This window comes from Azospirillum sp. 11R-A (assembly GCF_049472615.1).
GTDB classification, from domain to species: domain Bacteria; phylum Pseudomonadota; class Alphaproteobacteria; order Azospirillales; family Azospirillaceae; genus Azospirillum; species Azospirillum palustre.
Map to the genome: position 1 here is coordinate 1 of NZ_JBCEBL010000011.1, position 57,671 is coordinate 57,671.

40 protein-coding genes (1 of these 40 running past the window's edge) are annotated in these 57,671 nt (G+C 67.8%); 18 read left to right on the forward strand and 22 right to left on the reverse strand.

All coding sequences use genetic code 11. The features are described from left to right. The coding region (locus VH569_RS16380; protein ID WP_423316286.1) for a beta strand repeat-containing protein at positions 1-2,397 on the reverse strand (2,397 nt) is incomplete at its 3' end. A gap of 321 nt (positions 2,398-2,718) precedes the next feature. Here VH569_RS16380 and VH569_RS16385 point away from each other — a divergent pair. After that, entirely contained in the window at positions 2,719-6,822 is a 4,104-nt protein-coding gene (locus VH569_RS16385; protein ID WP_423316287.1) for a peptidase domain-containing ABC transporter, read from the forward strand. Between the two features lie 51 nt (positions 6,823-6,873). Further along, positions 6,874-8,196 (forward strand): HlyD family type I secretion periplasmic adaptor subunit, encoded by a 1,323-nt coding sequence (locus VH569_RS16390; protein ID WP_423316288.1) that lies wholly within the window; start codon positions 6,874-6,876, stop codon positions 8,194-8,196. A gap of 130 nt (positions 8,197-8,326) precedes the next feature. On the opposite strand, the gene VH569_RS16395 is transcribed toward VH569_RS16390, so the two are convergent. Next, the gene (locus VH569_RS16395) at positions 8,327-8,542 is read right to left on the reverse strand and encodes a hypothetical protein (RefSeq protein WP_423316289.1); all 216 of its coding nucleotides are present in this window, start codon (positions 8,540-8,542) and stop codon (positions 8,327-8,329) included. A 320-nt stretch (positions 8,543-8,862) separates the two neighbouring features. Between VH569_RS16395 and VH569_RS16400 the strand changes: the two genes are divergently transcribed. Continuing rightward, positions 8,863-10,410 carry a hypothetical protein gene (locus tag VH569_RS16400; protein WP_423316290.1) on the forward strand — a complete coding sequence of 516 codons (1,548 nt, stop codon included), beginning with the start codon at positions 8,863-8,865 and terminating at the stop codon, positions 10,408-10,410. A gap of 18 nt (positions 10,411-10,428) precedes the next feature. Here the strand turns inward: VH569_RS16400 and VH569_RS16405 are convergent, their stop codons facing one another. The 3 genes from VH569_RS16405 to VH569_RS16415 form a co-directional block, all read right to left on the reverse strand. Then, on the reverse strand, positions 10,429-11,109 hold the full coding sequence (locus VH569_RS16405) for a LuxR C-terminal-related transcriptional regulator (protein ID WP_423316291.1): 681 nt from the start codon (positions 11,107-11,109) through the stop codon (positions 10,429-10,431). Positions 11,110-11,337: 228 nt separating this feature from the next. After that, positions 11,338-12,777 carry a PAS domain-containing sensor histidine kinase gene (locus tag VH569_RS16410; protein WP_423316292.1) on the reverse strand — a complete coding sequence of 480 codons (1,440 nt, stop codon included), beginning with the start codon at positions 12,775-12,777 and terminating at the stop codon, positions 11,338-11,340. Between the two features lie 286 nt (positions 12,778-13,063). After that, complete coding sequence (locus VH569_RS16415; RefSeq protein ID WP_423316293.1) at positions 13,064-15,331, reverse strand: CheR family methyltransferase; 2,268 nt, start codon at positions 15,329-15,331, stop codon at positions 13,064-13,066. A gap of 159 nt (positions 15,332-15,490) precedes the next feature. Here VH569_RS16415 and VH569_RS16420 point away from each other — a divergent pair, with 159 nt between their 5' ends. Together VH569_RS16420 and VH569_RS16425 are read left to right on the forward strand one after the other, a co-directional pair. After that, positions 15,491-16,504, forward strand: a complete 1,014-nt coding sequence (locus tag VH569_RS16420) for a chemotaxis protein CheB (protein WP_423316294.1) — start codon at positions 15,491-15,493, stop codon at positions 16,502-16,504. A gap of 140 nt (positions 16,505-16,644) precedes the next feature. Next, positions 16,645-18,933 (forward strand): FdhF/YdeP family oxidoreductase, encoded by a 2,289-nt coding sequence (locus tag VH569_RS16425; RefSeq protein WP_423316295.1) that lies wholly within the window; start codon positions 16,645-16,647, stop codon positions 18,931-18,933. 199 nt (positions 18,934-19,132) lie between these two features. Here VH569_RS16425 and polA read toward each other — a convergent pair whose 3' ends face one another. The 3 genes from polA to VH569_RS16440 all read right to left on the reverse strand — a co-directional run bounded on the left by polA (position 19,133) and on the right by VH569_RS16440 (position 23,969). After that, positions 19,133-22,057 (reverse strand): DNA polymerase I, encoded by a 2,925-nt coding sequence (gene polA, locus VH569_RS16430; protein ID WP_423316296.1) that lies wholly within the window; start codon positions 22,055-22,057, stop codon positions 19,133-19,135. Between the two features lie 132 nt (positions 22,058-22,189). Beyond that, positions 22,190-22,975, reverse strand: a complete 786-nt coding sequence (locus VH569_RS16435; protein ID WP_423316297.1) for a response regulator transcription factor — start codon at positions 22,973-22,975, stop codon at positions 22,190-22,192. Between the two features lie 118 nt (positions 22,976-23,093). After that, the gene (locus VH569_RS16440; protein WP_423316298.1) at positions 23,094-23,969 is read right to left on the reverse strand and encodes a substrate-binding periplasmic protein; all 876 of its coding nucleotides are present in this window, start codon (positions 23,967-23,969) and stop codon (positions 23,094-23,096) included. Positions 23,970-24,430: 461 nt separating this feature from the next. On the opposite strand from VH569_RS16440, the gene VH569_RS16445 reads away from it, so the two are divergent. Genes VH569_RS16445 through VH569_RS16465 form a run of 5 tightly spaced genes read left to right on the forward strand, consistent with a single transcriptional unit; the run spans position 24,431 to position 28,871 of the window. Further along, a complete protein-coding gene (locus VH569_RS16445) occupies positions 24,431-26,152 on the forward strand; it encodes a SpoIIE family protein phosphatase (protein WP_423316299.1) in 1,722 nt (573 codons plus the stop codon). Between the two features lie 19 nt (positions 26,153-26,171). Beyond that, positions 26,172-26,717 carry a SiaB family protein kinase gene (locus VH569_RS16450; RefSeq protein ID WP_109047716.1) on the forward strand — a complete coding sequence of 182 codons (546 nt, stop codon included), beginning with the start codon at positions 26,172-26,174 and terminating at the stop codon, positions 26,715-26,717. A gap of 20 nt (positions 26,718-26,737) precedes the next feature. Continuing rightward, entirely contained in the window at positions 26,738-27,112 is a 375-nt protein-coding gene (gene siaC, locus VH569_RS16455) for a biofilm regulation phosphoprotein SiaC (protein ID WP_423316300.1), read from the forward strand. A 20-nt stretch (positions 27,113-27,132) separates the two neighbouring features. Then, positions 27,133-28,086: a sensor histidine kinase gene (locus VH569_RS16460; protein ID WP_423316301.1), complete on the forward strand. Its 954-nt coding sequence runs from the start codon at positions 27,133-27,135 to the stop codon at positions 28,084-28,086. Beyond that, a complete protein-coding gene (locus tag VH569_RS16465; protein WP_423316302.1) occupies positions 28,083-28,871 on the forward strand; it encodes a diguanylate cyclase in 789 nt (262 codons plus the stop codon). Before VH569_RS16460 ends, VH569_RS16465 begins: the two co-directional genes overlap by 4 nt. Here VH569_RS16465 and VH569_RS16470 read toward each other — a convergent pair. The 9 genes from VH569_RS16470 to VH569_RS16510 all read right to left on the reverse strand — a co-directional run bounded on the left by VH569_RS16470 (position 28,868) and on the right by VH569_RS16510 (position 42,581). After that, entirely contained in the window at positions 28,868-30,754 is a 1,887-nt protein-coding gene (locus tag VH569_RS16470) for an AI-2E family transporter (RefSeq protein WP_423316303.1), read from the reverse strand. The two genes, VH569_RS16465 and VH569_RS16470, sit on opposite strands and share 4 nt — an antisense overlap. Before the next feature lie 114 nt (positions 30,755-30,868). Next, on the reverse strand, positions 30,869-31,912 hold the full coding sequence (locus tag VH569_RS16475) for an agmatine deiminase family protein (RefSeq protein WP_423316304.1): 1,044 nt from the start codon (positions 31,910-31,912) through the stop codon (positions 30,869-30,871). 543 nt (positions 31,913-32,455) lie between these two features. After that, on the reverse strand, positions 32,456-33,289 hold the full coding sequence (locus VH569_RS16480; protein WP_098738030.1) for an ABC transporter permease subunit: 834 nt from the start codon (positions 33,287-33,289) through the stop codon (positions 32,456-32,458). Next, positions 33,286-34,230, reverse strand: coding sequence for an ABC transporter permease subunit (locus VH569_RS16485; protein ID WP_423316305.1), 945 nt, complete (start codon positions 34,228-34,230; stop codon positions 33,286-33,288). Before VH569_RS16485 ends, VH569_RS16480 begins: the two co-directional genes overlap by 4 nt. After that, a complete protein-coding gene (locus VH569_RS16490; protein ID WP_423316306.1) occupies positions 34,227-35,390 on the reverse strand; it encodes an ABC transporter ATP-binding protein in 1,164 nt (387 codons plus the stop codon). The genes VH569_RS16485 and VH569_RS16490 overlap by 4 nt, the downstream gene beginning before the upstream one ends. Positions 35,391-35,490: 100 nt before the next feature. Next, on the reverse strand, positions 35,491-36,588 hold the full coding sequence (locus VH569_RS16495; RefSeq protein WP_109047707.1) for an extracellular solute-binding protein: 1,098 nt from the start codon (positions 36,586-36,588) through the stop codon (positions 35,491-35,493). 678 nt (positions 36,589-37,266) lie between these two features. After that, positions 37,267-37,641, reverse strand: a complete 375-nt coding sequence (locus tag VH569_RS16500; RefSeq protein WP_377807101.1) for an EamA family transporter — start codon at positions 37,639-37,641, stop codon at positions 37,267-37,269. A gap of 61 nt (positions 37,642-37,702) precedes the next feature. Beyond that, a complete protein-coding gene (locus VH569_RS16505; RefSeq protein WP_423316307.1) occupies positions 37,703-40,591 on the reverse strand; it encodes a UbiA family prenyltransferase in 2,889 nt (962 codons plus the stop codon). A 646-nt stretch (positions 40,592-41,237) separates the two neighbouring features. After that, on the reverse strand, positions 41,238-42,581 hold the full coding sequence (locus tag VH569_RS16510; RefSeq protein ID WP_423316308.1) for a glutamine synthetase family protein: 1,344 nt from the start codon (positions 42,579-42,581) through the stop codon (positions 41,238-41,240). Between the two features lie 168 nt (positions 42,582-42,749). Here VH569_RS16510 and VH569_RS16515 point away from each other — a divergent pair, with 168 nt between their 5' ends. Continuing rightward, positions 42,750-44,030: an NAD(P)/FAD-dependent oxidoreductase gene (locus VH569_RS16515; RefSeq protein WP_423316309.1), complete on the forward strand. Its 1,281-nt coding sequence runs from the start codon at positions 42,750-42,752 to the stop codon at positions 44,028-44,030. 66 nt (positions 44,031-44,096) lie between these two features. Continuing rightward, positions 44,097-45,149, forward strand: a complete 1,053-nt coding sequence (locus VH569_RS16520; RefSeq protein ID WP_423316310.1) for a hypothetical protein — start codon at positions 44,097-44,099, stop codon at positions 45,147-45,149. A gap of 30 nt (positions 45,150-45,179) precedes the next feature. Here the strand turns inward: VH569_RS16520 and smc are convergent, their stop codons facing one another. The 3 genes from smc to VH569_RS16535 form a co-directional block, all read right to left on the reverse strand. Continuing rightward, positions 45,180-48,641 (reverse strand): chromosome segregation protein SMC, encoded by a 3,462-nt coding sequence (gene smc, locus VH569_RS16525; RefSeq protein ID WP_423316311.1) that lies wholly within the window; start codon positions 48,639-48,641, stop codon positions 45,180-45,182. Between the two features lie 132 nt (positions 48,642-48,773). Then, positions 48,774-49,436 carry a DsbA family protein gene (locus tag VH569_RS16530; protein WP_395453213.1) on the reverse strand — a complete coding sequence of 221 codons (663 nt, stop codon included), beginning with the start codon at positions 49,434-49,436 and terminating at the stop codon, positions 48,774-48,776. Between the two features lie 66 nt (positions 49,437-49,502). Continuing rightward, on the reverse strand, positions 49,503-49,976 hold the full coding sequence (locus tag VH569_RS16535; RefSeq protein ID WP_376962268.1) for a DUF721 domain-containing protein: 474 nt from the start codon (positions 49,974-49,976) through the stop codon (positions 49,503-49,505). Positions 49,977-50,185: 209 nt separating this feature from the next. Between VH569_RS16535 and mutY the strand changes: the two genes are divergently transcribed. The 6 genes from mutY (at position 50,186) to VH569_RS16565 (ending at position 55,184) form a co-directional block, all read left to right on the forward strand. Next, on the forward strand, positions 50,186-51,244 hold the full coding sequence (mutY, locus tag VH569_RS16540; RefSeq protein ID WP_423316312.1) for an A/G-specific adenine glycosylase: 1,059 nt from the start codon (positions 50,186-50,188) through the stop codon (positions 51,242-51,244). Between the two features lie 37 nt (positions 51,245-51,281). Continuing rightward, positions 51,282-52,004, forward strand: coding sequence for a DUF1194 domain-containing protein (locus VH569_RS16545; protein ID WP_423316313.1), 723 nt, complete (start codon positions 51,282-51,284; stop codon positions 52,002-52,004). 33 nt (positions 52,005-52,037) lie between these two features. Then, entirely contained in the window at positions 52,038-53,177 is a 1,140-nt protein-coding gene (locus VH569_RS16550; protein WP_423316314.1) for an NAD(P)/FAD-dependent oxidoreductase, read from the forward strand. Between the two features lie 43 nt (positions 53,178-53,220). Further along, positions 53,221-53,730, forward strand: a complete 510-nt coding sequence (locus VH569_RS16555; protein WP_423316315.1) for a hypothetical protein — start codon at positions 53,221-53,223, stop codon at positions 53,728-53,730. Positions 53,731-53,886: 156 nt separating this feature from the next. Then, positions 53,887-54,594, forward strand: a complete 708-nt coding sequence (locus VH569_RS16560) for an OmpW/AlkL family protein (protein ID WP_247879524.1) — start codon at positions 53,887-53,889, stop codon at positions 54,592-54,594. A gap of 155 nt (positions 54,595-54,749) precedes the next feature. Continuing rightward, positions 54,750-55,184, forward strand: a complete 435-nt coding sequence (locus tag VH569_RS16565) for a CBS domain-containing protein (RefSeq protein ID WP_174469987.1) — start codon at positions 54,750-54,752, stop codon at positions 55,182-55,184. Positions 55,185-55,265: 81 nt separating this feature from the next. On the opposite strand, the gene VH569_RS16570 is transcribed toward VH569_RS16565, so the two are convergent. Both VH569_RS16570 and VH569_RS16575 read right to left on the reverse strand, forming a co-directional pair. After that, positions 55,266-55,919: a response regulator gene (locus VH569_RS16570; protein WP_109047693.1), complete on the reverse strand. Its 654-nt coding sequence runs from the start codon at positions 55,917-55,919 to the stop codon at positions 55,266-55,268. 429 nt (positions 55,920-56,348) lie between these two features. Continuing rightward, on the reverse strand, positions 56,349-57,671 hold the 3' portion of the coding sequence (locus tag VH569_RS16575; RefSeq protein ID WP_423316316.1) for an acyl-CoA dehydrogenase C-terminal domain-containing protein. 468 nt of this gene lie beyond the right edge of the window; the window shows 1,323 of its 1,791 coding nt (coding positions 469-1,791); the start codon falls outside the window, past its right edge; its stop codon occupies positions 56,349-56,351.

Here is a 57,671-nt window from a genome sequence, read left to right on the forward strand (position 1 = left end):
GTTGATCGTCAGCGGGATGGCGGTGTCTTCATCACCGCGGGCGGCGGATACGGACAGAGTCGGGGTGTCGGTCACCGGGTTGACGGTCACCGCCAGGGTCTGCGTCACCGAAACAGGGTTGGCGACGCCATCCTTGGCCGTCGCGGTGACGGTGAGCGAGAAATCCGCATCGCTGTTCGTCGGCGGGGTGATCGCCAGACCCGCCAGCTGACCCGGCGTCAGCGTGATCGACCCGCCGGAAATGGTCAGCGGATCGCCTGCCGTGTTGGTCAGCACCGCACCGGCCGGAATGCCGCTGATGGTGATCGTCAGCGTCTCCGACCCGTCCAGATCGGTCAGGGCCGGGCTGATCGTCAGCGGGATCGCCGTGTCTTCGCTGCCGGTGGCGGCAGTAACGCTCAGCGTCGGCGTGTCGGTGACCGGGGTCACCGTGACCGCCAGGGGAGCGCTGACGCTGACCGCATCGGCGCCACCGTCCCGGGCGGTGGCGGTGACCGTCAGGGTGAAATCCACGTCGCTGTTGGCCGGGGGCGTGATCGTCAGGCCGGCCAGCTGGTTCGGCGACAGCGTGATCGAACCGTTGCCGATCGTCAGCGTGTCGCCCGCACTGTTCTTCAGGCTCGCGCCGACGGGAATGCCGCTGATCGTGATGCTCAGCGATTCCGAGCCGTCGGTGTCCGTCAGGGCCGGCGAGATGACCAGCGGAATGGCCGTATCTTCGTTGCCGCTCGCCGCGGTGACCGACAGGGTCGGCGTATCGGTCACCGGGTTTACCGTAACGGCCAGCGGAGCGCTGACGCTCACCGGCGCGGCGGTGCCGTCCTGCGCGGTCGTGGTGACGGTCAGGGTGAAGTCGGCGTCGCTGTTGGCCGGCGGCGTGATCCGCAGGCCCGCCAGCTGGCCGGGCGTCAGCGTGACCGCACCGTTGCTGATCGACAGCGTGTCGCCCGCCGCGTTGGCGAGGCTGGCGCCGGCGGGGATGCCGCTGATCGTGATGCTCAGCGTCTCCGACCCGTCGGTATCGGTCAGCGCCGGGGTGATCGTCAGCGGGATCGCAGAGTCTTCGTTGCCGGTCGCAGCACTGACGCTCAGCGTCGGGGTATCGGTCACCGGGTTCACCGTGACCACCAGCGGCAGGCTGGTGCTGGCCGGCGCGGCGCTGCCGTCGCGGCTGGTCGCCGTGACGGTGAGCGTGAAATCGGCGTCGCTGTTCAGCGGCGGGGTGATCGCCAGCCCCGCCAGCTGGCCCGGCGTCAGGGTGATCGAGCCGCCGGAAACGGTCAGCACCTCGCCGGCCGCATTGGTCAGGACCGCACCGGTCGGAATGCCGGCGATGGTGACCGTCAGCGTCTCCGAGCCGTCGGTGTCGGTCAGGGCCGGGCTGATCGACAGCGGAATCGCCGTATCCTCGGCGCCGGTGACGGCCGAGACGCCGAGCGTCGGCGTGTCGGACACCGGGTTGACCGTGACCGGCAGCGTGGCGGTGACGCTGTTGGGCGCGGCGGTGCCGTCGGTGCTGGTGGCCGTCACGGTCAGGCTGAAGCTGTCGCCACTGTTGGCCGGCGGGGTCAGCGTCAGGCCGGGGATCTGCGACGCGGTCAGCACGATGCTGCCGTTGACCACCGTCAGCACCGCACCGGAGGCGTCGCGCAGAACCGCGCCGTCCGGGATGCCGGCCAGGGTGACGCTCAGCACCTCCGTCCCGCCGGTGTCGGTCAGGGCGGCGGCGATGTTCAGGGCAATGGCGGTGTCCTCGTCACCGGACACCCCGTTCACCGTCAGGCTGGGCGTGTCGGACACCGGCGCCGGGGCCGGCGTCGAGGGTGCGGCGACGGCGGGGGCGACCACCGCGGCGGCCTGCAGGAAGGTCACGCCCTCGGCGGCGGGAACCACCCCGTTGTCGATCACCTGGTCGGGCGTCTCGGGCATCGGGATGTCCGACGCCGCAGCCTCGAGCGGGTCGTAGGCCGAGGTCGTGCGCGCGGTCGACAGCAGTTCCGCCCGCTCCGCCGTCTTGCCGGCGGCCCCGCGGCCCTCCCCGTCCGTCGGGCCGGAGCCTTCGGGACCGGTCGGGCCGGATCCGCGGGTGCCTTCGGTGCGCAGCACGTCGCCGTTCAGCAGCAGCGCATTCGCCGCCTGGTCGGCGGCGACAGCCACCGATTCGCCGACGACGGCACCGGTCTGCACCGCGCCGCCCACCATCAGATCCTCGGCACCGCGATAGTCGGTCTGGACATAGCCCAGCGTATCGTCGGGCCGCTGAAGCTGTACCGAGCTCGCCTCATGGATGACGCCGCCCAGGCGGGTGCCATCGACCTGCTGGAGAAGGGTCAGATCGTCCAGGATCTGACGATCGTCGACCGTCGGGACCTTACCCTGAACCGCTTCCTCAGCCATCGGACCGCTCCATAAGTCGGGTGCAAAATCGCACCGCACCACCCGTCACGAGCCTAGGTTCTAGCGCTCTCACTTGCTTGTGATAAGAAACATCCTGTGATGAGTTTCAACATGTTGGATGCCGAACCGCCCCTCACCTCTACCCTGAGGGGTCCGTCCGGACGCAACGAAATCCCTTGGAACCGTTGGGTTTTTACCGCTTTCGCGCAACCTCCGAAGGGCCGCGCGCAATGCGCTTTGTCACTTGGTTGCCTTTTGTTGCTATTCGCGGATTTACCTATCACTAGCAATTATGGTGTTGATTAGCGCTCGGTTAACTCCGTGAACAGGTCGATCCGCTTGCAGCCCGCCCCTCAGCCCACCTCCCGCACCACATCGTCCGCCGACTCGGCCAAAGCTTCGGCCGACCGGGATCGGGCCGACAGCAACCGGGCGGCCGAGAAGGCTGCGCGGCGTCTGCTGTCCGGCATGCTGGGCCCGCGCCGCGACCGGGGGATGCTGATTCTCGCATCCTTCGCCCTGAACATCTTCGGACTGGCCCTGCCGGTCACGCTGCTGCACGTCTACGATCGCATCCTGCCGAACGAATCCTACGGCACCATGCTTCTGCTCGGCATCGGCTGCGGGGCGGCGGCGGTGATGGAGGCGATCCTGCGGGTTGCGCGCTCGGCGCTGACCACCTGGATGGGGGCGAGGATCGAGCACCAGTCGAGCGCGTCGCTGATCGACCGGCTGATGCACATGCCGCTGAACGCCTTTTCCCAGCAGGGCATCGGCACCCATTTCGAGGTCTACCGCGCCATCAAGCTGGTGCGGGAATTCTATTCGGGCCAAGCGCTGCAATCGGCCATCGACATCCCCTTCGCCGTTCTCTACCTGGGCCTGATCGCCCTGCTGGCCGGCTGGCTGGCGGCGATCCCGGTGGCGGTGCTGGGCCTGTTCCTGATCGTCGGCGCCGTGCTGGGCCGGCGGATGCGCCGGGCGTTGGAAAGCCGCCACACGCTGGAGGAGCGGCGCCTGAACTTCATCAGCGAGGTGCTGGGCGGCGTCCACACCGTGAAGGGCCTGGGGGCCGAGGCCGGCCTGCTGCGCCGCCACGAGCGCCTGCAACAGGGTTGCAGCGAGGAGGACTTCACCGTCGCCCGGCTCAGCGGCACCGCCTCCGTCGTTGCCGGCACGCTGGCGCAGGCGACGATGATGCTGGTGGTTCTGCTGGGCAGCGTGTCGGTGATCGACGGGGCGATGACCACCGGCGTGCTCACCGCCTGCTCGATGCTGGCGGGGCGCTGCGTGCAGCCGGTGCAGGCGCTGTTCGACCGCTGGGTGCGCTACCAGTCGGTGTCGCTGGCCCTGCGCCGCATCGGCCATGTCCTGCTGGAGGTCGGATCGGACGGCGCCGCAGCACCGGTCGCCAGGGACGGATACCCCGAGGCGGACGGCGCGGTCGCCACGCCGCTGGCCCCCGGCTCCATCGAGATGGACAAGGTCAGCTTCGCCTACGACCGCGGGCCGGAGATCCTGAGCGGCCTGTCGCTCAGCGTCGGGCCGGGCGAGTTCCTGGGCGTGGTGGCGACCAACAGTTCGGGCAAGACGACGCTGCTGCGCCTGATCCTGGGCGTGCTGCGGCCGCGGTCCGGCGAGGTCCGGGTCGGCGTGCGCACCCTGACCGGGGCCGACGCCATGATCGGCATCGGCGGCGTCGTCTATGTCGGCGAGCATCCGGAGCTGTTCAAAGGCACCATCCTGCAAAACCTGACGCTGTTCGACCCCAGCCGGGCCGATCTGGCGATGGAGGTCTGCCGGCGCCTTGGCCTCGACCGCCGCATCGCCAGCCTGCCGCAGGGCTACGAGACCATCGTCGGCGACGCCTCGCAGGAGGCGCTGCCGCGCGGCGCCCGCCAGATGATCTGCCTTGCCCGCGCGCTGGTCCGCGAGCCGGCCGTCCTGCTGCTGGACGAGCCGAACTCCTCCCTCGACGTCGAGTCCGACAAGGCGTTCCGCCGCGCGCTCGACGGGTTGCGCGGCAGCGTCACCATCCTGCTGGTCAGCAGCCGACCGTCGCTGCTGTCGCTGGCCGACCGGGTGGTGCAGATCGTCGACGGCCATGCGGTGGCCCGCAACCCGGCCGCCGAAGCCATCGGCGGACAGCCGGCCCTGGTGGCTGCCGTCTCCAGCGCCGTGCAACCGGACGCCGAGGCCGGCACCGATGCGGAGCCGATCCGCGCCGCCCATGACGACGGCGACATCCTGCGCCGCCGGCTGGCCGAGGCGTCGGCCGTCGGCGCCTGCATGGTGCCGCTGCTCGACGCTCTCGGCTGGCGCGGCGCGCCGCAGACGCTGGCCGAAGCCCTGCCCCACTTCTCCGAGGTGCAGACGGTGGAGGAGCTTTGCGACGTGTTCCAGCGCCTGCATTTCGAGGGGCGCAGCCTGCGCTTCGACCTCGGCCGGCCGGAATCGTCGCTGATGCCCTGCCTGTTCCGCGCCCGCGACGGCGGCATCTACACGCTGCTGTCCGCCGACGCCGACGGCGTCACCGCCTTCAGCGGCCAGTCGCGCGAAACGGTAACGCTGAACTACGGCAAGGGCACGGCCTACGTCTTCACCCCGCGGGAGGCCGCCTCCGGCGCCGGGAACCAGAACTGGGTCGGCTCGGTCATCCACGCCTATTTCCCGCTGCTGTGGGCGGTGCTGGGGCTGAGTGCCGTTATCAACCTGCTGTCGGTCGCCGCCCCACTCTTCACCATGGCGATCTATGACAAGGTGATCGGCACCGGGTCGTTCGACACGCTGGCGACCATCGCCGTCGGCGCCTTCCTGGTCATCGCCGGCGACTTCGCCCTGCGCCAGATCCGCGGCCGGGCGCTGGCCCATGCCGGGTCGCGCATCGCCCGCACCGTCAGCAACGCCACCATCGACCGCATCCTGATGCTGCCGGTGGGGATGAGCGAACGGGCGGCCATCGGCACGCAGATCGCCCGGGTGAAGGATCTGGAGTCGATCCGCGACTTCATCAGCCAGGGTCAGGTGGCGGCGCTGTTCGACGTGCCCTTCGCCCTGTTCTATCTGGGCGTGATGGCGGTGCTGGGCGGGCCGCTGGCTCTGGTCCCGCTGGCCGCCGTGCTGGTCACCGCCGCCATCGGCGCCGCCGTCCACCCGCTGGTGCGCGCCCGCACCGGCACCACCGCGCGCGCCGACACCGAGCGGCAGGAATTCTTCGTCGAGATGGTCGCCAAGATGCCGGCCCTGCGCGCCATCGGCGGGCTGGCCCACTGGCGCGACCGGTATGACCGGCTGTCGGCCCGCACCGCCCGGTCGGGCCACACCGCCGCCAACCTGTCGGCGACCCATGCGGCGCTGGCCGGGCTGGTGGTGCCGGTGGCGGGATTGGCCACCGTCGGCGTCGGCGCCCTCCAGGTCTTCGCCGGCACGATGACGCCGGGCGCGCTGATGGCGTCGATGATGCTGCTGTGGCGGGTGATGGTGCCGTTGCAGACCGCCGTCTCTATGCTGCCGCGCATCGAGCAGTTGCGCGCCAACGCCCGCCAGATCAACGGCCTGATGAGCATCCGGCCGGAGCGCGAGCCGCGCTGCGCCACCCTGCAGCCGCGCAAGCTGAAGGGCGAGGTGTCCTTCTCCCGCGTGTCGCTGCGCTACCGCAACGATGCCGATCCGGCGCTGGTCGGCGTGACGTTCAACGTCAAGCCGGGGCAGATCGTCGCCATCGTCGGGCCGGACGGCGCCGGCAAGTCGTCGCTGCTGAAGGTGATGCTGGGGCTCTACGCGCCGCAGGCCGGCAATGTGCGGGTCGACGGCGTCGACATCCGCCAGATGGACCCGGTCGATCTGCGCAAGTCCATCGGCTATGTGCCGCAGGCCAGCTCGCTGTTCTACGGCACCATCGCGCAGAACCTCCGCTTCGCCGACCAGACCGCCGACGAGGCCGAACTGCGCTGGGCGCTGTCGCTGGCCGGCGCGCTGGACGAGGTGGAGGCGCTGCCGCGCGGGCTCGACACCCGCATCGGCGACAACCAGTCGCTGCGCCTGTCGCCCAGCCTGACCCAGAAGATCTGTCTGGCCCGCGCCTACATCCGCCGTCCGCGCATCCTGCTGCTGGACGAGCCGGCGAGCCGGCTGGACTTCGAGGGCGACAAGGCGCTGCACGCGGCGCTCGCCGCCCTGCGCGGCCACAGCACCATCTTCCTGGTCACCCACCGGCCGAGCCACCTGACGCTGGCCGACACGGTGCTGACCATGGATGCCGGCATGATCGGCCCCGCCCCGGCCGGCGGTCTGCCCGGCCCCCGTCCGGTCGGTCCCGGCACTGGCCCGGGAGGCAATAGCGTCGCCAACGGCATCGCCGGGGCGCTGCTGGGCGGGATCGGGCTGCAACGCCCGCCCGGCGTCGCCGCCACCCCCCAACGCTGATCGGGCGCTGACGCCCTTCGCTCTTTCCTCCAGTCCCGTGTGAACCGCAAGATGGCCGCTTCAGACCTCGCCCGCCCCACCGGCAAATCGCTCAGCGCCGACGATGCGACGCTGTCGCTGGTCCGCGCCACCATCCTCGTGCTGGTCCTGCTGATGGCGGCCCTGCTGACCTGGGCCACGCTGATGCCGGTCAAGGAGGCTGTCGTCACCGCCGGGCAGGTGGTTCCGTCCGGCAACGCCCAGGTCGTCCAGCATCTGGAGGGCGGCATCGTGTCGTCCATCCTGATCAAGGAAGGCGATCTGGTGGAGGCCGGCCAGCCGCTGCTCGTCTTCGATCCCAAGCAGGTCCAGGCGGAGCGGGAACAGATGAACGCCCGCCTGCTGACGCTGGAACTGCGGGCGGAGCGGCTGCGCGCCTTCGCCGGCGGGCGGACCCCCGATTTCGCCCGCGTCTCCGGCCCCGACACGCCGCAGACGGAGTCGCAGGTCGCCGACCAGACCCTGATCTACGACACCCAGCGCCAGGCCCGCGACACCGCCATCGCCGTTCTGCGCGCCCAGGTGTCGCAGCGCGAGGCGGAACTGGCGCTGTATGAGGGGCAGCTGGCCAACATCAAGGACCAGATCACCTTCATCACGGGATCGGTCGACATTCGCAACAAGCTGGAATCGATGGGCCTGTCGTCGAAGCTGCAATCGCTGGAAACCCAGCGCGAGCAGTCGCGCCTGATGGGCGAGCAGCGGCGGATCGAGGGTCAGATCATCGCCACCGGCCAAGCGATCACCGAGGCCGGCAACCGCATCCTCGACCAGTCGGCCAAGCTGTCGCAGGACGCCGTCACCGAGATGGGCACCGTCACCGCCGAGATCGCCCAGCTGCGCGAGGCCCGCGCCAAGCTCGACGACCGTGCCCAGCGCCTGACCGTGCTGTCGCCGGTGCGCGGGCTGGTGCAGGATCTGCGGGTCAACACCATCGGCGCGGTGGTGCCGGAAGGCGGCGTGCTGATGCAGGTCGTCCCGGTCGACCATGAAATGACGGTGGAGGCTCACGTCACCCCGCGCGACGTCGGCCATCTCCAGGTCGGGCAGGAGGCGACGGTCAAGGTTCTGACCTACGACTTCGCCCGCTATGGCGCCATCACCGGCAAGCTGCTGCGCATCTCCGCCTCCACCTTCCTGGACGAGCAGCACCGCCCCTACTACAAGGCGGTGGTGGCGCTCAGCCGCAACCATGTCGGCCGCGACGACGTCCAGCACCCGGTTCTTCCCGGCATGACCACCCAGGTGGAACTGCCCACCGGCGAGCGGTCGCTGCTGGAATATCTGCTGAAGCCGATCTACTTCGCCCTGTCCGACAGCTTCAACGAGCGGTGAGGACATCGGCCATCCCCTCTTCCCGCCGGGCGGAGGGGATGGCGGCCACTCTCTGCACACGCTTCACAAACGCAAAAAAGGCCGCCGGTCCTGACTGGACGGGCGGCCGGCGTGGGAGCGGCGTAAAGGGTCAGTAGGCGCCGAGTGACCGGGCGACGGCGGTGAATTCCTCGGCGAGCCAGCCTTCCTGCCGGATCAGGTGTCCCATCAGCTGCTTCAGTGCCGCCTCGTAGGCCTCGGCGCGCTCTTCGGCCGGCAGGCCGGCCGCGGCGAGACGGGCGACGAAATCGTCCGCCGCCTGCTCGGGTCCGATCTTCTCAGCCTTGCGGGAGTCGGCCTGGGTCATGACTGTGAACAACCTGGGAGCGGTGTCGGCGATCTGCTGCGGAACCATGTGAGCGCCTTGATGCGGGAGGCGATGCCTGACCCCATAATGAGTGTACGGCACACGCGTGTGAAGGGACCATTTAGCGCTTAAATGAAATAAATTTTGGATGCATTTGATGCATCTCGTTTCAATTGTGTCGACCCGTCGGCCAAAAGTTGCGGAGGTGCTGCATGAAACGGCTCCGACACAGCTCGACAGAATATGTCACGACATACCAGTAGCAATCATTCGTGCCAGTACCTAAAATTGCCGCGATTCAGCAGCGCCCGTGAACGCCAATGGCCGGCCGCCCCAACCGCAGCGCCTCCCTTCAGACCGCTCCGCTCCGCGCGGTCGAACCCGATCCGGCTGCCGTCAGCCTGGACAAGGTGAAGGCGATTCTGGCTCCGCTGGACCGGGCGCAGAAATCCAAGCTGTTCGAACTGGTGCAGGCCGGGCATCTGGAAGACGACCAGATGACGGTGGAGGTCGGCCGGCTGATCGTCGCCATGCTGAACGGGCCGCGCACCGAACATGCGCGCCGCATCTGGACCGGCTGGTTCGACCCGGTGATGCTGCGCACCGACCAGCTGATGCTGGCGGAAACCCGGCCGGCCGGCTGCATGCATGTGGTCGACGCCAGCGCCTGGTGGTTCGCGCTGCTGCCGCATCTGCGCGAACTGGCCGGGCGGGTGCAGTCCGACATCGCCGCCCGCGCCAGCGAACATCCGCTGGACAGGGTTCTCGCCTCCACCGCCGCGGCGGATTGGGCGGAAGAGCTTCGCATCCGCTCGCTGGCCGTCCTGCGCCAGCGCGGCGTGGCCGGGCCGCTGTTGGCGACGGCCAACTCCGAACGGCTGACGCTGCTGCGCAAGCGCGGGCTGGCAGGCGTGGCGCCGCTGTCGATGGGCGATCTGGCGATGCTGGATTCCATGCTGGAGCATGCGCCGCTGTGGAAGGGTGCCGTTCGCCCACGCGAAACCATCGGCATCCTGCACGCCGTGTCGGAGATGGCGGAGCACGGTTCGCCCGACGGCGCGATGCACTATGCGCTGGCCCTGATCAACGGGTCGCGCGATCCCGATCAGGCACTGGCCCTCCATGGCATGTCGCCCAGCCCGGCATTGGTGGAGGCCGCGGTCGGCCATGTGCAGTTCGGCTGGCAATGCCTGCGCCAGAAGCTGGAGGATCTGCATCTCGGCCGCCCTGCCCCGCCGCAGCTGACGGCGGGCGAGACGGTGGACCGCCTGCAGGAGCGTGCCTTCCGCTGGTACGACGCGTTGCAGGGCTTCGGCGTCGAACGCGGCGGGCGCAGCTGGGCGGCAGTCTCGGCCGCCGTCGGCCGGGTGACCGGGCTGGTCGAGGGCGAGGTGGTGCCGGTGCTGAGCCACCGGCTGCTGACGCTGAACGCCAGCACCTCGGCCCGGCCGCTGATCGACCCGGTGCGCTTCATCAACGGTTTCAACCATCGGCTGCGCCGCCGCGGCATCGCCGCCTCGACCAACCCCTGGCTGACGGCAATCGGGGAGCATCTGGCCGCCCTGTTCCGCCAGATCGGCGCCTATGGCCGGGAGGACGCGCTGTCGGCCATGGCGGACCTGTGCGAACTGGCGGAGGAAGCCGGCTACCCCATCGAGGTGACGGCCATCGACAAGACCCTGCTGGGCATCGCCGAGCGGGCCCTGCGCGATGGCCGTGAGCTGAACGCCGGGGAAAACAGGCTGATCGAGCGCGTCGTGACCGTCGCGACCGAGGAGCGCCGCCGCTGCCGCTGGTGGGTGTCGGGCGAACTGGTTAGCCTGCTGGACGCCGCCCAGCAGCGCGGCATCGGCCCGACGCCACAATAATCCCCACCGTTTGCCGGATCAGGACGACAGCTTGATCCCCGACTTCATGGTGGCCAGCGCCAGCTGGGTGCGGTTGCGGACTCCCAGCCGCTGCATCACCGTGCGCAGATGGACCTTGATGGTGCCCTCCAGCACGCCCAGCGCCCGAGCGATCTCCTTGTTCGACTGGCCCTCCAGCAGCAGGCGAAGCACCTCGCGCTGACGTTCCGTCAGGCCGTTGACGGCGTCGCTTTCGGTGCGGACCGGCGGCATGGCGGCCGGCAGCGGAATGCGGATCGGCGTGCCGCCGCGCACGGCCGGGGGGGCCGGGGCGAAGATGCCGCCTTCCAGCACGATCGGCAGCGCCTGGTCGAGCACCGCGCTTTCGCATCCCTTGTGGACGAAACCGCGGGCGCCGGCGCGGATGCAGGACGCGATGACGTTGCCGTCGGTCGCGCCCGAGACCACGATCACCGGCACGTCGCCGGCCGCCTCCAGCATCTCAGCCAAACCGCTGTGCTCGTCGGCATCGCCCATCTGAAGATCGTAGAGGATGGCGGTCAGCCCCGGTTCGGAATTCACCTTGCGCATGGCATCGGCCAGCGATCCCGCCTCGACGATCGCGACATCCTCATAGCGCTGCCGCAGGGCCAGCGACAGGCCGTAGCGGACCAGGGCATGATCGTCGACAATCAGGAACTTGAGGGGAGTGCCGGGCAAGCCCCGGCGGTCGGACGGCTGATCCAAACCTGCTGAGTCATGAGCGTGCTGCACGTGATGGTCCACTTTTGTTCCCCTTTACTCGCCTAAAGTGCCATCTGCCCATGGAAACGCAGGGCATGCCGCAACCTTAGGACCAATCCTGCATCAGTATGAATGGTTCCATCAGCGGGGATGAGGGGGCATGGGGATAACCGGATTCCAAACCGAAGGTGGCACTCCAGACCATCAATGGTGGCGCCTGCGCCTCCTGCCATCGGCAAGCGGAACCGTCACCGAGAAGACCGATCCACGGTCCGGCCAGGAGCGCAGGCCGACCGCGTGGCCGAGCCGGCCGACGAGCCGCGAGACGATGGCCAGCCCCAGACCGACGCCGCGCTTCTGGTCGCGGCTCGGGTTGTCGAGCTGTCGGAACTCCTCGAAGATGGCCTGCTGGCTGTGCTCGGGAATGCCGGGGCCGGTGTCCCACACCTCGATGCGCAGGCAATCGCCGCAGCGCCGGCAGCCCAGCAGGATTTTTCCGGAGACGGTGTATTTCAGCGCGTTGGCGACGAGGTTCCGCAGGATGCGCTCCAGCAGCTGGGCGTCGCTGAGCACTGTGGCGGTGCTGGGAACGGCCCGGAAACGCAGGCCGCGCATCTCGGCCTGCGGCAGGAATTCGCCATGGATGATTTCCAGCATCGTCGCGACCGGCAACGGCTCGATCATCGGCTCCAGCACGCCGGCATCGAGCCTTGCCGTATCCAGCATGCCTTCCAGCAGGGTGCGGATCGACAGGTGTGCCGCCAGCAGCCCGCCCATGATCGGCCGCTCCGCCTCGCCCAGGCGGTTGCGCAGGACATCGAGGAACAGCCCCATCGACATCACCGGCTGGCGCAGATCGTGGCTGGCGGAGGCCAGGAGTTGCAGCTTGTCGGCATCGGCGGCCTGGAGGCGGCGCAGTTCCTCGTTGGTGCGGGCCAGCTGGCTATTGGCCTCCTCCATCTGATCCAGCGTGACGCGCAGTTCCTCGTCCATCGCCCGCAACTCTTCCAGCGAGGCGTGTAATTCGGAATCCGAGCGTTCGAAATCCCTGCCCCGGCGTTCCAGCGCGGTCTCGCGGATGGCCAGCCTCTCCTGAATCGCATCCAGCTGCGCCAGGGAGTGGCGGTAGCGCTCCGTCATGACCGCCAGTTCACGGGTCTGCCGCTCGATCAGCTCATCGGCATCGCTCTGGCGCCGCTCCAGATCCTCGATCAGCGTCTGCGCCTGCTCCAACTCGGCCGACAGGCGCATCAGCGCGTCGGGCGTCCGATCTTCCTTCAGGGCCTGGGCCACGCAGATGAAATGTTCGGTTTCGCCCCGCGGCCCGACCAGCGGCGTGATGACGAGGCTGCACAGATAGTCGCCGCCATCCTTGCGCCGGTTGACCAGGGAAACACGGGCCGCACCGCCTTGCTGCAAATCACGCCGGATGGTCGCAACCACGGCGGGATCGGTGCGGTGGCAGTGCAGGAAGCGTGGGGAGCGGCCGATGGCCTCGTCCGCCCGGTAGCCGGTCAGGGTGGTGAAGGCCCGGTTGACATAGAGGATGGTCGGCCCCGGAGCATCGAGCCGGCTGTCGGTAACGATGACGGCATGGTCCATATGGTCCCACAGGGGCTGCACGACCAGCGGCTTGGCCTTCATGCCGGCACCCGCGGTCCCCGCAATTTTGAATCCATGGTCATCGGACATTCCATCCAACCCCCGCCAGTACCACCAACGCGCCACGTTGCATCAAGTCGCCAGGGCAGAACAGCAGTAAGTTCACTATCTGAACTGTCAAGGTCAGCCGCTGTTCCGGACAGTTTCTTTAGAGCGATCACCATGACGGAAATTGAGTATCGGGTCATCACCAGCCCTGATACCGTCGTTCGCAAACAAACCCGTTTGGACTCTCTTTTCGTCCCCATCACGCAAACCGGCCCGACGATCAGCTGCCGACAACCTCCGCACGGCTGTCGTCGAGACCGATCCGCTGCCGTTCCGTCACGTCATGAGCCATGGCGACGAGGATCGGCGGCTGTTCCTCCGCGAAATACTGCATGCAGATTTCCATCGGACGCAGCGTCTGGTCGGGGGCCTCGATGGTCGTTTCGAACACGATCTCGGCCTTTTCACCGGACAGCAGCGGCCCCACCAGCCGGGTGAAGGCGAGGGCGTCGATGTCCGGCATCAGGTCGTGCAGGGCGATCTGGCGCAGCGACTCCAGGGAATAGCCCAGCTTCAGCTCCGCCCCCTTGTTGACCAGCTGGAAGCTGAAGGTGGCGGGATCGATGAAATAGACCTCGTTCAGCGACTCCCCGATGATTCGCCCGAGATATTCGGCGAACGCGTCGGACCGTGCCCGCTCCGTCACATCCTCGATGATCAGCACCACGCCGCGCGCCAGCCGGGTGTCATAGAGCAGCGGCGACAGGCGGATGCGGCAGGCGATGCGCCGGCCACGGCGGTCCATCACCGTTATCTCCACCGGCTCAACCGCCGCCTGCGTCGTCAGGATGTCGTGCAGCGGACGGCGCAGGCGCTGAACCGGCAGGCCGATGTCGAGGTCCAGGAACACCTCGCCCATCACTTCCTCGTTGCGCAGGCCCCAGACATTCTCGCTCCAGCGGTTCCAGGACTGGACGGTGAGGTTGTCGTCCAGAACGATGATGCCGACGTCGATGCTGCGCAGGATCGACTCGGAATAGAGGCGATACTCGCCCGCCTCCTCGCTCTGCCGGCGCATCTCCTCATTGGCGACCTCCAGCTCTTCGTTGGTGGAGCGCAGCTCCTCGTTCATCGTCTCCAGTTCCTCGTTGGTGGACTGGAGTTCCTCGTTGGTCGTTTCCAGCTCTTCGTTGGTGGACTGGAGTTCCTCGTTGGTCGTCTCCAGCTCCTCGTTGGAGGACTGGAGTTCCTCGATTGTGGTTTCCAGGCTTTCCTGCGCCGCCTCGATCTCCTGTTGCAGCAGATAGACGCGGCTGGTGTCGAAGAAGCTGAGCAGCGTGGCGAACGCCTTGCCGTCGCGGCTGTAGAGCGGCGACACCTCGATGGTCAGGCGGACCGGCTCGGCCCCCGGCCGGGTGAAGGGCTGGTGTTCGATGCGGACCATGCGGCCGGAATTGCGCACCTCCTCGATCCGGCTGCGCAGCTCGGTCGGGCGGTAGGAGATGGTGAGGTCTTGGAACGGGCGGCCGATGTCGCTTTCCTCGACATCGAACAGGCGGCGGGCATGGGTGTTGGCGAAGACCAGCACCCCTTCGGCATTCACCGCCAGATAGCCGGTGGAGCTGCCGTCGACGATGCTCTCCAGCAGCCGCACCTGCTGGTTGACGCGGGGACTGCCGGCGTCGTTGGCCAGCGACAGGCTTCCGCCGGCGCTCCGCCGCCATTCCTGCGGCACCTTGGCGAAGATGCGGCTTTTCAGGTCGACCGGTTCGAACATGCGCGACCGGGCCAGCTGGGTTTCCGCCTTGCCCAGGAACAGGAAGCCGTCATTGACCAGGGCGTAATGCAGCCGCGGCAGGACGACGCCCTGGGTGTCGGCCTCCAGATAGATCAGCAGGTTGCGGCAGATCAGCAGGTCGATGCGGGAGATCGGCGCGTCGCTGACCACATTGTGGCGGCCGAAGATCACGCATTTGCGCAGGTCGCGCTGGAACACGTAATGATTGCCGATGCGCTCGAAATAGCGTTCCAGCAGCGGTTCCGGCACCGATTCCACGTCGCGTGGCCCATAGGTGGCGTGGCGCGCGGTGTTCAGCGCCGCATCGTCCAGGTCGGTGGCGTAGATCTTGACGCGCCGGCAGAACTCCGCCGTCCCCAGCGCCTCGGCGAACATCATCGCCAGCGAATAGGGTTCCTCGCCCGATGCGCAGCCGACGCTCCAGATCCGGATCGGCGCCTGGTCGCCCTTGCGCTCCAGCATACGGAGGACGACCTCCCGCCGCATCACCTCCCACGCCTCGCCGTCGCGGAAGAAAGAGGTGACGTTGATGAGGACGGTGTTCAGAAGATCGACGAATTCCTGCGGATGGGCTTCCAGAAAAGCGTGGTAGGCGGCGAAGCCGTCGCAGCCGACCTCCTCCATCCGCCGGCGGATGCGCCGCTCCAGGCTCGTGCGTTTGTAGCCGCGGAAATCGATGCCGCGGCTTTCCTGGATATGACGGATCAGATTGTTGAAATCGCTGTCGGGATCGTCGGTCTTCTTGGTCATTATCTTGCGTCATGACGGTGTGGGGGACAGCATAGTCGCCCGCCCGCCCCCGGCTCAAGCGGCGCGGAGACCTACGCCCCTCCCGGGAAGTGCTGGAAGGAACAGGGGAATTATTCAGCCAATCGTGAAACGCCGGAGCTGCGGACCTGTTCTGGCTTCATGGAGAATCGCGACATCATCGCCATCGGTGCATCGGCCGGCGGTCTGAGCGCCCTCACCCGCCTGTTCGGCGCGATGCCGAAGGGGTGGGCGCCGACGGTGTTCGTCGTTCTCCACATCACGCCCAATGCCCGCAGCGTCCTGCCGCAGTTGCTCGACCGGACCGGCTGGCTGCCGGCCTTCCATCCCGTCGATGGCGAACCGATCCGCCACGGTCACATCCATGTCGCGCCGCCCGACCACCATCTGCTGGTCCACCGCGACCGGGTGCTGGTCCGCCGCGGCCCGCGGGAGAACCGGACGCGACCGGCGGTGGACCCGCTGTTCCGCTCGGCCGGGGTCGCCTTCGGCAGCCGCGTCGTCGGCGTCGTGCTGTCGGGCACCCTGGACGACGGCACGTCCGGCCTGCGGGCGATCCGCCGTTGCGGCGGCATCGGCGTCGTCCAGGACCCGGGCGATGCCGAATGGCCGGGAATGCCGCAAAGCGCCATCGACAACGGTGAAGCCGATCACGTCCTGCCGCTCGACCATATGCCGGCCCTGCTGTCCCGGCTGGCCGCCGAACCGGCGCCACCGAGCCCGCCCGTGCCGTTCGATGTCGCCACCGAGGCGCGGATCGCCGAGCAGGAGTTCACAGCCGTGTCCGAAGACACCCAAGCGGTCGGCTTGCCGACCACCCTGTCCTGCCCGGAATGCGGCGGCGGCCTGAGCGAGATCCATGACGGACCGGTGCTGCGCTTCCGCTGCCATGTCGGTCATGCCTACAGCCCCGACAGCATGGAGGCGGCGCAGGCCGAAGCGATGGAAACGGCCCTGTGGGTCGCCCTGCGGACCCACGAGGAGCGGGTGGAGCTGTTCCAGCGCCTGGGCGACTATGCCCGCGAACGCGGCCAGGACCTGATTGCCGCCAATTGGGACAGCCAGAAGCAGGAGGCCCGCAAGAACGCCGAGCTGCTGCGTACCGTGCTGTCCAAACCGGAGGTCCGGAACACCAGCTCCCAGAAGAAGCGGTGATCGGAGCGCTGGTGCCGGCCGGATGACCGGCCGCTGGAACCGGATGGCATCCGGCGGGTTGGATCCTTTCGGAACCTAAGTTCCGGCCCCAGGAGCCTGCCCCCGAAATGTCGCAAGACCACCCCCCTGAGTATCGCCCCATGAGCATCGACGGACTGTCGGACGACAAGGACACCCCGCATTACGACGGTCCGGCCGGCGGCTGGGGGTCGGTCGGGTCGATGGCCCGCATCATGGGGGAGGAACGGCCGACCCCCGCCGTGCTCGACACGCTGCGCCGGCAGAACAAGCCCGGCGGCTTCATGTGCGTGTCCTGCGCCTGGGCCAAGCCGGCCAAGCCCCGCGCCTTCGAGTTCTGCGAGAACGGCGCCAAGGCGACGATCTGGGAACTGACCAGCCGGCGCTGCACCCCCGACTTCTTCGCCGAGCATACGGTCACGGAGCTGAAGGGCTGGAAGGATTACGATCTGGAGCAGCAGGGGCGGCTGACCCACCCGATGCGCTACGACCGGGCGAGCGACCGCTATCTGCCCTGCGGCTGGGACGAGGCCTTTGCCGCCATCGGATCCGAGCTGCGCGCCATCGATCCGGAGCAGGCGGTGTTCTACGCCTCGGGCCGCGCCAGCCTGGAAACCTCCTATCTCTACGCGCTGTTCGCGCGGCTCTACGGGCACAACAATTTGCCCGACAGCTCCAACATGTGCCACGAGACGACCTCGGTCGGGCTGAAGACGGTGATCGGCTCGCCGGTCGGCACCTGCGTGCTCGACGACTTCGAAAGCTGCAACGCCATCTTCTTCTTCGGCCAGAACACCGGGTCGAACAGCCCCCGCCTGCTCCACCCGTTGCAGGAGGCGGTGAAGCGCGGGGCGAAGATCGTCACCTTCAACCCCGTGCGGGAAAAGGGCCTGGAGAGCTTCCGCAATCCGCAAAGCCCGCTGGAGATGCTGACCGGCAAGGACACCCGGATCTCCACCCTCTATTTCCAGGTGAAGGCCGGCGGCGACATCGCCGCGATCACCGGCATGATCAAGCATGTGCTGGCCGCCGCGGAGGAGCGGAAGGCGGACGGCAAACACGTTCTCGATCACGACTTCATCGCCCAGCACACGGCCGGCTTCGACGAGATGAAGGCGCGGATCGACGCCATCGGCTGGGAGGAGATCGAGGAGGAATCCGGCCTGACCCGCGCGGACCTGAAGGAGGCCGCCGACATCTACATCGAGGCCGAACGCTCCATCGCCATGTACGGCATGGGCCTGACCCAGCAGGTGCGCGGCTCGGAGACGCTAGGGGCGCTGGTCAATCTCTGGCTGCTGAAGGGCAACATCGGCCGCGACGGCGCCGGCATCTCGCCGGTGCGCGGCCATTCCAACGTCCAGGGCCAGCGCACCGTCGGCATCTCCGAAAAGCCGGAGCTGGTGCCGCTCGACCGGCTGGCCGAGCAGTTCGGCTTCGAACCGCCGCGCAAGGAGGGGCTGAACACCGTCAAGGCCTGCGGGAAGATCCTGTCGGGCGAGGTGAAGGCCTTCATCGGGCTCGGCGGCAACTTCGTCCGCGCCATCCCCGAGCGCGAGCGGATGGAGGCGGCCTGGACGCGCCTGCGCCTGACGGTGCAGGTGGCGACCAAGCTGAACCGCAGCCACCTGATCAACGGCGAGGTCGCTTATCTGCTGCCCTGCCTCGGCCGGTCGGAGGAGGATGTGCAGGAGAGCGGCGCGCAGGCGGTGACGATGGAGGACAGCCTGAGCTGCATCCACGGCTCGCTCGGCACCAACACGCCGGCCAGCCCCCATCTGAAATCGGAGGCCGCCATCGTCGCCGGCATGGCGAAGGCGACCCTGCCGCCGAATCCGAAGGTGACCTGGGACGCGTGGGTGGCCGATTACCGCCGCATCCGCGCCCTGATCGAGGCGACCTATCCCGACCAGTTCCACCATTTCAACGAGCGGGTCTTCACCCCCGGCGGCTTCTACCGCGGCAACCCGGCGCGCGAGCGGATCTGGAAGACGGACTCCGGCAAGGCCCACTTCACCCCGCCGGGCCGTCTGCGCGCCATCGGCTTCGAGGATGCGCCGGGCCGCTGGCGGCTGATGACCATGCGGTCGAACGACCAGTTCAACACGACGATCTACGGCTACTCCGACCGCCTGCGCGGGATCGAGGGCACCCGCGACGTGCTGCTGATGAACCCGCTGGACATCGCCGCGGCCGGTTTGCAGGAGGGTCAGGTGGTCGCACTGGCGAGCGATGCCGGCGACGATGTCGACCGCCGGGTGGGCGGCCTGACGGTGACGCCCTTCCATCTGCCACGCGGCTGCCTCGGGGCGTACTACCCGGAGATGAACCCGCTGATTCCGCTGTGGTACCACGACGAGGCGTCAAAGACACCGGCCGCGAAGGGTGTGCCGGTGCGGATCGTGGCGTAGGGAGCAGGAACCTGAAATTCCCTCTCCCGCCCCGGGAGAGGGAGGGGACCCACAAAGTGGGGAGGGTGAGGGGAGACCCAAGAATCCTGAACCGCATTGCCCCGAAGCATATGGCTTCGTGCCTAACCCCTCACCCTTCCCATGCTCCGCATGGGCCCCTTCCCTCTCCCGGGGCGGGAGAGGGAACCGAACGCCCCCCTCAGTGCGCCTCTTCCCAGTTGTCGCCAATCCCGGCTTCCGCCACCAGCGGCACACCCAGCGTCGCCGCACCCTCCATCACCTCGCGCACGATCCGCGCCGCGTCCTCGGCCTCCGCTTCCGGCACCTCGAACAGCAGTTCGTCGTGCACCTGCAACAACATCCGGGCACTGCTGCCCGCGGCGGCCAGGGCGCCCGGCATGCGGTTCATCGCCCGCTTCATGATGTCGGCTGCGGTGCCCTGGATCGGAGCGTTGATCGCCTGACGCTCGGCGAAGGCGCGGCGGGCGGCGTTCTTCTCCTGGATGCCGGGCATGTAGCAGCGGCGGCCGAACAGGGTCGCCACATAGCCGTGCTGGCGGGCGAAGGCCTTGGTCGCCTCCATCCACACCTTCAACTCGTGGAAGCGCTCCAGATAGGTCTTGATGAAGGCATTGGCCTCCCCCGGCGCGATGCCGAGTTGACGGCCGAGCCCGAAGCCGGAGATGCCGTAGATGATGCCGAAGTTGATCGCCTTGGCCTTGCGGCGGATGTCCGGCGTCATCTGCTCCAGCGGGATGCCGAAGACCTGGGCGGCGGTGGCGGCGTGAATGTCCAGCCCGTCGCGGAAGGCGTCCTTCAACGCCTGGATGTTCGCCATCTCCGCCACCAGACGCAGCTCGATCTGCGAATAATCGACGCTCAGCAGCTTGTAGCCGGGGGATGCCACGAAGGCACGGCGGATCTTCTTGCCCTCCTCCGTCCGCACCGGGATGTTCTGCAGGTTCGGGTCGGTCGAGGACAGGCGGCCGGTGTTGGTCGCCGCCAGCGCGAAGGCGGTGTGGACGCGGCCGGTGACCGGAGAGATCTTCTCCTGCAACGCGTCGGTGTAAGTGCTTTTCAGCTTGGCGAGCTGGCGCCAGTCGAGCACGCGCTGGGCGATGGTGTGGCCCTGCTCCGCCAGCTCCTCCAGCACGCTGCTGTCGGTGGAATAGGCGCCGGTCTTGCCCTTCTTGCCGGTGCCGAGCTTGAGAGTGTCGAACAGGATCTCGCCCAGCTGCTTGGGCGAGCCGATGTTGAAGCTCTGGCCGGCCAGCGCATGGACGTCCTTCTCGATCTCGGCGAGGCGGAGCGACAGGCTCTGCGACAGGTCGGACAGCGCCTTCTTGTCGATGTGGACGCCGGCCCGCTCCATGTCGGCCACCACCGGGACCAGCGGTCGGTCCAGCGTCTCGTAGACGGTGACCATGCGGTCGTCGACCAGCCGCGGCTTCAGCAGCGTCCACAGCCGCAGCGTGATGTCGGCGTCCTCGGCGGCATAGGCCAGCGCCTTGTCCAGCGGCACGCGGTCGAAGGTGATCTGGTTCTTGCCGGTGCCGCAGACCTCCTTGAAGGGGATCGGCGTGTAGGCGAGGTGCAGTTCCGCCAGCTCGTCCATGCCGTGGCCGTGCGAACCGCCCTCCAGCACATAGGAGATCAGCATGCTGTCGTCGACCGGCGACACGGCGATGCCGTTGCGGGCGAACAGCTGGTGGTCGAACTTGAAGTTGTGGCCGATCTTCAGGACCGACCGGTCCTCCAGCACGTCCTTCAGGATCGCCATCGCCTCGTCGGTCGGGATCTGCGCCGGCGGCGTCGGGGCTTCGAAGTCGAGCTGGCCGGCGGCCGCCGCTCCCTCCGCCTTGTGGGCGAGCGGGATGTAGCAGGCGATGCCCGGCTCGGTCGACAGCGAGACGCCGACCAGCGTGGCGGTGGCGGGCGTCAGGCTGTCGGTCTCGGTGTCGACGGCCAGCACGCCGGTCTCGCGCGCCCGCTCGACCCAGCGGCGCAGCGCATCGGCGTCCTGCACCAGTTCGTAGCGCACCTCCGGGACGTTCAGCACCGTCTTGCGGGCCGGGCGGTCCTCCGCGGCCGGGCTTTCGGCCGTCGCCGGCGACTTCGCGGCGGGGGTGGGCATGGAGCCGGGGGCCGGGAGCGAACCGCTGGCCCCATCGGCGATGCGGCCGTCCTTCTGCATCTCCATCTCGACACGGGAGACGATGCTGCGGAATCCCTGGGCGCGCAGGAAGTCGATCAGCCGCTGATGGTCGGGCTCGCGCACCCGCAGATCGTCCAGCGGCTTGGGCGGCGGCACATTCTCATCCAGCAGGACCAGACGGCGGGAGATGCGGGCCAGATCGGCGAACTCGATCAGCTTCTGGCGGCGGGCCGGCTGCTTGATCTTCTCGGCATTGGCCAGCAGGGCTTCCAGGTCGCCATATTCGGTGATCAGCTGGGCGGCGGTCTTCACGCCGATGCCGGGCACGCCGGGAACGTTGTCGACGCTGTCGCCGGCCAGCGCCTGGACGTCCACCACCTTGTCCGGCGGGACGCCGAACTTCTCGAACACCTCGTCGGGGCCGATCGCCTTGTTCTTCATCGGGTCGAACATGCCGACGCCGGGACGGACCAGCTGCATCAGGTCCTTGTCCGACGACACGATGGTGACCGGCCGCCCGGCCTCCTGCGCCAGACGGGCGTAGGTGGCGATCAGATCGTCGGCCTCGAAGCCCTCCAGCTCCAGGCAGGGCAGGCAGAAGGCCTCGGTCGCCTCGCGGATCAGCGCGAACTGCGGCTTCAGCTCCTCCGGCGGCTCCGGGCGGTGGGCCTTGTAGTCGGGGTAGAATTCGTTGCGGAAATTCAGCCGCTTGCTGTCGAAGACCACCGCCACGGCTTCCGCCTTGGCGTCGGCCAGCAGCTTCAGCAGCATGTTGGAGAAGCCCAGCACCGCGTTGACCGGCGTGCCGTCCGGCCGCGTCAGCATCGGCAGCGCGTGGAAGGCGCGGAAGATGAAGCCCGAGCCGTCGACCAGATACAGGCCGCTGCCGTCACCGCCCGAATTGGTGCCGCCCGAAGCAGGGCTGCCGGTGGCGGGGGTGTTCTCGGAGGCGGCGGTGGCATCTGTCATGGTGGTCTCTCGTCCCTTCCTTGCGGGCGCTACCATCGCCGAAGGAGGGCCGGGAGTCGAGTGCCGAGACCGGGGTGGAGACCCGCCGCCAACGCCCCTCGCCACCGGCAGCGCACCGCCGGCAGCATGGCCTCAGTCGGCGCTGTCCTCCACCGCGCTGGTCACCACCGGACCGACGAAGGCATAGCCGACGCCATGCACCGCCTGCACCGGCAGGGCGCAGCCGCTGCGCTCCTCCACCTTGATGCGCAGGCGGCGGACCAGGGAATCGATGGAGCGGCTGTAGGGGTCCCAATCGCGGCCGGTCAGGGTGACCGAAATGTCCTGGCGGCTGACCGCTTCGCCGGGGGCGGCGACCAGCAGCGAGAGGAACTTGTACTCCGTCGCGGTCAGCGGCACGGCGGAGCCGGTCGGCGGCTGGATACGCCATTCGATGTCGTCGAACACCCAGACCTTGCGCGAGTCCGCAGGGGCGTGAGCGGGGCCAGGAGTCGGGCCGGGCACCGGCACCCCCATCCCCGCCGATGGCTCCGCGGCAGAGTGCGGTGCGGCGCCCTTCTGCATCCGGCGCATCAGCGCCTTGATCTGCGCCTCCACCTCGCGGAAATCGACCGGCTTGACCAGATAGACGTCGGCGCCCAGCTCCAGCCCGATGACACGGTCGATCAGCCCGGATCGCGCCGTCAGCATGATGATGGCGGCCGAAGAATTGGCGCGGACGCGGCGGGCGACCGAGAAGCCATCCTCGTCCGGCAGATTGATGTCGAGCACGATCACATCCGCCGGGCCTGCCTCCAGCAGGCGGTCCAGCTCCGCGCCGCGCGACGCACCCCCCACCTCGAATCCGCAGCGGTCGAGATATTCGACAAGATCGTCACGAAGGTCGGCTTCGTCCTCGACCACAATGATCCGGGCCACGACGCCTCACGCCCCCATTCACATTCATATGAAGTTATATTAAACACCCGAAGCGGTTACGCAAACCATATCGGACGGATGGGATAAACCACGGTCCCGCAAATCCGGTTCCAGCACCTTACCTTTGGGACAGGTAGCGGTCGCCGACCGTCGCGGAATAGCGGCCCACCCACTCGCGGTCGATGGCGTCGAGGCGGCCCTTCCCCTTCATCTCCGCAAGGCAGCGGTCGAAGTCGGCGCGCAGCTGTTCGTCGCGGAACACCATGCTGTAGGCGGTGGGTGGGAAGATGGCGGTGAACTGCACCGGCTGGGCCGGGTCGAAAGGCAGGCCGCCGGCCGCCTTCGCCTTTTCCTGAAGCTGGCGGTTGTATTCGGCGAAGATCAGGCCGTCGGCCAGAACCGCGTCGACCCGCCCGGCGAACAGCAGGTTGGAATGCACCATCTGGTCGGCGCGTTCGCGGAAATCGCCGAAGCTGGGGATGGCGGCGCGCAGCCCCGGCAGCACGTCCGGCGCGCCGGAAAAGGTGATGACGCGCTTGCCCGCCAGATCGGCCAGCGACTGCACGGTCAGGCCGCTGCTCTTCAGCACGGAGGCGCCGTTCTGGTAGAGGATGTAGGGGGCGGAGCGGGCCCCCGGCATCTCCATGCCCGCCGGGACGGTGGAGACGGCGTCGATCTGCCCTCCCGTTTGCCCGCCAGCCTGCGCACTTCCCTGGACGCTGTCGCGGTAGTCGTTCCAGTGGCGGCCGAAGGGAACAACCTTGAAATGCGCCTCATGCCCGCAGGCGGCCAGCGTCTCCGTGATGATGCTGGCCTCGCGCCCGGTGCCGTCGGCGCTCATCATCGGCGGCAGTTCCGGCGCCAGCACGGTCACCGGACGCGCGGCGGCGGGCAGCGCCGTCGCCGCCAATGCGGCAAGAACCGCCACGCCGGCGGCGGCAAGTCCGGCTGGAGCGATCCGCGGGCCAAAGAACGCACGAACACCAAACGCCATCCTTCGCTCTCCCCCAGAAGACAGCTCCAGCCGCCGGCTCTTGCCACAAGCAACTGTATTCGAAGGTAGCACGGCCGAGGACGCGGCCGTCCACGGGAAAAACCACTGTCCCCCAAAGGCCTCAGCCGGTTGGCCGTGGCGTCGTTACACTTCGTCGCAATTGGACGGAAATGGTCTCCGCCGGTTTCCTATTGTTCCCATTTTCCCGGACGTTCCGACACTGTATGAAACCGGTGCCGAATGTTATTTCAGGACTGATTAATCCCGTTGTGCTAAGGGTAAGCTCGTTCGCCACATGCATCATGTCTGCCGGCCGGTTCGATGACTGTCGGCATGCTGCACGCGAGGGTGGATTTACTGATGCGCTTGGGACTATCGCGGACTTGGAAACCAGGACCGCGGCTGAATTGAAACCCGCCATGAACACGGAACGCCCGATCGGCCGGGTCAGGAGGATGTGGATGAGCGTCACGGGATGGGACGACACCGAATCCTATACGCTGCGCGGCGCCGGCCCCCAGGGGTCGGGCGACGAGGTGGTCCGTGCCGGCGGGTCGTCGCTGCTGACACGCGTCATCCTGATGATCGTCGGCTGCACCCTGCTGGTCGGGCTGATCGCCATGGGCGTCTCCTCCGTCCTGGTCGGCCGCCAGCAGAGGGAGGCGCTGACCCACCGCGCGACCCTGGTCGGCACGCTCCAGGCGTCGGCCATGGGGCAGGCGGTGTGGGAATTCGACACCCGCGCGGTGGAGGGGATGATCCGCGGCCTGCTGGCCGAGGACCCCGCGGTGCGCAGCGTGAAGGTTTGGGCGGCATCCGGCGGCCGCGGCGGCCATGGCGAGCCGCTGGTGGCGCTGGAACGTCCGGCCGGCCGGGCCGAGCTGACGACCGTCGAAAAGCAGATCGTCATGTCCGGCGGCAACGGCGAGCGCACGATGGTCGGCCTGCTGCGCATGACCTATTCGCTGGAGGAGGCGGAGAGCGCCACCATGACCGCGCTGGCGCCGATGGCCGGCTTGGTCTTCTTCTCGCTGCTCGCCGTCATCGGCATGATCAGCATCCTGCTGAACCGGCTGGTGCTGGCGCCGCTCGCCCGGCTGACGCGCTCCGCCGGTGCCATCGCCGCCGGTGACTACCGCGTCCGTCTGCGCAACACCCGCGCCGACGAGATCGGCCAGCTGACCGTCGCCTTCAACCACATGGCGGAAACCGTCCACGACTACACCGAGCGGCTGGAACAGCGCGTCGCCGAACGGACGGAGGAGCTGCGCCAGTCCAACGAGCAGCTGGCGGTCGTCAACCGGCAGGTGATGGACAGCATCCAGTATGCCAGCCTCCTGCAATCCGCCATCCTGCCCGACGAGCGGGAGATGGCGCGGCACCTCGACGGCGTCTGCGTGCTGTGGCGTCCGCGCGACGTGGTGGGCGGCGATTTCCACATCTTCCGCGCGTTGGAGGACGGCCGTTTCCTGATCGGCGTCGCCGACTGTTCCGGCCATGGCGTGCCGGGCGCCTTCATGACGATGACGGTGTCGGCCATCCTCGACCATGTGCTGTCGGAAACGCCGGACAGCGATCCGGCGGCGATCCTCGGCGGGCTGAACCGCATGGTGCGCGCGGCATTGGCCCGCGGACGCGACAACCCGCGCTTCGACAACGGCCTGGACATCGGGCTGTGCCTGGTGCGGCCGGACCGGGGCGACCTGCTGTTCGCCGGCGGCCGGATCGGCCTGCACATCGTCGACTCCGCTGCCGGCAGCAGTCCCAATGCCGGCACAGCCGGCGGCACCGTCGGCGAAGTGAAGGGCGATGCGCAGAGCCTGGGCTATCGCCGGTCCGACAGCGGCCACCGCTTCACCACCCACCGGGTGGACCTGGCGCCGGGCCGCAGCTTCTACCTGACCACCGACGGCTTCCTCGATCAGGCCGGCGGCACCCGCGGCTTTGGCTTCGGCAACCGCCGCTTCACCGCCATGCTGCTGGAGCATGACGCGATCCCGATGACGGAGCGCCGGGCCGCCTTCGCGCAGGCCCTGGCCGAGCATCAGGGCGAGCGGGCGCAGCGCGACGACATCACCCTGGTCGGCTTCACCGTTTCGCCGGCCGCTGCACCGGCCGCAACACCGGTGCTTGCGGCGGCATCCGCGCCCGACGCATCCTCATCCCACCCCGTTCACCCGTAAGGCAGGTCGTCAAGGTACGATGAAAGGCAACGAACTCTTCAACCTTCAGGAGCTGCTGTCGCGGCAGAAGCTGCTGATCTGCTTCAGCGGCCCCTTCAGCCACAGCGTCATCGAAGAGCTGGGCAAGGCGGTCCGCAACCATCTGGAAAATGAGCGGATCGAAAAGTCGGCGATCATGGACGTCTTCTCCGTCTATGTGGAGCAGGCGCAGAATGTCCGCAACTACACGGCATCGCGGGAAGCGCTGGGCCGGCCGATCCCGGCCAACAGCGGCATCGTGGTGATCGGCAAGGAGGACGATCATTACGTCGTCAGCTCCGGCAATCTGGTCGAGGCGGACGACGTCCCCGGCCTGTCGGCGATGCTGGAGAAGCTGCGCGGCCTGGACAAGGCCGGCCTAAAGGCGGTCTACAAGGAACAGTCGCGCAAGCCGCGCGAGGCGGGCGCCAGCGGCGCCGGGCTGGGCCTGATCGACATGGCGCGCAAGGCCACCCGGCCGCTGGAATATTCGTTGCGCGCGGTGGATGACACCTATTTCTTCTTCAGCCTTGAAGTGCAGCTATAAGAAATCACGGAATACACATAATGGACAGTTTGCGGATCGAGGCAACCTCCTGCTCTCCCCTGATCGATTTCGATCCGGCGGCCGGGATGCTGCGCATCGAAGGCGAATCCTATCCGGAGAACTCCTTCGATTTCTACGCGCCGGTGTTCAACTGGCTGGAGGATTATCTGAAGGCCCCCGCCCCGGCGGTGGTGCTGGACATCGGGCTGAGCTACCTCAACACCAGCAGCATCAAGTGCATGATCGACGTGCTGGAGATGCTGGACGGCGCCCACCAGAAGGGTCAGACGATGTCGGTGCGCTGGCATTACGACAGCGACAACGACCGCGCGCTCGACATGGCGGAAGAGTTCGCCGAAGACGTGTCGCTGCCGTTCGAAATTCTGGCCCATTGACGGCACACTGAACATCCGGGATGACGATGCGGTCGCAGGAACAGGAACTGCGTCAGTGGGTTCAGCGGCTGGCCGAGGATCCGGCCAATGCCGGCAACCCGCTGCTGGCGGAATTCCAGACGCTGGCGGAGCGGCACGGCAAGCTTTTGCGCCAGTTCCGCAAGATTGCCAAGATCAGTGACCGTCTCCAGACCGAGACCAAGGAGATGGCGCGCCAGCAGCGGCAGTTCGTGCTGATGGTCAGCCACGAATTCCGCACGCCGCTGGCGATCATCGACAGCGCCTCGCAGATGCTGGAGCTGGAGCCGAAGCTGCCGGTTTCGGCGATGCCGCGGGTCAGCAAGATCCGCAACGCGGTCCAGCGGATGCTGCACCTGATCGAACGCTGCCTGACCAACGACCGGCTGGGCGCCGCGGCGGCGCGGCCGGTGGCCTTCGACCTTGCGGCGATGCTGACCGCGCTGGCGGGCGAGATGGCAGGGACCGCCACCGCCCACCGCTTCGAACTGCACGGCCTCGACCGTCCGGTGCCGATTCCCGGCGACCGCGACCTTTTGGCCGTTGTGTTTTCCAACCTGATGGAAAACGCTGTCAAGTACTCGCCGAACGGGGGCACGATCCGCCTCGACCTCTCGGTCGGCGACGGCGCCGCCGGCAGCCCCTGTGGAGGCCCTGGCCGTCAGGTCACGGTACGGATCACGGACCAGGGGATCGGCGTCAACGCCGCCGACGCGGCGCGGCTGTTCGACAAGTATTTCCGTGCGTCCAATGCGGCGGGGACGACCGGCGCCGGGCTTGGCCTCCACCTTGCCCGCTGCATCGTGGATACCCACGGCGGCGGCATCTCGGTGGCGAGCGAGCCGGGCCAGGGCTCGGCCTTCACCGTCCGGTTGCCGGTCGCACGGGCAACGACGCCCACGGCGGCTCCGGCAGCAGCTTCGGCGGCGGTTCCGGTACCGGAGACCTCGCCATGACAGGGGGTGCCGACTCCGAGGTCGGCAATTCCGGCGGCGCGACGGTAACGGGCTTGCCCAGGCGCTGGGCCTTGCGGCGGGGAACGATGGGCATGATGGTGCAGGAACAGAAGCTTCAGGATTGGGTCGCCCGCCTCGCGGCGAACGAGGATTATGCCGACCATCCGCTGATGCAGGAGTTCCGCGCGCTCGCCAACGACCACATGAAGCTGATGCGGCAGCTGACCAAGATCGCCAAGATCAGCGACCGCATGCAGACCGACACCCGCCAGATGGCGCGCACGCTGCACGCCGCATCGCAGACCGACCCGCTGACCGATCTGCCGAATCGCCGCCAGATGATCGAACGGCTGGAGGCCGAGCTGTGCCGCGTCAGCCGCAACGGCAGCGGCTTTGCGCTGATCATGCTGGACATCGACCATTTCAAGGACGTAAACGACGCCTTCGGCCATGCCGCCGGCGACCATGTGCTGGTGGAGACCGCCGGCCTGCTGCGCCGGAACCTGCGCCTGCATGACCTGTGCGCCCGTTGGGGCGGAGAGGAATTCCTGATCCTGTTGCCCGGCAGCGATCAGATCCAGGCCGAAACGGTCGCGGAAAAGCTGCGCCAGCTCATCGCCCACCATCCGTTCGTCCATCAGGACAGCAGCATCACGGTGACGCTGAGCCTTGGCATCGCATCCCATCGCCAGGGGCAGACCGCCGACGCCTGCATCCAGGCGGCCGACGACGCGCTCTACATCGCCAAGCGCGCCGGACGCAACCGCTGGGCGGCAGCCGCTTAAGTCGGGGAAGGTGCTGCTTCGGCAACCGCGGCCGGGGCGGCACCGATGTTCAGTTCCTCCAGCTGCGCCAGCGCCCCGGCCATGCCGGTGGCGACCAGATTGGCGTCGGTCTCGGCGCTGGCCCGCTCCGGCACCTCGGATTCCGGATGGGCGCTCCACAGGCAGAGCAGGATCGGCACGCGCGGGCCGAAATGCATCCGCAGGCGGCGCATCATCCGCCGGCAATGGCCAAGCGCCGTCGGGTTGAGCGAGGACAGCACCACCGCATCCACCCCCGTGGTACCGAGGCTGGCGATGGCGCGGGTCGATGCCTTCTCGCAGGGCACGACATCGGCATGGATGCCGCGTCCGGCAAGCAGATAGGCGAGAAGCCCGGCAGCCGCCTCGTCGAGATTGTTGCGAGCCCCGACGCAGAGCACGCGCGGGGCATTGTCGGCCGGGGCGGGCGCATCCGACAGCTCGTCCAGCAGGCCCGCCATCCCCTCGGCCACCGCCTGCCGCCCGTCCGGGTTGAGGGAGCCGCGCTGGCGTTCCTGTTCGGCCAGCGACAGGGCTGGCAGCAGCAGCCCGTCGGCCAGTTCGACCGGGGTGGATTTTCCGAGCCGCTCCTCGGCAAGCTCGGTCGCCTCCACCGGATCGCGGGCCAGCAGGCGCTGGTAGATCTTCGCCTCGTCGGGCAGGACCGGGCGGTCGCCGAGCATCACCTCCAGGAAATGCAGCTGCGGCACATGGCGGCCGAGCACCACGAGGCAGACGGTCAGCGGCGTCGCCAGCAAGAGGCCGATCGGCCCCCACAGCGTCGTCCACACCACCGCCGCGACGATGATGGCAAGCGAGGACAGGCCGGTCGCCGTTCCATAGAGCCAGGGCTCCACCACATTGTTGGAGAACAGCTCCACCGCCACGAACAGGGCGATGCACAGCAGCGGCAGGGTCCAGCCGGTGTCGACCGCGAAGGACAGCAGGATGGGAAAGGCCGAGGCGATCACCGGCCCGAGGAAGGGAATGAAGCGCAGCACCGTCGCCAGCAGCCCCCACAGCAGCGGGTTCGGCACGCCGAGCAGCCAGAGCCCGACGCCGATTGGCAGCCCGTAGGTCACGTTCACCACAACCTGCATCAGCAGATAGCGGCTGACCCGCTCGCCGGCGTCGTTCATCGCCTCCGTCGTCCGGCTGAGATCGCCGGATCCGACCAGCCGGATCATGCGGTCGCGCAGATCCTCCCGCTGCAACAGCATGAAGATGGTGAAGACCAGCACCATGCCGGCGGTGGCGATCGGCGTCATCGCCGGGCCGAGCACCCGGCTGACGAGGTCGAAGACCCCGGTGTCGGACTGGTCGATGCGCACCGGGACCGGTTCGCGGTGCGTCGGCGCGCCGGCCTGCGTCGCCGGGCCGGCGCCGGGCAGTTGGTTGGGTGCGGCACCTGCGGTGGCCCGCTCGATCTCCTGTTGCAGGTCGCGGAAGGCGTCCGTCGCCTGCTTCAGCGCGCCGCGGTCGCCAGCCGATGCGGTGGCGCTGCGCAGGGACTCGATCTTGGTGTGGATGTTGCGCTGGTAGGTCGGCAGATTGTCGGCCAGATCGCCCAGCTGACTGCCCACCACGGCACCGAAGCCGGTGATGCCGAGAAACAGCAGCGCCACCACCGCCAGCACCGACGGCACGCGGCCCAGACGCCAGCGCTGCAGCCGGGTGACGATGGGCGTCAGCACGAAGCTGAGCAGCACCGCCAGCGCGATGGGCATCAGGATGTCCGCCGCCAGATACAGCGTCACCACGATCAGCGTGATGATCAGCAGGATCGTCTGGGTGGAGACGGGAGGAGCGGCCTTCGTCACCGCGATGGGGCGTGCCTGTAGTCGGCGAGCGGTGTCCTCGGCCATGATCGTCGGGCTTTCCGGAAGGGAGAATGCCCGACATGAACACCGGCCGCGCCGGCACGTTCCCTCGCCTGGCCCGTCACGGCGGCGAGGGCCGCCAAACCATGATTGGGCCCGTCAGGGAAGCGGCTGCTGCTGGGTGATGCAGTGGATGCCGCCGCCGCCGCGGACGATGTCGAGTGCTGCGATTTGCACCACCTCGCGGTCGGGGAAGGCCTTGCGGACGACGCGGAACGCCTCGTCGTCGGCCGGATCCTCGAAGGCCGGCATGACGATGCCGCCGTTGGCGATGTAGAGATTGGTGTAGGACAGGGTCAGGCGCACGCCGTTCAGGTCGCGGCGGGCGGGCTGCTGGATGGTGATGACCTCCAGTTCGCGGCCCTTCGCGTCGCGGGCGCGCTTCAACCGGTCCAGATTGTCCTGGAAGATCTTGAAATTGGGATCGCCGGGATCGTCGGTGGTGATCGCCATCACCACGCCGGGACGAACGAACAGCGCGATCTCGTCGATGTGGCCATCGGTCTCGTCGTCCTGATAGCCCTGCCCCAGCCAGATCACCGTCTCGACGCCGAGATGGTCCTTCAACTGCTGCTCGATCTCCTCCCGCGACAGACCGGGATTGCGGTTGGGATTCAGCAGGCACTGTTCGGTGGTGATCAGCGTCCCCTCCCCGTCGACATGGAAGGAGCCGCCCTCCATCACCAGCGGGGCGGAAATGCAGGGGAGCTTGAGATGGTCAAGGATCAGGCGGCCGACCTGCTGGTCCTTGTCGCTGCCCTGGTAATTGCCGCCCCAGGCGTTGAAGCCCCAATGGACGCCGGCCAGCCCGCCCTTGCCGTCGATGACGAAGCTGGGGCCGGTGTCGCGAATCCAGGAATCGCTGATCGGCAGCGGCAGGATCTGGATGCCGGGGCCGCAGGCGAGCGAGGCTTCCGCCACGTCCGCCGGGTCGCACACCATCGTCACCGGCTCGAAGCGGGAGATGGCCTGCGCGACCTCGGCATAGGCGTCGCACGCGGCGTCGAAGGCGCCCTCCGGCCAGGTTTCCGGCCGGCACGGCCACGCCATCCAGCATCCGCTGTGGCTGGCCCATTCGCCGGGCATGCGGAAGCCTTGACCCGTCCCTTCACCCGTCGGCATCGGGGCGTTCGGTGTCGTCATGCGTCGATCCCTCTACCCTTTTTCAAAGTCCTCTGCCCTTCGCAGCCGCAACACCGGAACAACGGTCGGACCGAAACACCGGTCGGCGGGCCGCAAGGGACCGGGACATTTTTCATCCCCATCCACCCTAACCACGGGAGCGCGCCTTTGGCAATCGCGTCCGCCGCAGCGGATGCTTGGCCTTATGGCAGAAGGGCGTCGTGCAGAGGGGCCTTGCGGCGAAGGGATTTTAAAAAAGACGCGGAAGGACGTCGCGTCGGCATGCCGGAAAAGGGAGCCGGCATGAGGTCCGGCTAGAGGCCGGACGGCGGGCGCAGGGCGCGGCGGGCGGTGACCGAACGGGTGGTCGCATAGGCAGTGGACACGGGACTGAAAAATCCAAGTCTCAACAAGGGGAACCACAGGAGCGCGCGCATGGCACGACCTCTTTCGCTGTTGACGATGACATCAACATAGCAAAAGAAACGGGCAATTGCCATCCGCGGCGGCAGAGGTCTGCTGCGCGCGGATGGGTAGGTCTGCGGAACGCTTCAAAAAGACCGGTCAGCCGTTCTGGATCGCCATCTGCTCGTCGCGTTTGCGCTGCCGTTCCTGGCGGGCCATGACGATGCTGGCGACGAAGATGCCGGTCGCCACCACCAGAACCATCAGCGTTGCCAGTGCGTTGATCTGCGGGCTGATGCCGAACTTCACGCTGGAGAAGATCACCATCGGCAGCGTCGTCGATCCGGGGCCGGAGACGAAGCTCGCCACCACCACGTCGTCCAGCGACAGGGTGAAGGCCAGCAGCCAGCCGGCGACCAGCGCCGGGGCGATCAGCGGCAGGGTGATGACGAAGAACACCTTGGCCGGGCGGGCGCCCAGATCCATCGCCGCCTCTTCCAGGCTGCCGTCCATGCCGGCCAGCCGCGACTGGATGACCACGGCGACATAGGACATGGTGAAGGTGGTGTGGGCGATGGTGATGGTGGTGACGCCGCGCCCGTCGGGCCAGCCCAGCCATTGCTCCATCGCCACGAACAGCAGCAGCAGCGACAGGCCGGTGATGACCTCCGGCATGACCAGCGGCGCGGTGATCATGCCGCCGAACAGGGTGCGGCCACGAAACCGCCCGAAGCGGGTCAGCGCCAGCCCGGCGCAGGTGCCCAGCAGCACCGACAGCGTCGCCGACACCGCCGCCACCTGGAAGGACAGGAAGGCCGCATCCAGCAGCGCATCGTTGTGGAGCAGCTCGGCATACCATTTGGTCGAGAAGCCGCTCCACACCGTCACCAGCCGCGACTCGTTGAAGCTGAAGACGACCAGCAGCGCGATGGGGACATAGAGGAAGGCATAGCCGAACAGCAGCGCCCAGGACAGGAACCCGAACCGTTTCATTGCCCGGCCTCCGCCTGTTTGCCCTGCACATGCTGGAAGATCATGATCGGCACCACCAGGACCAGCAGCAGCGCGATGGCCACCGCCGACGCCACCGGCCAGTCGCGGTTGGCGAAGAACTCGTTCCACAGCACGCGGCCGATCATCAGCGTGTCCGGGCCGCCCAGCAGTTCCGGCGTCACGAACTCGCCCACCGCCGGAATGAAGACCAGCAGCGAGCCGGCAATGATGCCGGGCAGCGACAGCGGCAGCGTGATCGACAGGAAGGACTTGAACGGACGGGAGCCGAGGTCGGCCGCCGCCTCCAGCAGGCTGGGGTCCATCTTCTCCAGCGTCGAATAGAGCGGCAGAACCATGAAAGGCAGATAGCAGTAGGTCATGCCGATATAGACGGCCCAGTCGGAATAGAGGATCTCCACCGGCCCGCTGGTGATGCCCACCCATTCCAGCAGGTTGCTGATGACGCCATTGCCCTTGAGGATGCCGATCCAGGCATAGATGCGGATCAGGAAGCTGGTCCAGAAGGGCAGGATCACCAGCATCATCAGCGGCCCGCGCCGGGCCGGATCGGCCTTGGCGATGGCATAGGCCATGGGATAGCCGATGGCGAGGCACATCAGCGTGGTCACCGCCGCGATGCGCAGCGAATTCAGATAGGCGAGGATGTAGAGGTCGTCCCCGCCCAGCCGGAAATAGTTGCTGATGTTCAGCAGGATCTGCAGCTTGGAGGTGCCGGCGTCCTCGTCGGTCAACCAGTCCACCAGCGACGAATAGGGCGGCTGGGCGATGATCGATTCGGCGAAGCTGATGCCGAAGACGATCAGGAAGGGCACCATGAAGAACAGCAGCAGCCACAGATAGGGGATGGCGACGACCACGCCGCGGCCCCACAGCCCGATCCGGCTGAGCCCGGACACGAGGACGGAGACGACCGTCCTCATTGGGTCAGCACCACGCCGGCGAAGGGACGCCAGGTCAGGGTCACCTCGTCCTCCCAGGTGATCGGCATTTCGGTGCGGCGGGTGACGTTCGGGGCGGTGACGCGCACCGTCTTGCCGGTCGGCAGTTGCACCAGATAGATCGACACGTCGCCGAGATAGGCGATCTCGCGCACGATGCCGGTGGTGGTGTTGCGGCCGCCCTCGCCGGTGGGGGCACCCGCCGGCGGCTCCTTCGACAGGGCGATCTTCTCCGGCCGGATGGCGACGGAGACGGGCGAGCCGGCCGGCGCCGGAGTGGCGTGGGCGATCAGCAGCTCGCAGCCGGCCTCCTCCGACGCGACCAGAACCTGATCGCCTTCGGTGGAGACGACGCGGCCGTCGAACATGTTGATCGAGCCGATGAACTCCGCCACGAACCGGTTGTGCGGATATTCGTAAATCTCGGTCGGCGTGCCGACCTGCGCAATCACGCCGTGGTTCATCACGGCGATGCGCGAGGACATGGTCATCGCCTCTTCCTGGTCGTGGGTCACGACGATGAAGGTGACGCCCAGCTTTTCCTGGATGTTGACCAGCTCGAACTGCGTGCGCTCGCGCAGCTTCTTGTCGAGCGCGCCCAGCGGTTCGTCCAGCAGCAGCAGCTTCGGCCGCTTGACCAGCGAGCGGGCGAGCGCCACGCGCTGGCGCTGGCCGCCGGACAGCTGGTGCGGGCGGCGCTTGCCGAAGGCCGAGAGCTGGACCATCCCCAGCATCTCGGTCACGCGGTCGCGGATCTCCGCCTTCGCCACCCCGTCCTGTTTCAGGCCGAAGGCGACGTTCTGCTCCACCGTCATGTGCGGGAACAGGGCGTAGGACTGGAACATCATGTTGACCGGCCGCTCATAGGGCGGGATGCCGGCCATATCGACGCCGTCGATGTAGATCCTGCCCTCGGTCGGCTGTTCGAATCCCGCCAGCATGCGCAGCAGCGTCGTCTTGCCGGAGCCGGAGCCGCCGAGCAGGGCGAAGAACTCGTTGCGGTAGATCGACAGGCTGACCTCGTCCACGGCGACGAAATCGCCGAAGGTCTTGGTCACCTTCTCGATGCGGACATAGGGAGTCTGGCCCGCGTCCTGCCACGGTTCCAGGCGGGTGGGCTTGCGAATCGGCTGACCGGCCATCCGGTTTCCTCTTTCATGACAACGCCCCGGCCGCTCCCCATCGCTGGGGATCGGCCGGGGCGGGTCAGCGCCATGGGGGCGCTTCTTAAGGGGGCCCGGCTTACTTGCCGGTCTTGACCTTGGTCCACACGCGGGTGCGGGCGCGGTCGGTGGCCTGCTTGATCTGCTTCAGCGAGAACAGCTTCAGCTTGCTGTCGGCCGGCAGGAAGATGCCGGGGTTCGATTTGATGTCGTCGGCGACCGTCGCCAGCGAGGCCGGCACCGCGTTGGCGTAGCTGACCTTGTTGGAGATGTTGGCCATGTTGGCCGGGTCGAGCACGAAGTTGATGTACTCGTAGGCGCCGTCCTTGTTCGGCGCGTCGGCCGGAACCGCCAGCGTGTCCCACCAGACCTGCACGCCTTCCTTCGGCGTGATGTATTCGACCTTGGCGCTCTTGGCCTCGGCGGCGCGGGCGGCGCCCTGGATGGCGTCGCCGTTGTAGGCCATCACGACGCAGGCGTCGCCGCCGGCGAGGATGTTGATGTTCTCACCCGTGACGAAGCGCTTGATGTAGGGGCGGACCGCCATCAGCGTCTTCTCGACCTTGTCCAGATCCTCCTTCTTCTCGGAGTTCGGGTCGAGGCCGAGATAGTTCAGCACCGACGGGATGACGTCGATGGCCGAATCCATCACGGTGATGCCGCAGGCCGCGACCTTCTTCGCCACTTCCGGCTTGAAGATCAGGTCCCAGCTGTCGAGCGCCACGTCGGGGGCGACGGCCTTGATCTTTTCAGGGATGATTGCGATGCCGACGGTGCCGCCGAGATAGGGCACGGCGTACTTGTTGCCGGGATCGGAATTCTCCAGCAGCTTCAGGACCTTCGGGTCGAGGTTCTTGTAGTTGGGGATCTTCGACTTGTCGAGCGGGCCCACCACCTTGGCTTGGATCAGGCGGGACAGGGTCGGCTCCGCGGTCGGCACGATCACGTCATAGCCGGACTTGCCGACGAGCACCTTCTGCTCCAGCAGTTCCAGGCTGTCGTACAGGTCGACCTTCGTCTCAGCGCCCGTGGCCTTGGTGAAGTCGGCGAGGGTCGTTTCACCCAGATAATCGTTCCAGATGTAGATGTTGACCGGCTTCTTGGCCTGGGCCATCGCCGGGCCGGCAATGGCGATCGCCGCGACCGCGCCGATGAGGCTGAGAGCGATTTTTTTCATGATTTGCCCCGACCTGTTCGTGTGTGTTGCGGGCACCGCCACATCCCAACGGCTGGCCCGGCTCGCGGGCGCTATTGCACCCACGCCCGGGCTTGTTGTCAACGGTTTGGGTCGTGGTCGGAGGCTGGTTTGCGGGACTGGTTTGCAGGCGGCGGCCATCTCCGCGAAGCCATGCGCAATCAATCGTCTACACACCGAATGTCGCAGCGGGCCGGTCGGGGTGAATACCCGGCTCCAACGTCGCGAATCGCCGCCGGGAAGTCGCAGCCGCCCATCCGGGCCCTGGGGCTGGCAAATGGCGACCGGCCGCGACCCCAGGGGTTCCGAAGAACCCGCAAGGGAGTGTCGCGGCCGGCAAAGGAAACCCTTTCCCCAGATAACGGCCTGCTGGCCGGAACCCGGGTCGCCCGTCTTTAAAATTGCGTGCCCTGGTATTTGTGCTCGCGAATATGCCGTCAGTTATACCCACCATTCTTTTCCGGTCAATACCCGAATCGTGTCATTCCATTTTCAAATTGAAAGATACTGTGACGAAACGCGTCGTCATATCATGGTACTCAATGGCATGCAGACAGTCGTGTGCCAAGGATGTTGGTGCAATGCAAAATAAGGCGCCGCGACTGTTGTCACGACGCCTTCCTGTTCTGCTGTCGGGGCTCTGGTTTGGTTTACGGCACCTTAACTCTGTGCCGTCAGAACCACGCCCAGCACCACCAGCAGCGTGCCGATCAGGCGGGTCATGCTGATGGTCTCCCCCAGCAGCAGCATGCCGAGCGCCAGCGTAACTAGGAAACCCAGCCCGACGAAGGGATAGGCCATGGAAACGTCGACCTTCGCCAGGACCGCCAGCCACACCACCATGCCCAGCCCGTAGCAGGCGAGGCCGGTCAGGATGTGCGGCGTGGCGACCACCGACAGGGCGATCCGCCCCGCCCCGCCCCCTGCCAGCGCGGTCGACACCGCGGGGCTGGACATGCCGATCTTCAGGGAAATCTGCGCGATGGCGGACAGGGTGACGCTCAGCAGGATCAGTCCGACGACGGCGATGGGCATGACGACTCCGGGAAAATGACGGAAGGATGGAGGGCGGGGACTCACGCCCGGCCGAGGGGCTTCATGCCCGACCGAGGATCAGCGCGACGCCGCAGACCAGCCCGATGGCGATGCTCCACTTGTCGCGGGCGGCGAACACCACCGGGTCGTCATGCATCAGCCCGCGGTGGGTTTGCAGCCAAACCCGCCCGATCCAGAAGAGCAGCAGCGGACAGATGATCCACAGCGCCTGCGGCTGGTCATAGACCCGCCCGACCTCCGGGCTGTTGATGTAGAGCGCCATCACCAGCACCGAGAGGAAGCCGGCCGACACGCCGATGGATTGCAGGACCGGCATGTCGGCGGTCACATAGCCCCTGCCCTCCGCCTGCCCAAGCCCGAGCTTCTGCATGCTGTCCATTTCCGAATAGCGCTTCACCATGGCGAGGCTGAGGAACAGGAACATTGAGAAGGCGAGCAGCCAGAAGGACGGAACGATGGCCGTCGCCGTGGCGCCGCCCAGCACCCGCAAGGAATAGAGCCCGGCCAGCAGCATCACGTCCCAGATCACCCGGTTCTTGGCGAACAGGTTGTAGAACAGCGACGAGGCGGCATAGGTCGCCAAAGCCGCCAGGAACAGCGGCGGCAGCGCCACCAGCGACAGGACGAGGCTGGCCAGCAGCAGGCCGGGGATCAGCGACAGGCCGAGGTCGAGCGGCAGGTCGCCGGCGGCGAAGGGACGGCGGCGCTTGCGCGGGTGGCGGCGGTCGGCCGGCAGGTCCAGCAGGTCGTTCAGCACATAGATGCTCGACGCGCACAGCCCGAAGGCGAAGAAGGCGGCGACGGCCTGGAGGGTCGGCCCGACCTCCCCCAGCTTCTGGCCGGCCACCAGCGGCACGAAGACCAGCAGGTTCTTCAGCCACTGGTGCAGGCGCAGCGCCTTCAGGATCAGCAGCAGGCGCGGCCGGCGCGGGGTGGCGATGGTCTCCAGCGGGCACAGCGTGGCGGCATGGCGAACCACCCCGGCCGCGGCGTCCACCGCGATGCCGCGGCGGGCGGCGCGCCAGACGGCATAATCGGCCTCGTCATTGCCCATGTAGTCGAAGATGCCGGACGGCACCTGCGCCCGGATCGCCTCCAGCTTGCGCTCGCTCTTCAGGTTCAGCCCGTCGCTGCTGGACAGCACCTGATCGAACAGGCCGAGATGACGGGCGATGGCGTCGGCATAGCGGTGGTGGGCGGCGGTCGCCAGCACCAGCCGCCGGCCGCGCTCGCGCTCCGCCTCCAGCCGTTGCAGGACGGCGGGGTTGTAGATCAGGCCGGCCGGGTCGATCTCCACCCGGCGGGCAAGTTCCGCCTTCAGCCGCGCCTTGCCGCCGGCCAGCCAGACCGGCACCAGCAGTGCCGCCCAGGGCTGCGCCTTGATCAGGCCGAACAGCGATTCATAGAGGAGGTCGGTCCTCAGCAGCGTGCCGTCGAGATCGACGAACAGCGGCGGCTCCTCGGTGGCCGGGGGTGGGACCGGCGTCGCGGCGGCGGCACGCGGGAGTGCGACGACGGAGGGCGCAGCCTCCTCCGCCGGAGGGGCATGGCCGCGCCCGACCGTTCCCTCGACGCCCCACAGGGCCGCTGCGGCGCGGTCGTGCCGGCCGGCCAGCACTGGGATCAGGCCCAGCAGCATCAGGGTGGCGAAGAACAGGTAGGATTGCAGGACGTTCAGCGGGGTATCGGCCAGTGCGTTGACCGGCCAGAACAGGACGTTGCCGGCCAGGAAATAGGCCACCGCCAGCAGCGTGACCGCCCCGCCCGGACGCCGCAGCCCGGGCTCCAGCAGGATCAGGAACGCCAGCGCGAAGGCCGGCAGCAGGATGCCGTAATGATGCACCCAGGCGACCGGCGAACCGACGGTGAAGCAGATGCCGGCGACGACGAAGGCCAGGATCCGCTCGGCCCCGCGGTCGCGCCGCCGCCACAGCAGGCCGAAGCCGACAAAGGCGAGGCCGGAAACCTGCGTGGCGATATGGACCGCCGGGTGATAGGGGGCGAAGGCCTCCGCCGACCATTCCAGATTGTTGCCGTTGTGCAGCAGACGGTTGACCAGCCCGTTGACGGTCTGGTTGACGTGATAGCTCTCGCCGTGGCGGCCGATGAACAGCAGGACGTCGAGGTAATCGATCATCGGCGCGAAGCCGTAGAACAGGGTCGCCAGCGCCACCCCCGGCACCACGACCGCCGCCCAGCCCGCCGCCATCCGCCAGTCGCCGCGGAGCGCCGCCCAGGCGAGGAACAGCGACATCTGCGGCTTCATCAAGGTCGATGCGCCGAGCAGGGCTCCGCACAGCACCCGCCGGTCACGCAGCAGGGCGATGCAGGCGAAGACGAAGGCGGCGTTCAGCCAGACCTGCACCTGCCCCAGCGAGAAGGCCTTCAGCACCGGATAGAAGCACAGGGTGGCGACGAAGCCGAAGCCGCCCAGCAGCACCTGGGTCAGCCGGTCGTCCCGCGCGCCGGGCAGGCGCAGCCGCGCCGCCATCTCCAGCACCAGGATCGCCATGCCCGCCGCGGTCGCCAGCACGAACAGCAGGTTGATCCGCTCGAACGCCACGAGGTTCAGCACCCCCAGCGCCTTCATCGCCTCCAACGGCAGCAGCGAGGTCACCGGATACTGAAACTTGATGTGCTGTTTGAAGAACACCCCGTCATAGACATTCTCGCCCGGCCGTTCATGCAGCCAGTCGAGCGCGGCGATCATCGGGTCCCAGCTGTCGACCGGGATCAGGTCGGGGTTCTCCAGCACGAACAGGTTCTGGATGTCGGTCAGGTTGCTGGCATGACCGCCGCGGTGCAGCGCCAGCCCCAGCAGCCCGGTCGTCAGCACGATGAACAGCGACGCCAGGATGATGCTGCGCTGAACCCAGCCAACGCTTCGCAGGCCTGTTCGAAGGGACGGGATCGCAGGTTGCATGCTCATGCTTGGCCATCCATCGGTTGCCCATCACTTTTGTCGCGACACTGCCCCGGCTCCGGCTCACCCGCCCGGGCGGGGCAATCGGCCAGGGCAATCGAAGGCGTGCCGCGGCGGCGGGAACGCCCTATCCGCGGAAGCTACGGCTCCGTGCCTTGACTATTTTCAAAGGAGATAACAAAGTGCAGCGACGCCCAACCGGCGCCAAACCGCCGCATGGCGACCGCATCTTCCCCTGCCTCTCCTCACAGGGTCGAAAATACACTGCGGTTTTGCTTTGAAAGTCTTCGATTACGTGTGCCGCCGGCCATAAAGGGATGAACGACGACCTTGCGTTTTTAAGCGTGTCCGCCAAAACCGGGCTGCACGGTGGTGGCAGAGCACCGCGCCCGGCGACCGGCCGGCGAGGGGGATCGCACCGCTCGGGGTAGGACGGGCGGTGGAGGGCGCGGACGGGACGGGCTTTCGGACCGAACTTTCGAATGTCCGGGGCGGAACGGCACACGAACGGCGAGTCCGCCGGCGCGACCCGCTACGGAGCGGACGGACGCCGTCGAGCGGAAGCGGCGCAGGAGCACGGAACCAAAAACGTAAAAGGGCTGCCGGCGGATGTCCCCGCCGGCAGCCCTTAGCTCGTGACCCTGGAGTACAATCAGACGTTCAGCAGCAGGTTTTCCCGCTCCCACGAGCTGATGACCCGGTTGTAGGCCTCGTATTCCGTCTGCTTCACGCAGGTGACGGCGTCGATGAAGCGCTCGCCGAGGATTTCCTTCAGCGGCTTGCAGGCGTTGAACTTGGTCAGCGCCTCCGACTGATGGCGCGGCAGGGTGAAGGCGAGGCGGTAGGCCGACCCCTTGATCGGGTCGTTCGGCTCCAGCCCCTGGGTCATGCCGACATAGCCGCAGGCGAGCGACGCGGCGATGGCGAGATAGGGGTTGGCGTCGGCGCCGGCCACCCGGTTCTCCACCCGGCGGGCGTCGGGCTGGGAGACGGGAACGCGCAGGCCGGTGGTGCGGTTGTCGCGGCCCCAATGCACGTTGATCGGCGCATCGGAGTTCGGCACCAGCCGGCGGTAACTGTTGACGTTGGGCGCCAGCAACGGCATCACATAGGGCAGGTATTTCTGCAACCCGGCGATGTGCGCCATGAACAGGTCGCTGTCGGTGCCGTCGGGGTTGGAGAACAGGTTGCGGCCGCTGTCGGTGTCCACCACCGACTGGTGGATGTGCATGGCGCTGCCGGGTTCGCCCTGCATCGGCTTCGCCATGAAGGTGGCGTAGATCTGGTGGCGGATCGCCGCCTCGCGCGCCGTGCGCTTGAACAGGAAGGCCTGGTCGGCCAGTTCCAGCGCGTCGCCGTGGTTGAAGTTGATCTCGATCTGGGCAGCGCCGGCCTCGTGGGTCAGCGTGTCGATGTCGATGTCCTGCTTCTCGCAGAAATCGTACACCGCCTCGAAGATCGGATCGAACTCGTTGACGGCGTCGATGCCGAAGGCCTGCCGGCCGCTTTCCATCCGGCCGTTGCGCCCGACCGGCGGCACCAGCGGGTAATCGGGGTCCTTGTTGACCTGGACCAGGAAGAATTCCAGCTCCGGCGCCACCAGCGGCTTCCAGCCGCGCTCCTCGTAGAGCGACAGCACGCGCTTCAGCACATGGCGGGGCGACACGTCGACCGGCCGGCCGTCGGCATAGACGCAGTCGGTGATGACCTGGGCCGTCGGCTCATTGTACCAGGGGACGAAGCGGATCGTCCGTTCGTCCGGGATCATGTAGATGTCGGAATTCTCGTCCGAGGTGATGTCCTCGTCGTCGGGGAATTCACCGGTCACGGTCTGGACGAAGATCGCCTCGGGCAGGCGCAGGCCGCGGTCGCGCAGGATGCGGAGGAATTTTTCGGCGGGAACGATCTTTCCCCGCGCTATGCCCGACATGTCGGGCACAAGACATTCGACTTCGGTAATGCGGTTCTTCTTGATGAAGTCTTCCATAAAACCCATGGGTATGGCGGACCGCTCCGGACTATGGGCAGCCCCCTCCGTGCTGTGGACGACAGCGACACTATGACGCCGTTCCGGCGGAACGCGCCAGAGGGTTCCGCATGACGGTTCGGTGAAATATCCGCCTTTCCGTTGACCTCCCCCGTCGGCTCGGACTTAACTGCGGCCATGCCGAAAGCCTCCTACCTGAACAGCTGGTACGCGGCCTCCGCCGCTCGCCCTCCCGACCGCCCCTCCCTGGAAGGAGAGGCCGCCTGCGACGTCTGCATCGTCGGCGGCGGCTACACCGGCCTGACCGCGGCGCTGGAACTGGCGGAGCGCGGCTTCGACGTCGTGCTGCTGGAGGCGGAAAGTTGCGGCTGGGGGGCTTCGGGCCGCAACGGCGGACAGATCATCACCGGCTACAACAAGCCGATGGCGACCATCGAGGGCTGGGTCGGCAAGGAGGATGCCCGCCGCCTGTGGGAGTTCGGAGAGGAGGCGAAGGCCCAGCTCGCCGCGCGGGTGGAGCGCCACGCCATCGCCTGCGACCTGACCTGGGGCTTCGCCTATGCCGCGCTGAAGCCGCGCCACATGCAGGACGTGGCGGCGCTGGAACGCGAGATGCGCGACGGGTACGGCTATGACCGGGTGCAGCGGCTGGACCGCGCCGGCATCCGCACCCATGTCGGCAGCGACGCCTACATCGGCGGCCTGCTGGACGAGGGCAGCGGCCACCTGCACCCGCTGGACTACGCGCTGGGCCTCGCCCGCGCCGCCGATGCCGCCGGGGTTCGCATCTTCGAGAACAGCCGCGCGCTGGCCATGGACAGCGGGGCGAAGCCCTGGGTCCGCACCGAGCGCGGCCGGGTGACGGCCAGGCACCTGATCCTGGCCGGCAACGCCTATCTCGGCGGGCTGGCCCCGGCGCTCGACCGCACCATCATGCCGGTCGCGACCTACATGATCGCCACCGAACCGCTGGGCGAGGAGCGGGCGCGGACCCTGCTGCCGACAAACATCGCGGTGTCGGACATGAAGTTCTCGCTGGATTACTTCCGCCGGTCCGCCGACCACCGGCTGCTGTTCGGCGGCGGCGTCAGCTATTCGGGCGTCGATGGGCCGGGGCTGAAGCAGGCGATGCGGATGAAGATGCTGGCGATCTATCCGGAACTGAAGGACGCCCGCGTCGATTATTTCTGGGGGGGGCGGGTCGCCATCACCATGAACCGCATGCCGCATCTGGGCCGGCTGTCGCCGACCACGCTCTATGCCCACGGCTATTCCGGCCATGGCGTGGCGCTGGCCGGCATGGCCGGGCGGCTGATGGCGGAGACGGTGAGCGGCACCGCCGGGCGTTTCGACGTGTTCGCCCGCGTCCCCCACACCCCCTTCCCCGGCGGACGGCGTTTCCGCACCCCGGCGCTGGTCCTCGCAATGATGTGGTTCCGTCTGCGCGATCTGCTGTAGGCTGGGGAAGCAATCCATGCTCTCCCCCTATCCACCTCCTTCCCCCGCCGAGTACCGCCCCCACCGATGACCGACATCTCCAGCAGCGACGAGACTCCTCCCTCTTCGGATGCCGCACCGGGCAAGGACGCCGCCCCAGACGCTGCCATCGCCGAGAAGGCGGCGCAGGAGAATGTCCTGGTCCAGCCGATGCGGGACACGCATTTCGATTTCCAGCACAAGGTCTTCAGCCTGCCCGGCGCCTTCTTCTGCCAGGATCCGAACAGCAAGGATGCCGTGCTGAACATGCTGCTGGGCGATCTGAAGGTGGCGCTGGCCTTCCCCACCCTGATGGAGTCCTTCCAGATCGAGGACGGCACCCACGACGCCCGCCTGCTGGAGGTCATCGAACAGGGGCTGGCCTTCGTGAAGCAGATCCGGCCGGGCGAGGAAATTCCCGGCGAGCTGCTGGACGGCCGCGCCTCCTGGTCGGTGGAGGACAAGCACCGCATCGCAGCCAAGGGGCGGCTGACCATGCAGATCGTCTCATCCTTCACCGGCAACGAGATCATCGTTTCCGACCAGTCGCAGCTGGAACAGCTGCTGGACGATCCGCAGACGCACGAGAAGATGAAGGCGGCCTTCGCCAAGATCGCCGAGCGGCTGAAGCTGACCAACAATCCCGAACAGTATTTGACCGACCGCATCGACGATCTGTCGCAGGAACTGTCCTATATCGAGGCGCTGCGCGACCGCTTCAGGCACATCCGCCGCATCGAGCAGGCGATGGGCAAGCTCGCCACCATCTACCGCACCGACCGTACCTTCTGCAGCGAGCTGAACCGGATGCAGGGGCTGATCCGCAAGCCGGTGCGCGAATACGACATGATCTTCGATCAGGCCGACGCCCAGACCGGCGACATCGTCGGCGCGCTGCGCAACTTCCACCCCACCATCCAGTTCATCCGCAAGATCCGCGACGATTTGCGCGCCAAGCTGCTGGAGTGGGAAGACCTGCTGCGCGGCTGGGACGAGATCTCGATGGAGCGCTCGCCCAAGGTGGAGGCTTTGCAGAAGCAGACCTACCGGTTCCTGGCGAGCCGCTACATCGAGACGACGGTGTGGAAGCGGGGGGGATGAGCGCGGGCGGCCTCCGCCGACCCTCCTCCTTTACGCCACCCCCCGCAGTTCCTCCGCCCGGCTCAGATCGACGCTGACCAGCTGCGACACGCCGCGTTCCACCATCGTCACGCCGAACAGGCGGTCGACCCGCGCCATGGTCAGGCGGTGGTGGGTGATGATCAGGAAGCGGGTGTCGCCCTGCCGCGCGATGTCCTCCACCAGATCGCAGAAGCGGCCGACATTCGCCTCGTCCAGCGGGGCGTCGACCTCGTCCAGCACGCAGATCGGCGCCGGGTTCGACCGGAAGACGGCGAACAGCAGCGACAAGGCCGTCAGCGCCTGCTCGCCGCCCGACAGCAGCGAGAGCACCTGCAATTTCTTGCCCGGCGGGCTGGCATAGATCTCCAGCCCGGCATTCAGCGGATCCTCGGCGTTGACCAGTTCCAGATAGGCCTTGCCGCCGCCGAACAGGCGGGTGAACAGCTCCTGGAAGTCGCGGTTGACCACGTCGAAGCTGGCGACCAGACGCTCGCGCGCCTCGCGGTTGAGGCTGGAGATGCCCTGGCGCAGGCGGGCGATGGCGGCGGTCAGATCCTCGCGTTCGCCGTTCAGGCCGCCGATCTGGGCGTCCAGTTCCTCCGCCTCGATCTCGGCGCGCAAATTGACCGGCCCCATGTTCTCGCGCTCGCGCGTCAGCTTGTCGAGCCGCGCTTCCACCGCACCCGCATCGGGCATCGGTTCGGCGGGGTCGAGGTCGGCGGCGGCACGGGTGTCCTCCGGCCGGCAATCCAGCCGTTCGGCGATGCGCTCCGTCAGGGTACGTTCCTGCTGGAGTGCTGAGGACACCGCGGCTTCGGCGCGGGCACGAGCCTCGCGGCCGTCGGCCAGCGCCGCTTCGGCATCGTGCAGCGCCTGTTCGGTCGCGGCCAGCCGGGATTCGGCCTCGGCCAGCGCGTCGGCGGCACGCTTGCGCTCACGCTCGGCCAGGGCGATGCGGTCGAGAAGCTCCTGGCGCTCGGTTGCGATCTCCACCGGGCGGCCGGCCAGCAGGGCGATCTCGCCCTCGGCTTCGGCGGCGCGCTGGCGCAATTCTGCGACGCGGCCGCCGGCCCCGGCGGAGCGGGTGTCCCAGGACGCGGTTTCCGACTGGATGGCGGCAAGGCGCTGGCGCCGGGCCTGGGCCTCGCGGGTCAGCCGGTCGAGCGCGTTCTGCCGCTCGGACAGGACGGCGCGGCGCTCGGCCAGGGCGGTGCGCCGGTCGTTGACCTGCTCGCGCCCTTCGCGCGGGTCGGGCAGTTGCTCCAGCAGTTCCAGCACCTCGTCGCGGCGGGCGGCGGCCTCGCCCTCCTCGGCGGCGAGCCGTTCCACCGCCTCCGCCAGTGCGGCGAGGCGGGTGGACGCGGCGTCGGCCTCGCGCGCCAGCTTGGCATGGCGGTCGCGGGCGGCGTTCAGCGCGGCGAAGCCGTCGCGCACGGCGTCGCGGGCGCGGCGGTCGGCCTGGGCCGCTTCCTCGACCGTCCGCTTGGCGGCGTCCAGCGCCTCGCGCGCCAGCTCGACCTGTTCCTCGGCAAGCTCCAGCTCGCCGCGCAGTTCGGCCAGCCGGTTGCGCTGCTTCAGGCGGATGGCGGCGGCGGTCGGGGCGCCGGCCTGCACGGTCAGCCCGTCCCAGCGCCACGCCCCGCCGTCGCGGCTGACCAGCACCTGCCCGGGCGCCAGCGTCGCCGCCAGGGCCGCACCCTCGGCGGCGTCGGCGACCACGGCGATGTGGGCGAGCGCGCGGCCGGCGGCGGGCGGGCCCTGCACATGGTTCGACAGCGGCACGGCGCCGGCCGGCAGCGGCGCTGCCGCCTCATAGGCGGGAAGCATGCGCCAATGCACCGGTGCTGCGGTGTCCAGCGGCGCGGTCAGCGCGTCGCCGAGCGCGGCGGCCAGCGCCCCCTCATAGCCGGGCGACACCGTCACCGCATCGACCAGCGGCGGGAACTGCCCGCCGGCACCGGCCTCCAGCAGTTCGGCCAGCGCGCGTTCCTCGGCGCGCAGCCGGGCGCGGGCGCTGTCGGCGGCGGACAGCGTCTCCCGCGCACGGGACTGGGCCGGTTCGGCCTCCGCCTTCGCCTGTTCGGCGGCTTCGGCGGCGTCGCGGGCCTGTTCCAGCCGCTGTTCCGCCAGTTCGACCGCCAGCTCGGCCTCCGACAGGTCGGCGCGGGCGGCGATCTCCGCCTCCAGCGCCGCGCGCTGGGCCTGCTGCTCGGCCAGCCGCTTGGCGAGGCCGGCGGCGCGGGTCTCCAGCTCGGCGGCCTGACGCTGGGTGGCGGCGCGGCGGGCCTCGTCGGTGGCGACCGCCTCGGTCAGCCGGGTCAATTCGCGGTCGAGCGCGTCGACCTGCTCGCGCGCTTCGGCCAGAGCCTCCCCGGCGGCGTCCTCCAGCATCTCCTCGTCGGCCTGCGCCTCGATCAAGCGGTCGCGCTCGGCCATCAGCCGGGCCAGCGCCTCGCCGGCATCGGCGGCCAGCGCCTCCTCGCGGCCGAGGTCGCCGGCGATCTGGCGCAGCCGCGCCTCCAGCGCGCGCTGCTGGTCGGCGACGCGCTTCTCCTCGGCGTCCAGCTGTTCGCGGGCGATCACCAGCCGTTGCAGGGCGGAAGCCGCCCGCGCCTCGTCCTGGCGCTTCTCGGGCAGGCCGGCGGCGGCCTCGGTCCGGCGCGCGGCCAGCTGGTTGACCGCCAGCATGCGGTCGCGCACCTCGGCCTCGGATGCTTCGAAGGCGGCATGGGCGCGGGCGCGCTCCTCCTGGGCGGCGAGCCAGCGCAAATGCCACAGCACCGCCTCCGCCTTGCGGATCTGGTCGGACAGGTTGCGGTAGCGGGATGCCTGCCGCGCCTGCTTCTTCAGGCTTTGCAGCTGGGTGTCCATCGCCCCGATCACGTCGTCGAGGCGGGTCAGGTTGGTCTCCGCCGCCTTCAGCCGCAGCTCGGCCTCGTGCCGGCGGGAATGCAGGCCGGTGATGCCGGCGGCCTCCTCCAGCAGGGCGCGGCGGTCCTGCGGCTTGGCGGAGATGATCTGCGCCACCTTGCCCTGGCTGACCAGCGCCGGCGAACCGGCGCCCGAGGCATTGTCGGCGAACAGCAGCTGGACGTCGCGCGCCCGCACCAGCTTGCCGTTGATGCGGTAGTCGGACCCGGACCCGCGCTCGATCCGGCGGGTGATCTCCAGCTCGTCATGTTCGTTGAAGCCGGCAGGCGCGGTGCGCGACCGGTTGTCGACCGCCAGCGTCACTTCGCCCAGATTGCGCGCCGGCCGGCTGGAGGTGCCGCCGAAGATGACGTCGTCCATGTCGTCGCCGCGCATGCGCTTGGCCGAGGTCTCGCCCATCACCCAGCGCAGCGCCTCCACCAGATTGGACTTGCCGCAGCCGTTGGGACCGACGATGCCGGTCATGCCGGGTTCGATGACCAGATCGGTGGCATCGACGAAAGACTTGAAGCCCGACAGGCGGAGACGCGTGAACTGCACTGGGAAAGAACCTTCGGTGTACTGGACAGTGCGGGCACTGCAAAACTGTCGCCCGCTCCCCGACCCTCCGGCGCCAGAAGTCCGGGGAGGATCAGGGAGGGGGCATCGCTGACAAGGACCTAGAAGACAGACTTACTTCAGCAGCTTGTCGATCGCCTTGGAGAACTCCTCGAACGACTGGGCGCCTTCGATGCGGGCCTTGCCGTCGTTGAGGATAAAGGTCGGGGTCGCTTCGACCTTGTACTGGTTCTGGCCGGTCAGGCGGCTGCCCAGGATGGCGTCGGCCAGCTCCTTGTTGGCGAGGCAGGCGTCGATGGTCTCCTGGCTCATGCCGGCCAGTTTGCCGTACTGGCCCAGCGCCTTGGCCGGATCGGAGGCACGGCTCCAGGTCGCCTGACTCTTGAACAGCACGTCGGTCAGCGGGTAGTAGCGCTCGGCCGGCGCGCAGTGGGCCAGCATGCTGGCGCTCAGCGCCGCCTGATCGAAGGGGAAGTCGCGGAAGATCAGCTTCACCTTGCCGGTGTCGATGTAGGCTTCTTTGATCTTGGGCAGGATGTCGGTGTGGAAGTGGGCACAGTGCGGGCAGGTCATCGACGAATAGTCGAGGATCGTCACCGGCGCCTTCGGGTCGCCCATGACGCGGTCGGCCATCAGTTCCGACACCGGCGGCAGGGTGGCGGCGGCCTGTGCTGCCGACGGCGCCGCGGTCATGGCGGTGCCGAACGCGGCGGTGAAGCCGATGGCCAGAAGCCCGGCCAGCCCGAAATACCTGCGTCCCAGAATTTTGCGGTTCACTTTGCCCTCGTTCCTACCAGATGTTGACGTATAGACAATGACGTACCGATGCGTCCAGCAAGGCGGCTAGCGCGCCGCCCGCTTCGGCCGGGCCATCAGCGAACGGCCGAAGCGCTCCAGCGTGGCGCGCAGTTCCTCGTCCTCGATGGTCGCCGTGGTGGTGGTGATGCCGATCTCCTCGTCCATCGTCAGGGCGCGCGGGCGCACCACCGGCGACGGGGATGAGGGCAGGGCCGCATGGATCAGCTTGATCTTCGCCACCGCGCGATAGCCGAAGAAGCTGTTGATGCGCTCGATGATCTGCGGCTCCAGATGCTGCAACTCCAGCGCGATGGCACCCATGGCGCGGATGTGCAGGGTCGCCTCCTCCCGCTTGCCGCGGGGGAAGCTGAGCTTGTCGGGAGCGGTGCGCAGCGACAGCTGCTGGCCGACGATGGACGGCCAGTCGGTGATCAGCGCGCCGAAGGCAAGCCCGCGCTTGCCCAGCACCTTGCCGGCGACCTCCGGAACGGATTGGCCGATGCGACGCGGTCCGCTCATGCTCTGCGATCACTCCTGTGCGGCCCCGGCCTTGGCGACCGGTTCCGGGTCATGTGGGTTGGCGGCACCCTAGCGCAAGCGTGGGCCGATGCCCAGCGCCCGGCCAGCGGGGTTTGGCCGGGGATTGGCCGAACACGTGGACGGGCACTTGGACGGGCACCTGCCCACTCCCTTCCCCAGACGCTCCGAACCCTCTATTTCTTCCCATCATGATTCCAGATTCCATCGAGGCCGCCCGGCGGCTGCTGTCCTGGTACGACCGCCACCGCCGCGACCTGCCCTGGCGCGCCAAGCCGGGGGAGACCGCCGATCCCTACCGGGTCTGGCTGTCGGAGATCATGCTGCAGCAGACGACCGTCCCTGCCGCGGCACCCTATTTCCGCAACTTCACCGAACGCTGGCCGACCGTGCGCGATCTGGCGGACTCGCCGCTGGACGACCTGCTGGTCGCCTGGGCGGGGCTCGGCTACTACGCGCGGGCGCGCAACCTGCACAAATGCGCCCGCGTGGTGGTGGACCGTCATGGCGGGCGGTTCCCGGGCAATGAGGCGGCATTGCTGGAACTGCCGGGCATCGGCGCCTACACCGCCGCCGCCATCACCGCCATCGCCTTCGACCGCAAGGCGACCGTGGTGGACGGCAATGTCGAGCGGGTGATCGCCCGCATCTTCGCGGTGGAGGAACCGCTGCCCAATGCCAAGCCGAGCTTACGCCGGCTGGCCGCCACCCTGACGCCGGACTTCCGGCCCGGCGACTATGCCCAGGCGATGATGGATCTGGGCGCCACCATCTGCACGCCGCGCAAGCCGAAATGCATGCTGTGCCCATGGGCCGAGTATTGCGAGGCGCGCGCCGCCGGCATCGCCGAAACCCTGCCGCGCAAGGTCGCCAAGGCGGAAAAGCCGACCCGGCGCGGCGTCGCCTATTGGCTGCTGAACCCGGACGGTTCCGTCCTGCTGCGCCGACGGGCGGAGGAAGGGCTGCTCGGCGGGATGGCGGAGGTGCCGTCCACATCCTGGGGGCCGGACCTGCCCGGCGAGGCGGCTGTGGCGGCGCAGCAGCCCCTGCCCGCCCGCTGGCGCCGGCTGCCCGGTCTGGTCCGCCATACATTCACCCATTTTCACCTGGAGCTTGAGGTGGTCGCCGGACGGGCCGGTGCCGACTGGCGTCTGGCCGACGGCAACTGGGTGCCGGTGGACCGGCTGGGCGATCACGCCCTGCCGTCGGTGATGGTGAAGGTGGTGCGCCATGCCCTCTCGCATGCCTGAGCGGGGCGCGATAAGGCGCGCATAGAATGGAGTTCCGATGGAAATGCCGCGTGCCGTGATCGCCCTTCTGGTGGCCCTGCTCGGCCTGTGCGGAGCGGCGCTGGCCGCCCCGCCCGGCGGGACGGATGGGAAGGCGGGGGTGGCGCTGGTCCTGGCGCTCGACGGATCGGCCTCGATCACCACCGGCGACCTGGAGTTCCAGTTGCAGGGCCATGCCGCCGCCTTCCGCGATCCGGCGGTGGCCGACGCGCTGGCCTCCGCCGGGGCACAAGTGACGCTGGCGGCCTATTCCGGGCCGAACAGCCTGCGCGTGCTGATCCCCTGGACCGCACTGACCAAGCCGGAGGATGCCGGCCGCTTCGCCGACCGCATCGACGCCCTGCCCCGCGGCTTCCAGGGCGACTCGACCGCCATCGGCAGCGCCATTGTCGAGGCGGCGAAACTGTTCGACCGGGGAGGCAAGGCGCCGCGGCAGGTGATCGATCTGGTGTCCAACGGCTTTTCCAATGCCGGGATCGAGCCGGCCGAGGCGCGCGACCGGGTGACGAAGCGCGGAATCGTCATCAACGGCCTCGCCATTCTCGACGAATTCCCCTGGCTGGAGGAGTATTTCGAGGAGTCGGTGATCGGCGGACCGGGGAGCTTCGTGAAGAGCGCCCTGGACAAGGACAGCTTCGTCGCGGCATTGCGGCAGAAACTGATCCTTGAAATGGTCGCCCTGCCGGATCACATGGCGCAGCAAAGCGCCGCCGCAAGATAGGCGGCCGATAACAAGGCGAGAGGAGCGGGACCGTTGGAGCGCGTCGATTTCCTGGTGATCGGGGCCGGCATTGCCGGCGCATCCGCGGCCTACGAGCTGGCCGCAAAGGGCCGCGTGCTGGTGCTGGAGCGCGAATCGCAGCCCGGCTATCACTCGACCGGCCGCTCGGCGGCGCTCTACACCCAGACCTACGGTCCGGCGCCGATCCGTGCGCTGACCGTGGCCAGCTGGGACTTCTACACCGCCCCGCCCGCCGGCTTCGCCGAGCATGCGATGCTGACGCCGCGCGGCGTCCTCATCGTCGGGCGCGAGCATGAGATCGACCGGCTGGATGCGGAGTACGAACAGGGCCGCAGCCTGACGCCGTCGGTGGAGCGCTACGACCGCGAACAGGTGCTGGCCCGCGCGCCTTTCCTGCGCCCGGACTATGTCGCCGGCGGCGTGTGGGAGCCGGATGCCCGCGACATCGACGTGCATGCCCTGCACCAGGGCTATCTGCGCGGGCTGAAGGCGCGCGGCGGCCGGGTGGTGACCGATGCCGAAGTGCGGACGCTCGCCCGGAAGGACGGGCTGTGGGTGGCGGAGACCGGAGCCGGCAGCTTTGCCGCACCGGTGGTGGTGAACGCCGCCGGCGCCTGGGCGGACAAGCTGGCGACGCTGGCCGGCGTCGCCACCGTCGGTCTGGAGCCGAAGCGGCGCACCGCCATCACCTTCGACCCGGTGTTCGAGGATCCCGCCGACAAGGCCGGGCTGGACGGCTGGCCGATGGTGTCGGACGTGGCCGAGACCTTCTATGTCAAGCCGGATGCCGGCCGCCTGCTGGCCTCCCCCGCCGACCAGACGCCGATCGAGCCCTGCGACGTGCAGCCGGAGGACATCGACGTCGCCATTACGGTGGACCGGCTGGAACAAGCCGCGCACTTCTCCGTTCGCAGATTGGCCCACCGCTGGGCCGGCCTGCGCAGCTTCGTCGCCGACAAGGTGCCGGTGGTGGGGTTCGCGCCGGATGCGGAGGGGTTTTTCTGGCTGGCCGGCCAGGGCGGTTACGGCATCCAGACGGCACCGGCCATGGGCCGGGTAGCGGCCGGGCTGGCCACCGGACGCGGCCTGCCGGAGGATGTGCGGGCGCTGGGCGTGACGGAGTCGGATCTGTCGCCGGCCAGGAAGCGCTAACAGGGAAGTCGGCAGTCGCCCGTCGGGGCGCAGGAGGCGTGCGATGCGTGTGCGTCGGTCGGTGATGCGTCGGTCGGGGACGATAAGCGGGCGTGCTCTTGCCGTGGCGGCGCTGGCCGCCACCGGCGCGCTCGGCGGCTGTGCCAACCCCGCGGCGGACGAGGCGCTGGTGGCGCAGACCGCCCTGGTCGGCATGCCGAAGGAAACGCTGCTGTCCTGCGCCGGGGTGCCGGAACGCCAGGCCAGCGTCGACAACCGCGAGTTCTTCACCTACCGCAGTTCCCGCCTCGTCTCCTACCCAAGCCCGCCGCCGGTGGGCTATTACGGCGGCTGGGGCTGGCCTTACTACGGCTATGGCGCCGGCTGGCCGTCCTATGGTTATGAAGTCAACAGCTTCGACTGTGAAGCAACCTTCAGTTTGAGGAATGGCGTGGTCGAGCGCGTCGTATATGGCGGCGCCACCGGCGGGTCGGCGCGACTTGGCCAATGCTATGCCATCGTCCAGAACTGCATGGCGCTGGTTCCGCAACGGACAATCAAACCAAGCCCTTGATTTCCTTGTCCATGCGACAACTCGTCACTGTTGCATAGCTGCTGCATCAGGAGAGGAAGGGTTGTAGCCCCTCTAGTACCCGTACTCGGTGTCTGGTAATAGCTCCATCGGCTGATGCCACAGAACAGCAACAACGCATTGCCTGGAGCAGACCCCATGACCATCCTGTCGCGCGCCGCCGCCGCCCTGCTGGCGACCTCGGCCCTTGTCGCCATCGCTTCCCCGTCGCTCGCTCAGGACTTCAAGGGTAAGTCGGCCGGCGACATCGTCGTCCGTGCGCGCGGCCTGGCCGTGCTGCCTCAGGAAAAGGGCACGATCAACAACACGACGCTGGGTGACGTCGGCTCGGCCAAGGTCGGCAACGACTATATTCCGGAAGTCGATTTCACCTACTTCTTCACCGACAACATCGCCGCCGAGCTGATCGCCGGCACCAGCCGTCACCGCGTGAAGGGCAACCTGATCGCCGCCGCCGGTGGCGTCACCGAGATCGGCAAGGTCTCGCTGCTGCCGCCGACCCTGACCGTGCAGTACCACTTCCTGCCGAAGGAGCGCATCAGCCCGTACGTCGGCGCCGGCATCAACTACACCCTGTTCTACAACGAGGATGCGGCCGAGAGCCCCAACGCCGGCGGCCTGCGCATCACCGACACCAACTACAAGAACCGCTTCGGCTGGGCCCTGCAGGCCGGTGTCGACGTTGCCCTGACCGGCAACTGGTCGCTGAACTTCGACGTCAAGAAGGTCTTCCTGAAGACCGACGTGACCGCCAACGCCCGCCTGGGCTCCGCCGTCCTGCCGGTCACCTCGAAGGTCACGCTGGACCCGTGGCTGGTCGGCGTCGGCGTCGGCTACCGCTTCTAAGACCGGGTTTCGGGACCCGGTCCCGGGCATCCGAAGGGCTGCCTCCCCCATTTTGGGGGAGGCAGCCTTTTTTCTTTTTACCGTCAGCCTTGCGGATTGTACGGTCATTCCCATGATTCCGATATAGGGGTCATCGGAAGGGAGGCCGTATCGCCATGCATGTTGCAGCCGTTTTGAAGCGCAAGGGCAACAGGATCGTCTCTGCCGCACCGGACGACAGCGTTGCCGCCGTCACCCGCCTGCTGACCGAGCATCGGATCGGCGCCGTGCTGGTGATCGATGGCGACGGGCAGCCGGTCGGCATTCTGTCGGAACGCGATGTCGTGCGGGCAATCGCCCGCAATGGTGCCGCGGCCCTGGACGGCCCCGCCGCGAACCTGATGACGCGCGAGCTGATCACCGCCGCCCCGACCGACACCGTTGCCGACATGATGGCGGTGATGACCGAACGGCGCATCCGCCATGTGCCCATCGTCGAGGCCGGCCGGGTGATCGGCGTCATCAGCATCGGCGACGTGGTGAAGGCCCGCATCGACGATGCCGAGTTGGAGGTCGAGTCGCTGCGCGGCTACGTCGCCGGCATGGGCTGACCCGGCTCCCGCAGCCTGAAAAGAAAACGCCCCGCCGGAGCGATCCGGCGGGGCGTTTGCTTTTGCTCGGAAAGAGCGGCGTCAGGCCGAGTGCGACTGCGGGAAGGCCATCGCCGCCTGGGTGCGGTTGCGCACGCCCAGCGACTTGAAGATCGCCGTCATGTGGATCTTCACCGTGCCTTCGGACAGGCCCAGCTCGTGGGCGATCTGCTTGTTCGACTTGCCTTCGCGCAGACGGTCCAGCACCTCGCGCTGGCGCTGGGTCAGCAGCTGTTCCAGCTGCGGATCGGTCGGCGGAATGACCGAGCCGCCGCCACGCTGGTCGGGCTCGTTCCCCTCGCGCAGAACCGTCGCCGGGACATAGACGCCGCCGGAGAAGATCAGGTCGAGCGCGCTCAGCATGATCTTCACGCTGGACGATTTCGGGATATAGCCGGCAGCGCCGTTCTCCAGCGCCTCGCGCACGTCAGCCTGCGCTTCGGACGCGGAGATCACCACGACCTTCGCGTTCGGCTGCCGGTCGCGCAGCATGCCGATGCCGGAAAAGCCGGGCCATCCCGGCATGCGCAGGTCGGTCAGGACGAGGTCATACGTCTCGTCCTTCGATGCCGCCATGTCCAGAAGCTCATCGAAATTGCTTGCCTCCGCAAAGGTGGCATTATCTCGAAGCTGCTCAAGCAGACGGCGAAGACCTTCCCGAAACAGGACGTGATCATCACCGATCAGGATCTTCATCGCTCAAACTCCTGAACCATGCTGCCCCTCCGAAAGACGCCCAAAGGGCTTGAGAAAAGGAGGGGGTTGTCGCCACCCGCATATTCCCTAAAATCCAAAGGATATAGCAGGCACCGGCCGAACGTAATCTCTGTTGAGATGTAACACGCAGGGACGATGACCGACAACCGGAAATTAACTTTTGTCACCGCTCCGAAGGCCTAAGGGACAGGGACCGCACTTCCCACCGGTGATATTTCCAAAGAGCTATGACAATTTCAGGTCAATGTGCGAATGCGCCGCTGGATCTGCGGAAAGCGCGCAAAAAAAGAGCCGGTCCGGCGCCATTTCAGGGCACCGGACCGGCATTGAAGTTGCGCGTCCCGGAGGACGGACGGATCAGGGATCGACCGGTCCGTCACAAGGACGGACCAGGGATCGACAAGTCCGTCAGAAGGCAGCGTCTTCCAGTTCCATCAGCGGCTTGGCGCCGGCGGCGATGGTGATGAACAGGCTGTTGGTCTGCGGCAGCAGCTTGGTCATGTAGAAACGCGCGGTCTTGATCTTGGCATCGAAGAAGGCGGCATTGCCCTCCCCGGCTTCGAGCCTGGCCTGCGCCTTCTCCACCATGGTCAGCCAGCTCCAGCCCAGCGCCACCAGCCCGAACAGGCGCAGATAGTCGCTGGCGGCGGCACCGGCCTCCTCCGGATCCTTCAGGCCCTTCTGGGCGATCAGGGCGGTGGCCTGCTGCAGCTTGGCGAATGCCTTGGCCAGCGGCATCACGAACTCGCCCAGTTCGTCCTTCTCCATCGCCGCCTCGATGTCGCGGCCGACGGGGTGGAAGAAGTGGCGGAGCAGGCGGCCGATGTCCTGCGGCAGCTTGCGCCCGACGAGGTCGAGCGCCTGGATGCCGTTGGTGCCCTCGTAGATCTGGCAGATGCGGGCGTCGCGGACATACTGCTCGACGCCGGTCTCCCAGATGAAGCCGTGGCCGCCATGGACCTGCACGGCGATGTTGGCCGAATCGAAGCCGATGTCGGTGAACAGCGCCTTGACGACCGGCGTCATCAGCTGGACGAACTCGTCGGCATCGCGGCGGGTGCGCTCGTCGGGATGCTTCTCCGCCACGTCGAGCTTGTAGGCGGTCAGTGCGCCGAGCGCACGCGCCCCTTCGGTGAAGGCGCGGGCGGTCAGCAGGTTCCGGCGCACGTCGGGATGGACGATGATCGGGTCGGCCGGCTTGTCCGGCGCCTTCACCCCCGACAGCGAGCGGCCCTGAAGCCGTTCGCGGGCGTAGTTGACGGCGTTCTGGTAGGACACCTCGGCCAGACCCAGCCCCTGGATGCCCACGGCCAGACGGGCCGCGTTCATCATCACGAACATGGCGCGCATGCCCTTGTGCGGCTCGCCGACCAGCCAGCCGGTGGCGTCCTCGAAGTTCATGACGCAGGTCGACGACGCCTTGATGCCCATCTTGTGCTCGATGGAGCCGCAGGCGACGCCGTTGCGCGCGCCCGACGTGCCATCGGCATTGGGCATGAACTTCGGCACCAGGAACAGGCTGATGCCGCGGGTGCCGGCCGGGGCGTCCGGCAGGCGGGCCAGCACCAGATGCAGGATGTTCTCGGTCAGGTCATGCTCGCCGGCCGAGATGAAGATCTTGGTGCCGGTGATCTTGTAGCCACCCTCCCCGTCCGGCACCGCCTTGGTGCGGATGATGCCCAGGTCGGTGCCGCAATGCGGCTCGGTCAGGCACATGGTGCCGGACCAGGT

Excerpts from the sequence above, each read along its gene's own strand:
- VH569_RS16485 (WP_423316305.1), bottom strand. The coding sequence starts at position 34,230 with ATGAGGACGGTCGTCTCCGTCCTCGTGTCCGGGCTCAGCCGGATCGGG.
- VH569_RS16570 (WP_109047693.1), bottom strand. The coding sequence starts at position 55,919 with ATGAAGATCCTGATCGGTGATGATCACGTCCTGTTTCGGGAAGGTCTT.
- VH569_RS16505 (WP_423316307.1), bottom strand. The coding sequence starts at position 40,591 with ATGAGCATGCAACCTGCGATCCCGTCCCTTCGAACAGGCCTGCGAAGC.
- VH569_RS16460 (WP_423316301.1), top strand. The coding sequence starts at position 27,133 with ATGACGATGCGGTCGCAGGAACAGGAACTGCGTCAGTGGGTTCAGCGG.
- VH569_RS16465 (WP_423316302.1), top strand. The coding sequence starts at position 28,083 with ATGACAGGGGGTGCCGACTCCGAGGTCGGCAATTCCGGCGGCGCGACG.
- VH569_RS16500 (WP_377807101.1), bottom strand. The coding sequence starts at position 37,641 with ATGCCCATCGCCGTCGTCGGACTGATCCTGCTGAGCGTCACCCTGTCC.
- VH569_RS16420 (WP_423316294.1), top strand. The coding sequence starts at position 15,491 with ATGGAGAATCGCGACATCATCGCCATCGGTGCATCGGCCGGCGGTCTG.
- VH569_RS16445 (WP_423316299.1), top strand. The coding sequence starts at position 24,431 with ATGAGCGTCACGGGATGGGACGACACCGAATCCTATACGCTGCGCGGC.
- VH569_RS16560 (WP_247879524.1), top strand. The coding sequence starts at position 53,887 with ATGACCATCCTGTCGCGCGCCGCCGCCGCCCTGCTGGCGACCTCGGCC.
- VH569_RS16490 (WP_423316306.1), bottom strand. The coding sequence starts at position 35,390 with ATGGCCGGTCAGCCGATTCGCAAGCCCACCCGCCTGGAACCGTGGCAG.
- VH569_RS16395 (WP_423316289.1), bottom strand. The coding sequence starts at position 8,542 with ATGACCCAGGCCGACTCCCGCAAGGCTGAGAAGATCGGACCCGAGCAG.
- polA (WP_423316296.1), bottom strand. The coding sequence starts at position 22,057 with ATGACAGATGCCACCGCCGCCTCCGAGAACACCCCCGCCACCGGCAGC.
- VH569_RS16555 (WP_423316315.1), top strand. The coding sequence starts at position 53,221 with ATGCGTGTGCGTCGGTCGGTGATGCGTCGGTCGGGGACGATAAGCGGG.
- VH569_RS16390 (WP_423316288.1), top strand. The coding sequence starts at position 6,874 with ATGGCCGCTTCAGACCTCGCCCGCCCCACCGGCAAATCGCTCAGCGCC.
- VH569_RS16515 (WP_423316309.1), top strand. The coding sequence starts at position 42,750 with ATGCCGAAAGCCTCCTACCTGAACAGCTGGTACGCGGCCTCCGCCGCT.
- VH569_RS16415 (WP_423316293.1), bottom strand. The coding sequence starts at position 15,331 with ATGACCAAGAAGACCGACGATCCCGACAGCGATTTCAACAATCTGATC.
- mutY (WP_423316312.1), top strand. The coding sequence starts at position 50,186 with ATGATTCCAGATTCCATCGAGGCCGCCCGGCGGCTGCTGTCCTGGTAC.
- VH569_RS16450 (WP_109047716.1), top strand. The coding sequence starts at position 26,172 with ATGAAAGGCAACGAACTCTTCAACCTTCAGGAGCTGCTGTCGCGGCAG.
- VH569_RS16470 (WP_423316303.1), bottom strand. The coding sequence starts at position 30,754 with ATGGCCGAGGACACCGCTCGCCGACTACAGGCACGCCCCATCGCGGTG.
- VH569_RS16520 (WP_423316310.1), top strand. The coding sequence starts at position 44,097 with ATGACCGACATCTCCAGCAGCGACGAGACTCCTCCCTCTTCGGATGCC.
- VH569_RS16400 (WP_423316290.1), top strand. The coding sequence starts at position 8,863 with ATGGCCGGCCGCCCCAACCGCAGCGCCTCCCTTCAGACCGCTCCGCTC.
- VH569_RS16535 (WP_376962268.1), bottom strand. The coding sequence starts at position 49,976 with ATGAGCGGACCGCGTCGCATCGGCCAATCCGTTCCGGAGGTCGCCGGC.
- VH569_RS16510 (WP_423316308.1), bottom strand. The coding sequence starts at position 42,581 with ATGGGTTTTATGGAAGACTTCATCAAGAAGAACCGCATTACCGAAGTC.
- VH569_RS16545 (WP_423316313.1), top strand. The coding sequence starts at position 51,282 with ATGGAAATGCCGCGTGCCGTGATCGCCCTTCTGGTGGCCCTGCTCGGC.
- VH569_RS16475 (WP_423316304.1), bottom strand. The coding sequence starts at position 31,912 with ATGACGACACCGAACGCCCCGATGCCGACGGGTGAAGGGACGGGTCAA.
- VH569_RS16495 (WP_109047707.1), bottom strand. The coding sequence starts at position 36,588 with ATGAAAAAAATCGCTCTCAGCCTCATCGGCGCGGTCGCGGCGATCGCC.
- VH569_RS16565 (WP_174469987.1), top strand. The coding sequence starts at position 54,750 with ATGCATGTTGCAGCCGTTTTGAAGCGCAAGGGCAACAGGATCGTCTCT.
- VH569_RS16410 (WP_423316292.1), bottom strand. The coding sequence starts at position 12,777 with ATGAAGGCCAAGCCGCTGGTCGTGCAGCCCCTGTGGGACCATATGGAC.
- VH569_RS16440 (WP_423316298.1), bottom strand. The coding sequence starts at position 23,969 with ATGGCGTTTGGTGTTCGTGCGTTCTTTGGCCCGCGGATCGCTCCAGCC.
- siaC (WP_423316300.1), top strand. The coding sequence starts at position 26,738 with ATGGACAGTTTGCGGATCGAGGCAACCTCCTGCTCTCCCCTGATCGAT.
- VH569_RS16480 (WP_098738030.1), bottom strand. The coding sequence starts at position 33,289 with ATGAAACGGTTCGGGTTCCTGTCCTGGGCGCTGCTGTTCGGCTATGCC.
- VH569_RS16425 (WP_423316295.1), top strand. The coding sequence starts at position 16,645 with ATGAGCATCGACGGACTGTCGGACGACAAGGACACCCCGCATTACGAC.